The sequence below is a fragment of the Pseudomonas sp. SWRI18 genome (assembly GCF_014268345.1).
GTDB classification, from domain to species: Bacteria; Pseudomonadota; Gammaproteobacteria; order Pseudomonadales; family Pseudomonadaceae; genus Aquipseudomonas; species Aquipseudomonas cedrina.
In genome coordinates this window covers 1-57,218 of record NZ_JACCQQ010000029.1, presented here as the reverse complement: position 1 = coordinate 57,218, position 57,218 = coordinate 1, and the positions used below count along the sequence as shown (strand labels likewise).

Here is a 57,218-nt window from a genome sequence, read left to right as displayed (position 1 = left end):
AGGCGAACACGAAAGCTTCGCCCACGACCCGGCCGGCAACCTGCTCATGCAAGACCGCCCCGGCCCCGACATCGTCGCCGGCAACCGCCTGCTGATCCAGGGCGACCGCCACTACGACTACGACGCCTTCGGCAACCTCATCCGCGAACGGCGCGGCAAAGGCCACCAGCTTGTCACTGAATACCGCTACGACTGCCAGCATCGGCTAATCAGCGCCACCCGACCCAACGGAAAAACCGCCAGCTACCGCTACGACCCATTCGGTCGTCGCATCAGCAAAACTGCAGATGGCATCACCACCGAGTTCTTCTGGCAAGGCGACAAACTCATCGCCGAACACCATGCGGACCTGCATCGCAGTTATCTCTACGAACCGGACAGCTTCCGTCCGTTGGCGCTGTTGGAAGGCTTCGGCCCAAAAGAAACCAAGCCCTACCACTACCAACTCGATCACCTGGGCACACCACAGGAACTCACCGCCCCGGATGGCGAAATCGTCTGGTCCGCGCATTACCGCGCCTACGGCGAAATCACTCGTCTCGACATCAATAAAATCGACAACCCGCTACGTTTCCAAGGCCAATACTTCGACCCGGAAAGCGGACTGCACTACAACCGCCACCGCTATTACAACCCGGATATTGGTCGTTACCTGACACCGGATCCGGTGAAGCTGGCGGGTGGGATCAACGCGTACCAGTACGTGCCTAATCCTACGGGGTGGGTGGATCCCCTGGGACTGAACTCCTGCCCCGGAGGAGACGGTTGTAAGCCCCAAACAAGCGAAGAGCCTCCTACTCAAATAGCCTTTGTGGATGAGGGCCACCCATCCGCCCCCCTCGTCCACGGAGTTGATGCTGAAACTTTAAATCGCACACACAGCATTGAAGGCAAAAGCTCAACCAAACAAGTTGAGAAAATTGCCCGCAGCATGCAAAACAGCGGGTATGACGTAAATACGCCCATTGATGTGGTTGAACATAACGAACAGCGCTATATTATCGACGGACACCATAGAGCTTCGGCGGCAAGAAGAACACACACCAGTCACTATACAATTAATCAAAAATCTCGCCCCCTATAAAAGCTCATTTAGCAACATCCAAGACGTGATAGAAGCCTCAAATAATGTCGGACTTGATAGATTGGATAGACCCAGACGATGAAAAACAAGACACTGGAAAGCTTAATACATGAATATCTAGCACATGTAAAAGAAGCGACAGACTTACTTGAAAGTTCTTTCGGAACTAAAAACATACTGGGCCTGTGGCGTTCTAAAAGAATCCCACAGCGAGGTTCAGTCACTGACAACGTGACTTATGAGCTACACGGAATCGGTTGCCGTGTTTATTTACCTGACGCATGTATAGACTTTGACTACGGCCCTGATGATAGAGTCGACGGTTTCGACCTTTGGAGATTATATATGTACGTATGCGAAGTGCCGCACAAATACCAAAAATACACCGAAGAAAGCGCTTTGAAGGAGGACTTCAACGAATATTTGAAACTGGGAAAAGCTAAGAAAATACCAAACTCCATGTCAAATTTGTACTTTCTTCTGCCGTGACCACGCCCCCCTGGCTGGCGATCTCCACATAAAAAATGGTGGTTATTACCCTGAAACGCCAAAGGCATTATAAGAATATAGATTATTGATTTAATAGACTTTTTCGCCGACACACTGTTCTAGGCAACCGTCCGCAGGCTGATCACTCATCATTTATTGGAACTGATTACAACAACGATATCACTACATTTCACACCAGAACGGAAGGGCATTTGGGAGGACTATAAATGGCGACGCCACTGACAAAACCATCCGACCTCACAGCGAACAATATTAAAAAAGCACAGGTATTGACGATCGGCGAACTAATAGAGGAAGAAGTCACGCTACTGATCGATAAAACTGCCGTGACATGCTTTGTCAACTACTGCCCCTACGAAATACAAATAGGGCATTTGTATAATATCGAGATTACATTAAACCTAGCCGACGATTATCAGGCTGAAAAAATATTGCCAACCGAGTTGCTAGCTGAGCGGGTGGGTCATGGTTTCTCCTATATGTTCTACGGAACGTTAATCGATGGGACCTTCCATACTTTTACTCTACTTAACGACGAGGGCATTCTTTATGAACATCCTGCCTTAAACGATTCTTTTATAAAGTTATCCGTGGAAAGAATCGATGCAGCATTCCTGTGAAGCATCGGTGACTAACAGCGGTATAAAATTGTATGATCATTATCAACTTGAACACCCTCGCGATCAAAATCGTATACGGTTTTTTCTAACTCTTACCTATGAACAGCGCCAGACATTTCACCCCCACGCCACCACCAACAACCCCACCCCCAACGCCAAACACAACGGCGAATAAAACCACGTATCCAACAGCGCAAACCGCGACCCACCCACCTTCTTGAAGAACCCCACCAGCTCCGAATCCCCAATCGCCCTGGCAAACATAACCACGGCAATCACACTGATCCCCCACTGCAACGCGCCATGGGACACTGGCGAAAAGTACAGCCCAGCCCGCAGGCACACCAGCAGTGCGATCCCCACCAGCCCCATCGCCACCAGCAAGGTGCCCAGCGCCGAAGGCTTGAATGCAGGTCGTGGTCCGCTGGCGAATTCGCCGGGCAATTGGGGGATGGCGATGAGGCTGCCGAGTTTGCCGCCGGCGGCCCAGTACAGATGCACCACGCTGATGCCGGTAAAAACCCCGACTATCCATCGTGCGATGACAACGCTCATGGCGGATGCTCCTTGGGTAGGTGCGAAACAGGATAGTCGGCCTGAGATTTTTTGCAGGCATTTCGTCGGCGGCTGATGGTAAAGTGCCGCCCCATGAAACTTGCCCGTACCGACCGCTCGCTCATTGCCTGGATGCTCTACTGCTGCGTCCTGTTCAATGTGTTCGCCTGCAGTATCGGCCACGGGCAGATGGTAGGGATGCAGCTCAATGGCATCGGCGGCCAGTTTTGTACGGTGGACCCGCGCACCCAGGCGCCCAAGCCGTCCAACTCCACCGAAGAGAACCTGCCCACGCTGTCCAAGGCGTTTGGGTGTCCGCTGTGCTCCACCGGCGGCATGGGCCCGGCACTGAGTTCCAGCGTGAATGTGGCGGTATTGCCACAACCCCAGGCGCCACCGCCGGCGGTCGTCCTGACCGCTGACATCCCCGCCCGCTTCACCTGGCCCACGGCTCACCCGCGCGCGCCGCCTGTTTTCGCCTGATCCCTTCGCTTTCCGATCTGCACTGACCAGCATTTGCGCAAGGAAATGCATGCGGCTGTGCGTTGTTTTCAAGCCAAGTTTTTCAGGATTCAACCATGAAACATTTACCCCTGTTGGCGGGCCTGTTCGGCTGCCTGCCTGTTTGCGCCTGGGCCCTCGAGTTGGCCCCTACCACCATCGATGGCGAACAAACCGCCGAGCCTGGCCTGGCGCTGGACCAACCCAGCGGCATGGCGTCGCGGTTGGGCTTGAGCGTGCGGGAAACGCCGGCGTCGGTGGCCATTGCCAATCGCGATGATATCCAGCGACACGGCGCCAAAACCTTCCGCGACGCGGCCAACACCCTGCCCGGCGTCAACGCCAGCGCACCGCCGGGCTTTGGCGGATTTGTCTCTTATCGCGGCTTTACCAGCAGCCAGATCACTCAAATGTTCAACGGGATCAACGTCGCAACCGGCCTGGCCCGGCCCGTGGATGCCTGGATCTATGATCGGGTGGAGCTGGTGGGCGGCCCCTCCTCCTTGATCAATGGCGCAGGCTCCGTGGGCGGCTCGCTCAACTACGTGACCAAGTTGGCCACCCGTGAAGAGCAGGCTGGCGAAGGGCAACTCACGTACGGCAGCCATGACACCACCGGCATGGCGTTTGGCGTCAACCACGCGCTGGCCGAACCCGGTGCCGACGTGCAGCATTACGCGCGCCTGGATGTGAGCCGCAACACTAACCACAGCTACATCGACCGCGACACGCGCGAAGCCTGGAGCCTGGCGTTCTCCCTGCTCAGCGACCTCACCCCCAACCTGTCCCACACCCTGGCGCTGGAATACCAGGATGAGCATGAAGACAGCCCCTACTGGGGCACGCCGGTGTTGAACCCCAAGGCCGGCGAGTTGAAGATCGACAAGCACAACCGTTTCAACAACTACAACGTCGCCGACGGTCGTTATGAACAGCGCACGGTCTGGGCGCGCTCGATCATCGACTACCGCATCAACGACAGCACCACCCTGAAAAACACCCTGTACCACTTGGACAGCCAGCGCGATTACCGCAACCTGGAAACCTACCAGTACAACACGAGCAACAACGCCGTAAACCGCTCGACCGCCTACCAAGTGCGCCATCAGGGCGAACAGCAGGGCAACCAGTTCGAGCTGCGCCACGACGACCATATGTTCGGCCTGCCGACTACCTGGTCCGGCGGTTTCGAGTACAAGGTCAACAGCACCACCAACACCCCGCTCAACGTTCCGGGCAACAGCACGGTGGACCCGAACGCCTTCAACCCCGGCCACTTCTATGACATCCCGCGAACCCGGGAAAGCTTCGGCAAGGACAAGACCAACGAAGTCACCACACGGGCACTGTTCGTAGAAAACCGCCTGGGGCTCACCGACACCTTGTCGCTGCTGACGGGCCTGCGTTATGACGCCATTGACCTGGATGTCACCAACCATCGCGCAGTCACAACGACCAACCCCCGCCACTTCAAACGCAGCTGGGAGCCGGTGACCGGTCGCGTGGGCCTGACCTACCAGTTCATCCCCTCGGCCAATGTGTATGTGCAATACAGCACAGCCGCCGAGCAACCGAGCACCACCACGCAAGTGTTTGATGTCTCGACAGGCAAGCAGTGGGAAGTGGGCAGCAAGTTCGACTACCTGGACGGCCTCGGCTCGGCGACTGTTGCTGCCTACAGGATCGAACGCAAGGACTTTGCCGTGACCGATCCGCAGGACCCGACCAACAGTATCCCGGTCGGCGCGCAGTCATCCAAGGGCATTGAATTGGCCAGTTCGTTGCGCGTCACGCCAAAGCTGTTGGTGGAAGGCAACGTCGCCTGGGTGAACGCCAGGTACGAGGACTTCAATGAAAAAATCGCCACTGGCGCGGTGGTCTCACGCAAAGGCAACACGCCGACCAACGTCCCCCGGCGCGTGGGTAACCTGTGGCTGACGTATGACTTCTCTGAAGATTGGCAAGGGGGTGTGGATGCGCGGTACGTGGCCGAGGTGTATGCGGACAATGCCAACACGCAAACGGTGCCGGCCTACACGCTGTTCGGGAGTTTCCTACGCTATCAGGTGGATTCGCATACCTCGGTGACGGGCCGGGTGCGCAACCTGACGAATGAGGTGTATGCCGAGTTTGCCCATGTGTCGCCGGCATATTACCTGGGGTCGCCAAGGACCTTTGAGCTGGCCATACAGACCCGATTCTAAGCTTGGAATGCAATTAAATGTGGGAGCGGGCTTGCTCGCGAATGCGGTGTATCAGTCAATGAACGTGTATCTGACCCACCGCATTCGCGAGCAAGTCGAAGCGTCGAACCGCCGCTCCCACATTTTGATCTTCATTCGGCAGTGCTGGCCGTGTTTTACTTCAGGCTTGCCTCAACCTTGCGCGCCACATCCTCAGTCAACCATGCCTTCCACACTTCAGGATGCTCCTTGAGGAACGCCTGGGCCACTTCCCGTGGCGCGCTGTGTTTCTCGCTCATGGCCGCCAAGGCTTTATTCAGCGGCTCAATGGGAAACTCAACTTTCTCAAAGAACTGGGCGATCTGCGGATGCGCCTTCTGGAACGGCGTAGACACCCCGATACTCAACTTCGACGCCAACGACCGCGTTGGCTTCGGATCAGGATTGTCCGCGTCCGTCAGGGTCTTCCAGGCCTTGGCGTCAAACGGTGGTTCTTCCAGCTGGATCAGCTTGTAGCGCCCCATCAGCGGCGTCGGCGACCAGTAGTAGAACAACACCGGCTTGCCGCGGCGGATCGACGAAGCGATCTCGGCATCAAGGGCCGCGCCCGAGCCACTGCGGAAGTTCACGTAGCTGTCATCCAGGCCGTAGGCCTTGAGCTTCTGTTTGTTGACCACTTCCGAGGTCCAGCCGATGGGGCTGTTGAGAAAGCGCCCCTTGCCTGGGGATTCCGGGTCCTTGAACACGTCCTTGTAGCGCGCCAGGTCTTTCACGCTCTTGAGGTCCGGCGCCAGGGGCTTGATGCCTTTGGCAGGGTCGCCCTTGACTACGTATTCCGGCACCCACCACCCTTCGGTTGCGCCTTTGACCGTATCGCCCAGGCCGACCACCTTGCCTTCAGCCTCGGCCTTGACCCACACCGGACTGCGGCCGGCCCATTCTTCACCGATCACCTGGATGTCGTTCTTCGCCAGGGCGGTTTCCAGGGTAATGGTGGTGCCCGGCAAGGTGTCGGTGGGCAGGTCGTAGCCCTTCTCGACAATCACCCGCAGCACTTCGGTGATCAGGCTGCCGCTTTCCCAGTTCAGGTCGGCAAAATGGACCGGCGCCTCGGCGGCGGTGGCCGGCAGCGTCGTGGCTGAAAGCCCAAGGGTGGCCAGGGACGCAGCCAACAGCATTTTCAATCCTTTCATGCCTTCGCACCTCGCGTTATCGCAGCCAATGGCAGGCGGCTTTGCTGCGTATGCGCGAAGCCTCTGAGTAGTTAAGTCAACTCAACTGTAGTAGAGGTTCCGCACCGCGGGTGTTTGAGGCAGTTGATGCTTATTCGCTGGCCTTGAAGGTCACCAGTTCACCCTTGCGCCATTTGGCGGCCTTGCCGGTCACGGCCTTCAGGGTTTTGGTCAGGCCTTCCAGCAGTTGCTCATTGGCAGCGAACACCAGCATCACGCTGTGGCCTTCCTTGAACACGATGCCCTGGCCCTCGGCCGAGGACACAAAGGCGTAGTCGCCCAGGCCATACACAGTCAACTTGATGTCACGGAACTTCAATTCGAACTTGCCACCTTCGCGACTGGGCAATACCGCCGCGCGGAAGTGATCACCGACTTTGAGTTCCAGGCGAGGCTTGTCATCCACCACCAGCGCCGCTTCGGTGTCGATTTCGGCGATGTAGATGCCTTCCGGCGTCTGCTCGGTGATGTAAACGAAACGGGATTGAAATTGTTTGACCAACTTTGCGCGCAAATCACCCAGCACGAACAACGCGTGCATATCCAGATTACTGACTGCCAAGGAAACGCCCCCACATCGAAAAGAGCGCTGTCCGCCGGAGCGGGCAGCACAAAAAAACGGCCATTACGGCACGATCACATCATTCATTCTTTGAAAAAAACTGAAGAAGCCCCGCTGTCGCGCCAAGACCGGTACAGACGTACGCGAAGACCTTGTGCAAGGTCGTCAGGCACCACAGGAGATCACAGGTTCACTGGCCCGAGAATACGGACCGACCCACTTCAGAGAATAACCCAGTTAAAAATGCAGTTTTCCGACACGCAAACACAAATAAACACGCGGCCATGGAACCGGGCAATGGCCGCCGACGACAATACTAAAACAGCAACCCCGATCAAAACCACCCAAAAAACGCAGTAATCCAGTCATACGGATCGATCAAAAGGAGCAGGCCATGCAACGCTCAACCTACAACGCAATGTCTTCGCACACCTGTTCATCCTCTCAGGACGACGTTCAATACTACCGTTTGGACGGCTTTGACGGGTACTCGGATTCGGTTCTTTATCAAGTCGTGCCCGCCGGCAGAAACTTCTTCCACATCCGCGAAGTGCTCAGCGGCCGCATAAGAGGCTTTCGCAGCGACCATGTCAAGGCCTGTGAATTGGCAAAAAAACTCGAAGCGATGCTGCAGGCGCCCCATGGCGCAATCGTTTCGTCAGCCCGATAACTTAACTGCGCCGCCACCCCCTAACAACTGACATACTGGCCCGTCCACTGAAGTGTGTGCCCTGCGGGCACGCTTCACCAGTGCAGTTATCTCCAAGGGAAGGCTCTACGTGACGGAATTTGATATTGGCGAATTTTTCATCCATGGCGACGCAAGGGAAGTAGACGGCGAATTCCAAGCGGTGATCGTAATGCGGGCCAAGCCACCGCTGACCACGGTCACCACGCACCAAGTGGAAAGAGACCGCTGGTTCAAAACCTTCGACACCGCGGCCCTCGCGGCAAAAGATGCCGCGAAGGCCCTCAAGGCCGCCGTGGATGCCGGCGCGCTGGCCTCCTGAGAATCCAATAGAACTCTGCTGCGTCCCAAGCCTCCCATGCAGACACACCTGAACCGCATGGAGAACCTATGGACACCACGACCCCTACGCTTGAAACCCTGTTTGAACAACTGGGCCTGGATTCGAGCCAGGACGCGATTGAGCGGTTCACTGCCGAACACCGCCTGCCGGATGATGTGAAACTGATCGACGCACCGTTCTGGACCGAGCAACAAGCGAGCTTCCTGAGGGAGCAATTGCACGTAGACGCCGAATGGGCACCGGCGGTTGACGACCTCAATGCATTGCTGCACGAATCTCCGGTCGCCTGAGCAAAGCAGGCTGCCTGGCAGGCCCAGGCAGCGCTCCTGCCCTACCTTGCGCCCTTGACTGCCTCGGGCTTGTAGCCGAGGCGCAAGCCGCCCCAATGTCGGCCCTTGACCATGATCGGCACCGACAGATCGTGCATCAACTCCCCGGTGTCGCGGGTGTAGGTCTGCAGCAAGACGGCCTGTTGATGGCTGCCGCAGCGGATCCCGGTGCGGTCCTCGAACTTGCGTTTGGTGCGGTTCTGCACGGCATCCACTTGGGCATCGCCCGTCAGCGCCTGGGAAAACGCTTTATTGTGCGTCGGCACGTAGCCCTGAGGCGTGCAGGCAATGGCGAACACCAACCCCTCATGCCGTGGTAGCAGCGCCTCCTGGATCGCCGGCAATACCTGATCAGTGTAACCGTCAAAGCGCGTGTGGTATTTGCTCGGGCTGGTGTTGGCAATCGGCGTGTAGCTGCGGTCGAACAGGTCATCCAGGCTGATGCGGTTCTGTTGCACATCGGCCTCGAACTGCGCGGCAATCTGGCTCGCACCTTCGCGGGCCAGGTCGTAGATGCGCTGATGATAGTCATCCAGCCCGACTTCGGCCAGGCGCTCGCTGATGGTTTCGGCCTGGCCTTCCATCTGCACGGCAGCGTCGGCCAACTGACGGGTTTGCTGGTCACTGACGATCAAGTCGCTGCGCATCTGCTCCACGGCATGGAACAGGCTGTCGAGCTGAGTGCGATTGGTGTCGGTGCCTTGGGCGATTTCATTGACCTGACCTTCCACATCCGCCGCCAGGCTGGAGATGCTTTGCAGGTGTTCTCCGGCGTGTTCCACCTGCTCTACGCCAGTGTGCAGGTCTGCCGAGAGCTGACGAATCTGCTCGACCACTTGGGCGGTGCGTTGCTGGATATCCGCCACCATCACCCCGACCTCATCCGTGGCCGTCGCCGTACGGCCCGCCAGGCCACGCACCTCATCGGCCACCACGGCAAACCCGCGACCATGTTCACCGGCCCGCGCCGCTTCAATGGCCGCGTTGAGCGCCAGCAGGTTGGTCTGGCTGGCGATGGACTGGATCACCAGGGTCACCCGCTGGATTTCCTCACTGCGTTGGCTCAAGGCTTCGATCAGTTCACGGCTGGCGTTGGCGCGCTGGCTGAGCTGGTGCATGCGGGTGATCGACTGGGCCAGCACTTCGCGGCCTTCGATGCTGCGCTGGTGGGCCTGGCTGGCAGCCCCAAGGGCCTCGCGACTGAGCTGGGCGGTGACCTTTTCGGTGCCGATCATGACTTCGGCGCTGCCGACAATCTGCTTGGCCGCGCTTAACTGCGACTGCAAGCGAGCCGCCAATTGCTTGACCGAATAGGCCACGCCGGCAGCGGACAATGCGTTGTGGCTGGTGGTATGGGACAGGTCGCGAGTCAACTCGCCAATGGCATCGACAGCGTCGGCAGACGCCACAACGGGCGTATGGCTTTTCAGGCTAGGCAGCCAGATCACCAGCAACGCCAGGGGCAGGCAGAGGTAAAGCGGCAGGCTGGCCAGCGCCAGGCCCAGCAATATCAGCACCAGGGCGGTGCTTTGCGCAAGCGGCGTCAACCAGCCGGGCAACGTGCGCGCCGCCGCGCGCGGTGGCACAGCTGCGCCTATCAGAGATCCGTCTCCAGCCATCTTCGTCACCCCGCTGCTTGTCGTTATTGTCGCTGCATTAAACGCCACTATCGGGCCATTATCCATGGGCCTTTAGTGGGGTAGCTTGCAACAGATCAATAGACCGGGTGTAACGGGTCTTTCCCTGGGGAACCGCGCAGCGATCCCCCAGCTTTACGGCATCAGGCTTGACGCTGGTGCTTGTCGATCTGCTCGTGGCGCTCTTGCGCTTCGATGCAGTATTTGGTGGTCGGGCTGATCAGCAGGCGCTTGAGGCCGATTGGCTCGCCGCTGTCGTCGCACCAGCCAAAGGAGTCTTCCTTGATGCGCTCCAGTGCGCGCTCAAGCTGCGGCAGCATGCGCTGGTCGCGGTCGATGGCATTGACCAGCCAGGTGCGCTCTTCTTCCACGGAAGCGGCGTCGGCCGGATCGGCCGGGGTGTCCAGGCTTTCAATGGCGATACGGTTCTGTTCAATGCGCTCGTGGTGTTCCACTTTCATGTCCTGCAGCAACTTCTCGAAAAAAGCGTGCTGTTCGGCATTCATGTAGTCATCCGCCGGCATGGCCAGCAACTTTTCCTTTGTCATTGATTTCTCTATAAAAAATACGTGCATTAAGGCGAATAAGGGAGCGTTCCGGCTGACCTTTGCAGGCCTCGGAAAGGCGCCGTCCATTTCAAGCGCCACCCGGCACTCAATTTACGAGGGGCGGCAGTCTAAGGCCGACTTGAGGGCGCAGCAACTGAAAAGACAGGCAATTTTTCCGAGATAACCCCAAAAGCACCAGGACGGGCTCGGCGAATGGTTATCGGAGTGCGTTTATAGCAAGAAATTCAGTGTCGTGGAGCCATATAGAAGACAAACGGTTGTTCAATCCGCCAGCAATACATAACGCCAGGGCCAGGGAAGAAAAGTTTTAGCTGGCAACACTGCGCCTTTGCAGTGGAAAAAGGAGCTTTCATGAGCCAAATCGTCTCCCCGCCGGCGCACGCGGTCGCTGCCCGGTTCGCCTCTCGCCCGACCCTGGCCGATGTCGCCCGGCAACAGCTGACAGCCGCGTTCGCGCAAGCCTATCCAAACCTGTCCATTGACCTGACGCGGACCCAACTGGCGGTACCGGCCAGCGCCGGCGGCTGGGCACTGCAGCCGTTGATGCCGCGCGTACTGGCCTTTCTCGCCGACGATGCGGCGTTGGGGATGCAGGACCGCGATGGGCGCCCGTGTTTTCTCACCGACCATCCACCCACCCGGCTGAAACAGGCCGACGGACAACCGCTCGACATGGCCGGGGTTGAAGACCTGATCAGGACCCTGCCCTGGACCTTACCGATCGCGCTGCAAGACGCCCTGGCCGAGTATTGGCGCCAGGCGCCGGATGGAGATAGCTCGCGATGGCGCTGGCTCAGTGAGCTGCTCGCGGACACCCTCACCTTCTGCGCGGCACACCAGGCAGACCTGACGAGCACTGAGCGTGAAATGCTCTACCAACTGGTCAATGAACCTGTCAGCGAGGATCGCATCGAACGCTTCGGTTCCGACGCCGTGCACCTGTATTTCCCCTATGCCGCCCTCACCGACGGCCATCGCACACAACGCGTGCTGGGGCCAGACCTGCTGATACTGCGCCCGGTCAACGGCCGTCCCCAAGCCTTACTGTGCCAGCCGGCGGGTAGCTGCCAGCGCTTTGCCAGCGCCGATGCCGCCTTGCAAGCCTGGGCCGGGCGGATCACGCAAGACCGCACAGTAACGCAGATCACTCTGCACCGTTTCGAACCGGACGGTGATGTGTTCGAGACCCAGGCCGCCATCATTCTTGAACAGCACTTGCAACAGCTCCAGGCCTTGAAGCTCCCTGCCACCCTGGGGCTCGACACGTTGCAAGCGGTGTACCGGCAGATAACCGAGCCGGCCAGCGCATTTTCCGCCTACCCGGTCGCCAATCATGGGCTGCTCAAGAAGCTGCGCGCCCTGGCGCCGCGCTGGCTGCAACAGGCCCCGACAACCGACCAGGCGCGGTACCGTCACTACAGCCTGGCCCTGGCCTGCGCCAAAAAACGCAGTGAAGGGCTGACGTTCCTCAGTGACATCCCCGATATCCGCACCTTCACCCGCACCGCGCTGCTCAACTGGCTGCAGGCGCAAGACATCAACGCCGCCCCACCCGACCCTGACGACCTGCTGCTCATCTTTAACGTGGCAGCCGGTTACCCAGGCGGAGCGGGCTTTGTCGAGCCTGTGCACATGAGCCTGACCGACCTGGCGATCCGCAACCTGCAAGGCCGACCCCGTGGGCAACTGACCCTCAAGCACCGTCACGATACCCCGTTGCCCCCTTGGCTCACGCCCGACGCCATCACCGACAGCGGCGGGCTTATCCAAAGCGTTGACATCGGCAAGACCTACCCTGAACTGCTCAGATCAAAGTTGCTTGGCGATAATGAGGCGGTGCGCCAGCGGGAACGACGCTTCGCCGCGCACACCGTCGTGCAACTGCCCCTGCAAGCCCTGGAATTGCGCCTCAAGGGCGAGCAAGGGTTTACGGCCCGAGGCGCCGCCTGCGTCGCGGCGCTGGTTGCCAGCCATGCCACGGAGCGCCAGGTCGATGGCAACCCCATGGTGATCCGGCATTTGACGCTGGTGCGCAAACCCCAGGCCACCCCCGACATCGTCGCCAACATGTACGTCATCGAAGCCGAAAACGGCCAGGTTGGGCCGCATATTCTCTACCGGCCGCTGTACACCGACAGCCTGCGCGAATTTGCCGACCGTGCGCACTTGCTTGCCGCGATTGCCAGCGCGGGTGACCTGCAGGACAGCGTGTTGACCTGGCTGTCCGATGGCGCTCGGCCGATTTATGACAATGGCGGCTTCCAGCAACCGCATTACGTACGATTCGGCATCGGTGATGAGTTTGAACGGCCCGAAGTCCCACAGCCGGCGACCCTGGGCAGCGACGGCGCCAGCGACGAATTACTGCAATGCCTGGCCAACGGCCAACTGATGGAGTACCTGTACGGCGCAAATGCACGGGCACTGGTCGATCAGGCCGACCGCGAGTCGGTGTCCAATGCCGAAAGCCGTTGGGCCGTATTCCTTGAGGGCGCGAGCCTCTTGTTCAACACCCTGCTGCTGCCGCTGGCGCGCGGCCCGCTGATGGCGGCCGGCTGGTTGCTCAGCCTGATGACCGCTGCCAGTCGCGACATCCCCGGCCTTGCCAGCGATGACCCGAAGGCGCGGGAACTGGCCTGGGCCGACCTGCTGCTGAACGTCGGCATGCTGATGTTCGAACTCGCGCCCTCGACCCAATCATTGTCACTCCCTGTGCCCACCGACACTCAATGGCGGGCGCTGCGTTCGCCCTTGTCGCGCCGGCTCGCCGATCAATGGCCAGAACCACCCGCGCCCGGCGTGCAACCGGGCGCAGTCCTGCTGGGAGGTGGCGGGCCCGGGCTGGCCAATACTGTGTTCGACTTCAGTTTCGCCAGCGCGCGCAACCGCCTCACCCCCGGCCAGCAGGCGCGCCTGGTGCAGTTCCAGGTTCCCAGGCCAAAGGACCTGTCCGTCGCCGTGCTCGACGGCCCACGCCGTGGCCTCTTCCAGCACTATCGCGACTGGTACGCGCGGGTCGACGCGCATTGGTATAGCGTGCGCCCGCAAGCAGACGGGTCGGCATTGATCGTCAACCCCTTCGACAGCACACTTAGCGGTCCTTATTTACAAGCGGATGCCACCGGCAGTTGGTCATTGGACTTGCGCCTGCGCCTGCGCGGCGGCATGCCGCCCAAGCGGATCGCTGCCGAACGCGAACGCAAGGCCTTGCGTAAACGGCAACTGGAGGAGCAGCAGGCCAACTTCCTCAGCCCTCGGCAGGAAATGCGCCAAGGCCGCCTCGTCACGATCAAGAGCCTGCAGGAAGCACTTCAAGAAAAGGCCGATAACGCTCAGCAACTGATGACCCGCGCTGCCGACGACCCCAAATACAGCGCAGCGGCACGCGCCAACACGCGCAGGAACTTCGACGCTGCCCTGCAAGAACAGGTGGCGGCGTACGAAGGCCTGCTCAACAGTCGCCAGGAACGCCGCGAGTTGGGCATAACGATGCCCGACAGCGCGGTAGCGGTGTTCCTCGAAAATACAGTGAATAACGCGCGTAAATCGGTGGTGGTTGCCGACATGGATCGCCAGGCCCTGTATGCCGAATATCCGGATTTGAGCGCATCCCCCGAGCAGGCGCTGCCCGCGCTGATCGCCAACCCTGTGCGTTATAACCAATTTCTCCAGGCTCTGAGCGACGTCAATGAGCGTCAGGTGCGGGCATTGGAACTCAAGGATCGTTATCTGCTGGAGCTGTTCAACCTCGGCCCGTCTGGCCGGCAAGCCTACGAAAGACTGACGCACGGCCGCCCGGATGAACTCGGCGCCCTCTCGCTCAAATACCTGCAATTGCAAAGCTTGAAATACTTGAGCCGCAAAACCTGGCACCCCGGCGTCTTCATCAGTGATTTGGACCTTACCCTCGACCCACTCGCCACGCACTTGCGTACCCACAGTGAGCTAAACCACCTTAACTTGGCGCCGACCGACCGCCTGGCCGTGCTTGACAGCCTGTTCGAGCATTACGGCCAGGCGCTCGATGCCCTGCAAGGAATGGCGATGATCCACGCCGAACACCTGGAAATGCACTATTTCCAACGCATCCAGGCATTGGTGGAGTCGCTGTATCAGGACGTGTTGCAGCAACTGGCCGCCGAGGTCAAGCCGCGAGCCGACGCTATCAAGCGCCCACCGAAAAGAGCGTTGATAAGCAGCGGCAAGCCCACCAAGAAAGTCATCCGTACGCGCAAGCAGGGCATCCTGATCGGCGACCTCAAACCGGCGGGCAGCACCTTGCCGATTGACGTGGTCGAGGTACGATCCGAACAGGACAACCACCTGCTGGCGACCTACTCCCAACATGAAAGCGGCTGGGACGAAGTACGCGAGGTGCGTCGCCCCTCACAACCGTCGCTGCCTCCCCAAATCCGCCCTCTCAGTGCCGTCAAAGGCGAAGCACGCAAGCAGCTCAAGGCCCTGGAAGGCATCATCAAGCGCGAAGAAGGTTACGCCAAGGTGTCTCGGTTCCCCATTGAAATCCAGGAGAGCCTGGATCACGAAGCCAGGCGTTTTGACGCACTGGCGGGCGAGTTTGAACGCGCCATTACTGTGCAAACCGAAGGTCAGCCCACCACGGACGACGATCAAACACTGATTAATCAGCTGCGTGCCGCGTTCACTCGATTAACCGCGATGGGCAAAGCGCTGCGTCTGCAGCGAGCCCTGGAACTGCCCCCCACCGACGCGAATCTGGCGTTCCTGCTTGAGCAAGACAAAGTCCAACTTGCCAGGCTGGACGAGCGCATCGCCTTGCGTGGGGAACGACGTGATTTCATCCAGGAATACGCCGTTAACGACAAGCGCGGTTTTCCCCTGTGGTACGCCCATTTCCACTACCCCAAGGCGGACACGCCCAAGCTCGAGTACGCCATCGCCCACCTGAAAACCAAGGAACAGCGCCGCGAGAGTTACTACTCGTTGCTGGCCAAGGCCGAGAGCGCACAAAGCGTGGTGGATGTGCATCGCGGCGAGATCAGCCGGGCGTTGGCCGAGCGCCGCTTCTTGCCACTGGCGCCTTGACCACTGTGGGAGCTGGCTTGCCTGCGATGGCCATAGGTATCTACACATCTCTGTAGTGAGCGGGCTTGTCCCGCGCTGGGTGGCGAAGCCGCCCCAATAAAGACACAGCCAAGTTTCAGGTACTGGGTCGCCTGGTTTGGGGCTGCTTCGCAGCCCAGCGCGGGACAAGCCCGCTCACTACAGAAAATTTCGGTCTTTTTTATCGTTCCCACGCTTTGATCGCTCCCACGCTCCCACGCTCCGCATGGGAATGCCACCTGGGAGGCTTCACAGGATGGGTCTGCCTTCGATTCAGCGCTTGAGCTTGCGCTTGTTGCGGTACTGGTCGATCACCACCGCCACCACAATGATCAGGCCTTTGATGATGTCCTGGATATACGCGTCCACCCCGACAAAGGTGAACCCGCTGGCCATCACCCCCAGGATCAGCGCGCCGATCACGGTGCCGGTGATGCGCCCTACCCCACCCGCCAGGCTGGTACCGCCGATCACCGCGGCGGCGATCGCATCCAGCTCGTAGGACATGCCCATGCCGGCCTGGCCGGTGGCGGCGCGTGCCGAAGCCACCACACCGGCCAGGCCTGCGAGCAAACCGGCGATGCTGTAGACGATGATCAGGTGGCGCTTGACGTTGATGCCCGAGGTGCGCGCCGCCTGCATGTTGCCGCCGATGGCGTAGGTGTACTTGCCGTACTTGGTGTAGCGCAGGGCGATATGGAAGATCACCGCCACCACCAGGAAGATGATCACCGGCATCGCGCCATGGCCAATCGCCGTGTAGGAGTCCGAGAGCATGCTCACCGGCTGGCCTTCGGTGTAGTAACGCGCCAGGCCACGGGCCGACACCATCATGCCCAGGGTGGCAATGAACGGCGGGATGCCCGTGACGGCGATGATGCTGCCATTGATCGCCCCCGCCAGAAGTCCCACGCCAAGGCCCATCGCCACCGGGATCCACACCGGCAGGTCGGTCAGGCTCGGAAACACCGCCCGGGAAAAGTCAGAAGTTTGCGCCAGGCTGGCAGCGATCATCGCCGACAGCGCGAGTACCGAGCCCGAGGACAAGTCGATGCCGGTGGTGATGATGACCTGGGTCACACCAATCGCCAGCAGGCCAATGATCGACACTTGCAGGATCATCAGCACCAGGCGCTGGGAGTTCATCAGGAAGCTCTGGTCACGCACGATCCAGCCGAACAGCTCAAACACCAGGCCGATGCCGATCAGCACCAGGAAGATACTCAGCTCGGTGGGCAAGCGACGCCGTTGCTTGGCCGGGGCCGTGGCAGGCTTGTTGTCTGTTATTGCGTTCATAGCCAATTACCTTCTTATTCTGTAGTCAGTGGACGGCCGTCATTCCGGAAGCCAACTGCATGACTTTTTCCTGGGTCGCTTCGCTGCGGTCCAGGGTGCCCATCAGTTCGCCTTCGTGCATCACCATCACCCGGTCGCTCATGCCCAGCACTTCGGGCAGCTCCGAGGAAATCATGATCACCGCCATGCCTTCGCTGGCAAGGAAGGCAATCAAGCGGTAGATCTCAGCCTTGGCGCCGACGTCGATGCCGCGGGTCGGCTCATCCAGGATCAGCAGGCGTGGGTTGGTCATCAGCCAGCGCGCGAGCAAGGCCTTTTGCTGGTTCCCGCCGGACAAGGTGTCGATGCACTGCTCAAGAGACGGGGTTTTCACCCGCAATTTCTTGCACATGTCTTCGCACAGCGCGCGCAGGGCTTTTTGCTGGATAAAACCATTGCCCGAATAGTGCGGCAGCACGGCCATCTCCATGTTTTCCAGCACCGACAGGCACGGGAACAGGCCACTGAGCTTGCGGTCCTCGGTCAACAGCGCAAAGCCCTTCTCGATGGCCATGTGCGGGTCGGTGATGCGCACCGGTTCGCCGTCGAGGGTGATCTGCCCGCCGCTGCTTGGGGTAATGCCGAAAATGGTTTCCGCCACATTGGTGCGGCCCGAGCCCATCAAGCCGGCGATGCCGAGGATTTCCCCGGCGTGCAGGTCGAACGACACGTCCTTGAACACGCCGTCCAGGCGCAGGTCGCGCACCGACAGCAGCAAATCGCCGATCGGCGTTTCGCGCACCGGGAACAGCTGGCTCAGCTCACGCCCCACCATCATCGAAATAAGGCTGTCGCTGTTCATGCTGTCGGCACGCTGCAGGCCGATGTACTGGCCGTCGCGGAACACCGCCACTTCATCGGCGATGGCAAACACTTCGTTCATTTTGTGGGTGATGTAGACGATGCCTTTGCCCTGGGACTTGAGGTCGGCAATGATCGAAAACAGGTGGGCCACTTCCTTCTCGGTAATCGCCGACGTCGGTTCATCCATGATCAGGATGTCGGAATCGTAGGACACGGCCTTGGCAATCTCGACCATCTGCCGCTCGGCGATGCTCAGGTTGCCCACCTGTTCCTCGGGGTCCAGGTTGATGCGCAGGCGCGCCAGCAACTCGGCGGTGCAGCGGTGCATTTCGCGGTGGTTGACCATGTGCAGGCCGTTGAGCTGCTCGCGGCCGATCCAGATGTTCTCGGCGATGCTCATGTGCGGCATCAGGTTGAGTTCCTGGTGGATCATCGCGATGCCGGCCTTTTGGGCGTCCAGCGGCGTGTCAAAGCGGATCGGCTTGCCGCGCAGGCGAATCTGGCCGGCGTCGGGCTGGTAGATACCGGCGATGATTTTCATCAGGGTTGATTTGCCGGCACCGTTCTCGCCCATCAGCGCCAGGACCGAGCCTGGGCGTACGCGCAATTGCACGTCCGCCAAGGCAACAACGCCGGGAAAGCCTTTGCTGACGTTGACGATTTCCAACAGGTAGGGTTCTTCCAGCTCAGGGGACAGCGTACCGGGAGGCTGGGAAGACGTCGCTTGAGCGAGCATAGGGAAGTTCTCCTTCTGCAGGACGGCCGTGACCGCCCTGCCGGCTTATTGTTGTTATGTCGGGGCTATTTGAAGTCTTTGACGTTGTCCGGGGTGATCAATTGGTACGGGATGATCACGTTCTGCTCGACCGGCTCGTTCCTGGCCATCTTGCGCGCAGCTTCCACCGAACCGACCGCTTGCCCCTTGGCGTCCTGGAACGCCGAAGCGGCCATGTCGCCCTTGGTGATCGCATTCAAACCGTCCGGCGTGCCATCGACCCCCGCGATCAACACGCTGCCCGGCTTGGTACCCGCGGACTTGAGGGCCATGGATGCACCGATCGCCATTTCGTCGTTGTTGGCCAGCACGGCGTTGAACTCGCGGCCCTGGGTCAGCCAGTCGTTGACCAGGGTCATGCCACGGTCACGCAGCCAGGTACCGGTCTGTTCCTGCTCAATCTTGATGTCGGGGTATTTAGCCAGAACCTCTTTCACGCCTTTGGTCCGATTGGTGGTGGCATTGTTGGCCAGGTCACCCAGCAAAATCACGATTTTGCCCTTGCCGCCCATCTTTTCGGCGATGTACTGCATTTGCATCCTGCCCGCTTCGAGGTCATCGGAAGTCACCGCTACCACGCCCTTGGGCAAGTCTTTCTGGTCGGGACGGCGATTGACGAACACCAACGGAATGCCCGCCTTGGTGGCGGCATTGATGATGTTCTTGGTCGACGCGGTATCCACCGGGTTGACGATGATGGCATCGACCTTCTGGCTGATAAAATTCTCGACCTGGCTCAGTTGCTTGACCACGTCGGCGCGCGCGTCTTCGAACTGCAATTGCACGCCGTCACCCTTGGGGTAGGACTTGGCTTGCTTGTCCATGTCTTCACGCAGGTAGGTCAGGAAGGTGTCATCGAACGCGGACATGCTCACGCCCACTTTGAGGTCGGCGGCGCACGCCACACCGCTGCCCAGCATCAACGACAGGGCCAGCGCGGTAAAACGGATCGGGGTCTTCATGAACGGTCTGTCTCCACTTTCTTGTTGGTTTTTTGGACGTAGCGTTTATCAGATATGAGCTCAGAGCGAAGATGACGGCAGTCGAACCACCGGTGCTCCCGGAATGCAGCACACCAGCGCGCCTTGGTTTTCGACGCACAGCACGTTGAGAAAGGAGAAGTAGAACGGCCGGGCGCGGGGCAGACCGCGTGGCGTGTGGGCAGGGCGTAGAACTCGCAGTACAGCGTTGAAGATTTTCATCTGACGGTACCTGGTTGTTTTTGATCTTGTTTTTGTTGAGTCGCCCGAATCGCGTCCGAACGTACTTTCTGCAACCTGGAAAAGACTTTATTGGAAAAAAATTTCCATATCAACATCTTTTAGAATTTTGTTCTATTTTTGTGGAAACCTCCTACAGCGCCACCATCTCGATGACCTGCCGACGCCCCGCGCTGAGACGCGCGGCGTCCAATACGCGGGTGGTTTCCAGCGCGTCATGGGCATCCACCGGTAACGGTCCCTGCCCTTGCACAGCTGCTTGCAACTGGCGATAGAACTGCGTCCAGCAACCCTTCTCTGACGGTACCCGTTCGCGCTCCGGCCCTTGTTCGAACCAGCCCCAGCGCCGATGCTCCTCGGCGCCCCAGTGCTCGCCTTCGGTTTTTGGTGATTTGCCGGCCATCAGCGCTTCTTCCTGACCATCCAGGCCGTCGACGGTGTAACAGCCCAAACTGCCACTCACACGAAAACGCGGCGCCTGGCAGTTTTGCAGGGCATTGCCCCACAGGTGGGAAATCACGCCATTGGCGTGGGTCAGGGAGACGAAGAAACCGTGGTCGACGCTGGGGTGTTCGGCGGTGTAATGCAACTGCGCAAAGACCCGCTCCACCGGGCCGAACAGTTGCAGCGCCTGGTCCACCAAGTGGCTGCCCAGGTCGCGCAACCACCCGCCGCCGCTGGCATTGCCCACCACTTGTGGGCTGTAGCGCTCCACGCGGGATTCGAAACGGCTGACCTGGCCGAGGGCGCCGGCGTCGATGAGTTTGCGCAGGGTCAGGTAATCCGAGTCCCAGCGCCGGTTCTGGTAGACGCTCAGCAGCACCTCATGGCGCTCGGCGGCGGTGATCAGCGCCTGGGCCTGCTCGGCATTGGCGGCGAAGGGTTTGTCGCTCACCACCGCCACGCCGTGCTCAATAGCCTCCAGCACCAGCGCCGGGCGGCCTTTGAGGGTGGTGGAAATGACCAGCGCATCGACGCCGGCTTCAACGATCTGGCCGATGGAGTCGAAGGCTTTCACGCCGGGGTGATCGGTGTGCAATTGCTGGCGGCGTTCGGGTGAACGGGTCACCACGCCGACAAAGGTTGCGCCTGGCAGGGTTGCCAGTAACGGGGCGTGGAAGAAACGCCCGCCGTGGCCGTAGCCGACTAGTCCGATTCGCATAACTCACGCCTTATATGAAGTGCAAACCCAATTCAAATGTGGGAGCTGGCTTGCCTGCGATAGCGGTCTGTCAATGGCGGATTTTTGCCCTGACACACCGCTATCGCAGGCAAGCCAGCTCCCACACTGACTGCATTCCACTTTGGGATTGTGGTTCAGCCGTAAAAGCGCGGCCGCTCCGGCAAGCTGACCTTCACAATCTGCTCGCTGCCCTGGGCTTCAATGCACGCATCCGCCGCCACCGCCGCGGCAAAACCATCCCACGCCGACGGCCCACCGACCTGGCCGGCGCGCACGCTGTCGATAAATGCCTGCAACTCCACGTCATAGGCACCGATAAAGCGGTCCTTCCAGTCCATCAGGATCGCGTTGGACAGCTTGGCCCCGCTGCGCAGTTGCACCTGGGACGGCTCCGGCAACTTGGCGATGCCGGTCTCCCCCACCACTTCGCACTGGATGTCGTAGCCGTACTGGCAGTTGACGAAGACCTCCACATCGATGCGCGTGCCCTTGGCGGTTTCCAGCAACACGATCTGTGGGTCGCGCAGATGAGCCAGCGCCTTGCTCGACTTGCGCGGGAACACCACTTGCACCGACACGTAGTCGTCATTGAGCAACCAGCGCAGCACGTCCAGCTCGTGGATCAAGGTGTCGGTGATCGCCATGTCGGTCTTGTAGTTCTCGCCCACCGTCGGGTTGCGGTGCGCGCAGTGCAGCATCAGGGGCTCGCCGATCTGGCCGCTGTCGATCACGGCCTTGAGGGCGCGGTAGCCTTCGTCGTACGGGCGCATGAAACCGACCTGCACCAGGCGCTTGCCATGGGCCACTTCGGCCTCGACGATCCGGCGGCAGCCCTCGGCGGTGACGGCCAGGGGTTTTTCGCAGAACACCGGCTTGCCGGCGGCGATGGCTGCCAGCACGAACTCTTCATGGCTCGGGCCCCACGAGGTGACCAGGACCGCCTCGACCTGCGGCGACTGAATCAGCGCATGGCCGTCCGCGTACACCTCGGCGTCCAGCTTCAACTCGGCGACCACCTTGGCCGCTTGTTCAAGGTTGATGTCGGTCACCGCCACCACTTGGCTGTTGAGCAAGGTTTGGCTGCAACGGCGAATATGGTCGCGGCCGATGGCGCCCGTACCGATGACACCTATGCGCAGTGAATTAGAAAGCAAAGACATGCAAACACTCCTTTTGTTATTAGTACTGCCGGGCTTTTGCCAATTGTTCATTGAGTTTTTTCGCGGCGGCGTTCGTGCGTTCGCTGGTGGACACCTGCGCCACCCCGACCCGCCACCACGACAGGTAGCCGTGGACCATGGTCTTGGGCAGCACCTTGATGTCGATCAGCGTCGACACCGTCTGCGTGCGCGCATCGGCCAGGGCCGCTTCGAGGTGTTCCACGGTGCTGACCTTGTAGGTCTTGCAGCCGTAGGCCGCCGCGCTCATGGCGAAATCCACCGGCACCAGGCCGCCGTCGAGCTTGCCGCTCTCTGGGTTGCGAAAGCGGAACTCGGTGCCGAAGCTGTCCATGCCGTTGCCGATCTGCAGGTTGTTGATGCAGCCGAAGGCCATGTTGTCGAGCAGCACCACGTTGATCTTGCGCCGCTCCTGGATCGAGGTCGCCAGCTCCGAATGCAGCATCATGTAGGAGCCGTCACCCACCAGGGCGTAGACCTCTTTGGTCGGCTCGGCGAGTTTCACGCCCAGGGCGGCATTGATCTCGTAGCCCATGCATGAATAGCCGTATTCGACGTGGTAGGTGTTCACGCCCTTGCTGCGCCAGGCACGCTGCAGGTCGCCGGGCAGGCTGCCGGCGGCGGCGACGATGATTGCGTCGTCGGCCAGGGTCTGGTTGAGCACGCCCAGCACGCGGCTTTGGGTCAGGCAGGAGCCGGTCAGCTCGATGAATTCACGCAGCACCGCGCGGTCCAGGTGGTCGTCGACCTCGGGCACGAAGCCGTCGCCGGCATACTCCACCTGATGCACACGATCCACTTCGGCGTCCAACTGCGCCCTGGCGTCAGTGACCTGCTGGCCCCAACCGGAACGGTAATCCCCCAGCGCATCGGCGAGCGCTTGCAGGGCGACTCGCGCGTCGGCCAGCACCTGCACGCCGTCGAGCTTCAAGGCATCGCAGGGGCTGATATTGAGGTTGAGAAACGTCACCTCGGGGTGCTTGAACAACGACTTGGACGAGGTGGTGAAGTCGGTATAGCGCGTGCCGATACCAATGATCAGGTCGGCCTCGGGCGCCAGCAGGTTCGCCGCCAGGCAGCCGGTTTCGCCGATCCCGCCCACGTTCAGCGGGTGACTGGAAAGCACCGCGCTTTTGCCGGCCTGGGTTTCGGCGAAGGGGATATCAAAACGCTCGGCAAAGGCCTGCAGCGCAGCATTGGCGCCGGAATACTTCACGCCGCCGCCACAGATGATCAGCGGTTTGCGCTTGCCGTCAAAGGCGGCCAGCGCATCGGCGATCATCGCGGCGGTGGCCGGGCGACGGTCGATGCGGTGCACGCGTTTTTGCAGGAAGTAATCCGGATAGTCCCAGGCTTCGGCCTGTACGTCCTGAGGCAAGGCCAGGGTCACGGCGCCGGTTTCGGCCGGGTCGGTGAGCACGCGCATGGCGTGGATCGCGGCGCTCATCAACTGCTCGGGGCGGTTGATGCGGTCCCAGTATTTACTCACCGAGCGGAACGCGTCGTTGGTGCTGATGCTCAAGTCATGGAACTGTTCGATCTGTTGCAGCACCGGGTCGGGCTGGCGGCTGGCGTAGACATCGCCCGGCAACAGCAACAACGGGATGCGGTTGGCCGTGGCGGTCGCGGCGGCGGTGAGCATGTTGGCGGCGCCGGGGCCTACCGACGCGGTGCACGCGTAGATCTTGCGGCGCAGGTGCTGCTTGGCGAAACCGATGGCGGCATGGGCCATGCCCTGCTCGTTGCGGCCCTGGTGGACGACCAGGTCACCGCTGTCCTGCTCCAGGGCCTGGCCCAGGCCCAGCACGTTGCCATGGCCGAAAATAGTGAATACGCCGGCGACGAACTTGCTCTGCACGCCGTCGACTTCGATGTATTGGTTATCCAGGAACTTCACCAGGGCCTGGGCCATGGTCAATCGTGTTGTGGTCATCTCGCGCACCTTGTGTGAATACACATCTGTCGATCAACAGCAATCCCCTGTGGGAGCGGGCTTGCTCGCGAATGCTTAGTGTCAGTCACCTGATTCATTTACTGACCCACCGCATTCGCGAGCAAGCCCGCTCCCACAGTTTGGCCGGCGTCAGGTCCGGGAGTTTTGCAGGTGGGCCATGCTCGCGCCCAACGCCTGCCGGATATCCGCCAACCCATGCACGCTCTCGGCAAACGGCTCGAACGACAGGTAGCCGCTGTAGCCGGTGCCGAGCAAGGTGTCGATCTGCGCCGCGTTGCCGAGGATATCGCCCTCGCCCACCAGCACGCGGTGGCCGTCGCGTATCGCATTGAGCGGCGCCTCGGCATCTTCCACGCCGGAGATATGCACCAGTCCGGTCAGTTCCGGGAAGAACTCCTGTTCGCCGGCCAGGTGATGATGGAAGGTGTCATGCACCAGGCGAAACACATCCAGGCCGCCGATGGACTTGATCGCCTCCACTGCCACGCGCTTGCGCCGCATGGCGCACTCTTCAAAGCCCAGGGGCTCGATGAACCCCATGATCGCGTACTCGCGCAGGATCGGCGCCAGCTCGCTCAGGGCGGTGCGCAGGCCGGCCGCGCGCTGGGCTTCGTTGCGCGTGTCGCCAGGTTCATTGAACGGGCACATCACCAGGCCCTGGGCGCCACATTCGCGGGCGTAGGTCGCCAGTGCGATAGCCTGGGCACGGCGTTCATCGTTCCACAGATCAAACGGGTACAGCGCGTTGATCGACAGCACCGTAATGCCCTGCGCCGCGCACAGTTCGCGCACGCGGCTGGCCGGGGTGCCGAATTCGATTTGGCGGTCCGCCAGGTCATTGCGGATCTCGATGGCATCGCACTTGAGCGTGGCGGCCAACTGGATGAAATCCGGCAGGGACAGGTGCGGCGCGACCATGCGGTTCAGGGCAAAGCGTAAAGGCGACTTCATTGTTATTGTTCTCCGTCCGGAACCGCTTAGAGGTCCAGCAGCCAACTGTGCTGCGGGTCGTTGTGGAAATGCCAGGCGCGCTTGGGGCCGGCCATCACGTTCAGGTAATAGGACTCGTAGCCATACGGCACGCTGACCGGGTGATAGCCCTTGGGCACCACCACCAGGTCGCTGTTTTCCACGGCCATGGCCTGGTCGATGCTGCGGTCGTCGGTGTAGACGCGCTGGAACACGAAGCCTTGGGGCGGGTTGACCTGGTGGTAGTAGGTTTCTTCCAGGAAGCTCTGGTGCGGCAGGTCGTCGGTATCGTGCTTGTGCGGCGGGTAGCTCGACGAATGCCCGGACGGTGTGCGCACCTCCACCACCAGCAACGAGTGCGCCGGCTCGCTGTCGGGCAGGATGTCGCACACGTAGCGGGTATTGGCGCCTTTGCCGCGCACGCTGCGCTTGCAGTTTTCCGGGCGAATCAGGCGCGGCGCGTAGCCTTGCGCGCCGGGTGCCGCGCAGACGGCGATCTGCACATCGCTCAAGGCGGTGACCTGGGCGTCGGTGCCCGGCGGCAGGTACGCGGCGAACGGCGATTTGTCTTCGAAGACCGATTGGCGGTCCCCCAGGTTCTGCCAGTTGAAACCTTCGCCCTCGATATTCACGCGGCCGCTGAGCAGTACCAGGCACAGCTCTTTGTCGCCGGCGCTGACCGGCAGGGTTTCGCCCAGGCTCAGGCGGTAGGCGCGAAAACCCACATACTCCAGGCGGCCTTCTTCGAGGGCGACCAGGGTTTTGCCGCCTTTGCTGCCTTTGACCAACAAGCTCATTTTCCGGTCCTCTCATTCAAAAGAGCACGTAACGTGTCATAGCCTTTTTTCGCATAGATATAGCTGGGCGCTACCGCCGGGTCCTGCTCGGCCTCGACCACCAGCCAGCCTTCATATTTCGCGGCCAGCAGCACATCGAGCAATGCGGCGAAGTCGATATCGCCATCGCCCGGCACAGTAAAGGTGCCGTTGACGATGCAATCGGGAAAGCTCCACATCTGGTTGCGCGCCAGCTGCACCACCGCTTTGCGCACGTCCTTGAAATGCACGTGGCAGATGCGGTCGATGTGTTTGCGCAACACCTCAAGCGGTTCACCGCCACCCATGTAGCAGTGGCCCGAATCGAACAGCAGGCCGACTTCGGGGCCCGTGCGTTTCATCAACTGGTCGATGTCTTCCGGGGATTCGACGTAGGCGCCCATGTGGTGGTGGTAAGCCAGGCGCACGCCCTGGGACAGGGTAAAGCGCGCCAGTTCAGTGAGTTTGTCCGCATAGTCCTGCCAGGCCTGCTCGCTGTGAAAGCGCGGGCGTTCGATCAGGCGGATGTGCGAACCCTGGATCGAATCGGCGACCTCGCCGTAGACCAGTACCTTGGCGCCGTTGTGTTTCAACAATTCGACATGGCCGGCGATGGCCTCGATTTCTTCCGCTACCGAACGCCGCGCCAGGCGGCTGGAATACCAGCCGGAGACCAAGGCCAGGTCGTACGGGCGCAATACATCGCCGACGCCCTTGGCGTCCTTGGGGAATTTACCGTTGAGTTCGAAACCTTCGTAGCCGATTTCCTTGCCTTCGCTCAGGGCGGTGCTCAGGGGCGTCTCGCCGCCCAGGGCCGGGAGGTCGTCGTTGCTCCAGGAGATCGGGTTGATGCCAATTCGGATTGCGGGCATGGCTGCACCTTTTATTGTTTTAGCCTGAGATCACTGGGATCTGCTTTATGTGGGAGCGGGCTTGCTCGCGAAAGCGGTGGTTCAGTTACAGAATTGTTGCCTGACACACCGCTTTCGCGAGCAAGCCCGCTCCCACATTTGATCGTGTTTAATTTCTAGCGCTGCGCCAGGCATTGATCAGCTGTTCGAAAGTCGCCTGGACACGCTGGATCAGGGTCTCATCATCAATCTCCCCCGCCATCCACAAACGGCTCGGCTCCTGGAAAATCGTGCGGCCCACGGCAAAGCCCCGGCAGGTGGTGCTCAGGCGTGCCTGCCGGAAGCCTTCGGCGAGGCATTCGGCCGAGGCATTCAGGCCCAGCAGCACCACGCCACGGCAGTACGGGTCGCGCTCATGAATCAGCTCGTCCAAGCGCTGCCAGTCTTCGGCCGACTGCGCCTCGATCTTCCACCACGCCGGGTAGATGCCCAGGTTGTAGAGGCGTTTGAGGCTGCGGTAGAGCACGTCCGGGTAAGTGGACGGATGATCCTTGGGCGGGATGACTTCCAGCAGCAATTCATGGCCGCTGACGATCGAGGCCTCGTAGACCGCCTTGAGTTGCGCTTCCTGCTCCAGGCGCAGCAGCGGCTCGTCGTCGGGGTGAAATTGCACCAGGCACTTGATGATTTGTTCCTGGGGCCAGGCGATCAGGTTGCTGCCAATCGAGCGTCCATGTTCGAACGCCAGGGGCCGCGAGTTCTGCACTTCCACCGGGCGCGCGATCCACCAGCCGCGACCGCTGGCGGCGTTGAGTGCGTCCTGGCCGAAGCGCTGGTCGGCGAGCAGGCCCACATCGGCGTCGACGCCCTGCTCGCTCAGTTTGCGCTCGACACGCTCGATGGCCTGGATAAACAGTTGCTTGGCGTCACTGATGCGCTCAGGCGCCTGGCCGCCTTTTTGCGCCAGTTCCACCAATTGCCAGCGGTGGTCGAAGGCAAACACGAACAGCTGCTTCCAGGCCTTGCGCGGCACCGTCACACGGTGCAGGCGTTGCAGGGTCACGTCCTGGTCGGGCCGGGTGATCGGCACCGGACTGTTGAACAGGTACTCCAGCTCCGCAGGGGTCGGCATGGCCGGGGCGCAGGCGTGGCGCGAAACGACCAGGCCGCCGCAGGCGTTGGCCAACTGGCTGCAACGTTCATCGCTGGCATCGTTGATCCAGCCGCTGAGGAAGCCCGACATGAAAGCATCGCCGGCACCCAGTACATTGAGCACTTCAACGCGCACACCGGGATAAATGGCACCGTCTTCGAGCTGTGCCGGGATGGCACCGTGGATCACCGTGCAACCCTGCGGACCGAGCTTGACCACCAGGGTCGCCGGGGTCAGTTCGCGCACTTTACGCAGGGCGGTGAGCAAGTCTTCACTGCCGCCGGCGATCAGGAATTCTTCTTCGGTGCCGACGATCAGGTCAAAGCGCGGCAGGATTTTCTGCACATGCTGGCTCACATTCTGGTCGGCGACAAACCGGGTCTCGCCATCTGCCTTGCCCGCCAGGCCCCACAGCACCGGGCGGTAGTCGATATCCAGCACGCGCTTGACGTTGTGCCGCGCGGCGTAATCCAGGGCCTGAATGCTGGCCTTGTAGACGCCGTCGGTGGAGAAATGCGTGCCGGTGATCAGCAGCGCCTTGCTCGAAGCAATAAAATCTTCATGGATGTCTTCGGCGCGCAGGGCCATGTCGGCGCAGTTTTCGCGGTAGAACACCAGGGGGAAGGTTTCGCGGTCCTTGAGGCCCAGCAGCACCAGGGCGGTGAGGCGCTCCGGGTCGACCTTGATACCGCTGACATCGCAGCCTTCACGGGCCAGGGATTCCACCAGGAAGCGGCCCATATGGTCGTCGCCGACCCGGCTCAGCATGGCCGACTTGAGCCCGAGCCTTGCGGTGCCGAAAGCGATATTGGCGGAGGAACCGCCGAGGTACTTGGCGAAGCTTGCAACGTCCTCAAGCCGCGCGCCCACTTGCTGTGCGTAAAGGTCGACGCCCAGGCGCCCGAGGCAAATCAGATCCAATTGACGCCCACTGGCAAAACGAGTCTGGCCCATGCTGGCTCCTGTTATTTTTATCAGCCTGCGTTGTACCGCCGTGGCGACGGCAAACGCTCTTGGTGCAAGCAGACTAGAACGTCCGGCGGCGCCAATCAATATTTATTCCATATATTTTTTTAGTGGAATATTTTTTCCATTAAGCTTGTACAGGATCATTCCAGCCCCACTGCATCGTTTCAGCAGGCCGCGCCGCCCGTGATGCCGAGGTATTTTTTTGCGCCTACCCTGTAGACTTGCGCCACCCATCAGCGCATCAGAAGAAACTGTCAGAAGGATTGCCCATGTCCCGCACCGATCACGAGACCGCCCTGGAAGAACCCGTCGCCAGCCCTCCGATCAATGCCGACCGTCTGTTGCAGCTGATTACCGACGAATACGAGAGCCTGCCGCGCCAGCTCAAGCGCATCGCCAGCTACATGAGCCAACAGAGCGACCGGATCATGGTCGACCGCATCAGCGACATCGCCCGCGAGTGTGAAGTGCACCCGTCGGCCATCGTGCGGTTCTCCCAGCGCTTCGGGTTCAGTGGGTTCAGTGAGATGCAGGCGCTGTTTCGCGAGGCCTACACCCACAAGACCACGCCGGTGCAGAACTACCAGCAGCGCATCCGCAGCATGATCGCCAACAAGTCGCAAAAGGCCAGCGGCGGCGACCTGGCGCGCGAATGCGTCAACGCAACATTGTCGGGTATTGAAAGGCTGGGGCTGGAACTGGATGACGTGGCCTTCGACAAGGCCGTGGACCTGGTGGTGAATGCCGACAATATCTACGTGGTCGGCGTACGCCGTTCCTTTGCGGTGGCCGATTACCTGGTCTACAACCTGCAGCACACCAACAAGCGCATTCACCTGATCTCGGGCCTGGGCGGCAGCTATCGCGAGCAGATGCGCAGCGTGCGTGCCAATGACTTGGTGATCGCCATCAGCTTTACGCCTTACGGCAAAGAGACCCAGCATTGCCTGCGGATTGCACAGCATCACCAGGCCAAGACGCTGATCATTACCGACAGTAACCTGTCACCCCTGGCCAAGCGGGCGAACGCGGTGTTGTTGGTCAATGAGGGATCATCGTTTGCCTTCCGCTCGCTGAGCGCCACGCTGTGCCTGTGCCAGGCGTTGTTTATCGCGGTGGCGTACCGGTTGGAGTTGAAGGTGGATGAAATTCATGAGCAGGTTGGGTTTGATGACTGACAAATGTGCCTAACGTTTGTCTGACACGGCGCAAAACCAAATGTGGGAGCGGGCTTGCTCGCGAATGCAGAGTGTCAATCACCAGATGTGCTGGCTGACACACCGCATTCGCGAGCAAGCCCGCTCCCACAGGGATGGAGCAGGCTTTGCTCAGATCACATGAAGATAGCGATCAGAATGATGATCGGAATCGGAATGCCGAGGAACCACAGAAGTAATGAACGCATGATGTTCTCCTTTTATTAACGGACAAAGTGTTCGGTTTCGACATACACCACCGCATCGCGACGGCGACCGCCGAAGGTTGCAGCGAAGCTGGCGAAGAAGGCGCCAATCAGCAGCGCGATGAACATCCACAGCGACGTGTAGGCGGCCACCTTGGCGGCGGTGTCGGCGGCTTGCTTGGCTTTGAGCTTGGCGTCTTCGACGGCTTTACGTGCATCGCCGTAAACCTTGTCGATACGCGCCTCGGCGTCGGCCTGGCTGAGGTTGGTGCGCTGGCTGATCAACTGGGCCAGGTAGGCCCGGTCTTCAGCAGCCAGCTCACCGTTGTTGCTCACGGTGCGACCGAGAATCCGTGCGACCACACCGTGTACCGCATCGTCGCTGACCGCCGCAGGGCGATCATCGCGAAACAGGCTGTCGACATAGTAATCAAGGTGATCGGCACTGCCATTGGCCGCGGAACCGGCGGCTTGGGTCATGCCACCGGCGGCGCCCGATACCACGCTGGCACCGGCTTTCACACCGCCGCTGACGGCACTGCTCACCGAACCGACCACCAGCATCGCCGTGATCAGCGTGGCCACGGCCCAGGCCAGGAAGCCGTGGGCGGTATCGCGAAAGTACACCTCATCGCCATGCATGTTGGCCCACTTCACTCGCAACCGGCCGGCAATGTAGCCGCCCAGCCCGGACGCGACGATCTGGGTAAACGCCAGCCATATAATCGTGGATATGCCAAGCCCCTTGGCGCTGATACCGCTGTCGGCCCACGGCGATACCGCCGAAAAGCCCAGGCCGAAGCCCAGCAATACCAGGATCAGCGACAACGCCGCCGCCGCGGCGGCCCCGGCAAAGATCGCCCCCCAGGAAACCCCGGAGAGCGTGCTCGACTCTTGCAGCGTGGATGAAGAGGTGATCATTGTTGTTTGCTCCCGGCAGGAAAAATAGTGTTGCAAGTCTCAAAAGGGACAGTGCAGGCACCATGCCAGTCGCCACAGAAAATAAAATCGTTATATTTCAACGATTTAATTAAATTGAACTTGCGCAAACCATGCAAGTTGCAAGAAACGACCGAATCAAGCAGGCGTTATGCATACCCCCTGTGGGAGCGGGCTTGCTCGCGAATGCGGTGGGTCAGGCAACACATCAGTCACTGAACCACCGTATTCGCGAGCAAGCCCGCTCCCACACTTGTCACTGTCCGTTTATGAAATCTGTGTCAGTTTTGCCAAAGTGAAGTTTTATTTAGGAAGCGTTCAGCCATTTCTTGGCAAAATGCCCGCACTTCAGTGTGAATCGCTCACCAGGTAATCCTATGACCCGTATTTTGACCATCGAGGATGACGCCGTAACGGCCCGCGAGATCGTCGCCGAGCTGAGTAGCCATGGACTGGAAGTAGATTGGGTAGACAACGGCCGCGAAGGCCTGGTGCGTGCCGTGAGTGGTGATTACGACCTGATCACCCTCGACCGCATGCTGCCGGAACTCGATGGCCTGGCCATCGTCACCACACTTCGCACCATCGGTGTGGCGACGCCGATCCTGATGATCAGCGCCCTCTCCGATGTCGACGAACGCGTGCGCGGCCTGCGGGCCGGCGGTGACGATTACCTGACCAAGCCGTTCGCCTCGGACGAAATGGCCGCCCGCGTCGAAGTGCTGCTGCGGCGCAAGAGCACGGTCAAGGAGTTCGAAACCGCCCTGCGCGTGGCCGACCTGGAGCTGAACCTGATCAGCCGCGAAGCCAGCCGCGCCGACCAACCGCTGAGCCTGTTGCCCACCGAATACAAGTTGCTCGAATTCCTGATGCGCAACACCGGGCAGATTCTGTCGCGGATGATGATCTTCGAAGAGGTCTGGGGCTATCACTTCGACCCGGGCACCAACCTGATCGATGTGCACATCGGTCGCCTGCGCAAGAAAATCGACCCGCCGGGCCTTCCGCCGTTGATCCGCACGGTGCGAGGTTCCGGTTATGTCATTGCTGAACCCCTCTAAGGGCTGGCGCTCATCCAGCAGCCGTTTGCTGGCGCTATACAGCTCGTTATTCGTGGCCTGGAGCTGCATTCTGATGGGGGTGCTGTATTTTGAGGTGTCGGGTTACCTGGGCGATTTGTCGCGCCATTCGCTGATGCAGCGCCAGCACCTGTTTCAGCGCTTCGACGGCGAAGAATTGGTGGAGGCGCTGACCACCAGCATGACCTTCGACATGAAGGGCGTGGACGCCTATGGCCTGTTCGACGAGCAATTGCGCCCCCTCAGCGGGCCGATCCGCGCAGTGCCGCCGGACCTGTCCCTGGACGGCAAAATCCATGCCCTGGCCAATTGCGTCGACTCCGACGACCCCAAACTGCCCAAGGACAGCTGCGACGCCGTGGCCACCCACACCGCGGACGGCCGCTGGCTGGTACTGGTGCGCGCCAACGGTTCGCTGTTCGGCGTGACCCGGATCATCTGGCATGCCCTGCTCTGGGCGCTGTCGCTGACGATCATTCCGGGCGCGGCCGGCTGGCACCTGTTGCGCCGCCGCCCGTTGCGGCGGATTCGCGGGATCCAGGCCAGCGCCGAAGCCATAGTCGCCGGCGACCTCACCCACCGCCTGCCGCTGTCGAACCGCCGCGACGAATTGGACATGCTCGCGGCCATCGTCAACGCCATGCTCGACCGCATCGAAAAGCTGATGAATGAGGTCAAGGGTGTGTGCGACAACATCGCCCACGACCTGCGCACCCCGCTGACTCGTCTGCGCGCGCAGTTGTATCGCATCAAACAGGAGGCCGAGGCGGAGTCGGACTGCGCAGTGAAGCTGGACGACGCGATTGCCGAGACCGACACCCTGATGGCGCGCTTTCGCGGGCTATTGCGTATCTCCGAACTGGAAGACCACCAGCGACGCTCGGGTTTCCTGGTGATGGACCCGTTGCCGCTATTGCGCGAGTTGCACGACTTTTATCTGCCCCTGGCGGAAGAAGGCGAGCTGCAGCTGGTGTTGGAAGCGCCGGACTCGCTACCCTGGGTCACCGGCGACCGCGCACTGCTGTTCGAGGCCCTGGCCAACCTGCTGAGCAACTCGATCAAGTTTTCGCCACCGGGCGGCGAAGTGAGGTTGCGCGGGGTCAACGATGCTGGCAGTACCCGCATCGAAGTACACGACTCCGGACCCGGCATACCGGCGGCCGAGCGCAAGGCGGTGTTCCAACGCTTTTATCGCGTGGACGAAAGCGACCAGCAAGGCGGGTTCGGCCTGGGCTTGTCGATTGTGGCGGCGATCATCAACTTGCATGGGTTCAAGTTGGAGGTGGGCGCCAGTGCAAGCGGTGGGGCAAGGCTGATGCTGGAGTGCCGCCAACAGTTGATGCCAGAGTAATCCCGACCCTGTAGTGAGCGGGCTTGTCGAATCGTCGCACCGCCCGCGCTGGGTGGCGAAGCCGCCCCAAACCAGACGATCTGGTTTCATCTGGAACCCTACGGTGTCCTTATTGGGGCCGCTTCGCAGCCCAGCGCGGGACAAGCCCGCTCACTACAAAGATGCGTAGATACCTATGGCCATCGCAGGCAAGCCAGCTCCCACATTGGGTTTGCGGTGTTTGAAAGATCAGGCCGGGAAGTTGGCGCGCAACGCCTCTAACCCACCGCTGTACACACCGGCAAACAACGCTTCGACCGCTGCGTCCTCAGTCCCCGCCGCCGGGGTAAACACGCCGGACCAGGTCACCTTCGCCGACGACTCCGTCAGCGCCTCGACCTGCAACGTTGCCAGGTAGGCACTCACCGGGAACGGTGACTGTTCAATGGTGTAGCTGTAGGTGCGCGCCACGTTATCGAATGTCTGCAAGCGCTCGACGATCACGCCGCCGTCGGCGGTGGTCAGGTGCCGCACGCGGCCGCCTTCGCCGGGCTCGCTCTTGGCGATCAAGGGTAGCCAATCCGGCAGGCTGTTGAAGCCCCCCACCAACTGCCAGACCTGGTCGGCCGGCACCGGGATTTCAATTACGGAAGATGCTGTTGGCACGGTAAATCTCCAAAAATCGTAGGAAAACGTCGCCCAGCCTGCCACGCCTGAGGCATCAATGCATCCATTGATACAGGAGGGAGCAAGCCCCCTCCACCTCTTGATGGCAGGTCAGGGCAACGATTTGAGGAAGGTGGTGATCAATTGGTTCACCCGTTCCGCCGCTTCCAACTGCACCATATGCCCCTGCCCCGGCAGAATCTCCACCTGGGCCGCCAACCCCTCGGCATGGGTCGCCGGGATGATTGCATCATCGCTGCCCCAGATCACCAGGCTCGGCTGTCGCCCCACCCCGCTGCGCAGATCGATCGTCTGCCGCCCGCCCTCGAACAGCTGCTGATTGAGCTGGCGCAGGGCTTGGTCCACGCCCTCGAGCCGCTTGAACTTGAGCATGTCCTCCAGCATCTGCCGCGTCACCAGCGCAGGGTCGCTGAACAGTTGGGTCAACTGGGGCTTGAGGGCATTGCGGTTTGTTGCGTCGGCAAAGCCTTGCAGGTAATCACCGTTGATATCCGGGCCCAGGCCGGCGCTGGCGATCAGGGTCAACGACGCGACGCGCTCGGGCGCCTGGGCGGCAACCGTCAGGGAAACCAACCCGCCCATGGAATGCCCGGCCAGGTGCACGCGGTCGAGCTTGAGGTGGTCAAGCAGGGCCAACACTGCCTGGCTCAGCTCCTGGGCATCGGCGCTTTGCAAGTGCTTGCCCGACTCGCCATGCCCCGGCAGGTCCAGGGCGATCACACGGCGCTCGGCGGCCAATGCCGGTTGGTTGAACAGCCAGTTGTTCAGGTCGCCACCAAACCCGTGGACCAGCACCAACGGCGTGCCGCCCTCGCCCAGGTCGAGATAACGCAGCAAGCGCCCGCCTATCTCGGCTTTCTGCGCAGTTGGCCCAGAGGCTTCGGCCTCGGCCGCGCTGGAAACAAACCCGGCGTTGAAGCGTTCAATCACGGCGTCAATCTCGGCTTCCGTGGCCTCGCCTTCCACGACGATCCCCAGCAAGGCGCCGACCGGCAAGGTCTCGTCGCTCAGCGCCAATACCCGGCGCAATACACCACTGAATGGCGCCTCGACACTGCTGGAGATTTTGTCGGTCTCTACGTCCAGCACCTCCTCGCCTTTCTCCACTCGGTCGCCGGGTTGCTTGAGCCAGACATCGACGCGCCCTTCGGTCATCGACAGCCCCCACTTGGGCATGGTCAGGGTGTGGATCATGCGGCGTTCCTCTTGTCGGCGATCTTCAGCACAGCGGCTTCGATCTTCGCGGCGTTGGGGATGTACAGGTCTTCCAATGCATCGGAAAACGGCACGGGGGTGTGCGGCGCGGTGACCATCTCAATCGGCGCGCGCAGGCAAGAAAACCCCCTTTGCGCGACCAGCGCACTGATATCGGTGGCGATCGAACAGCGTGGGTTGGACTCGTCGATCACCACCAGCCGCCCGGTTTTCTCGACGCTTTCAAGGATGCTGTCTTCGTCGAGCGGACTGGTTGTGCGCAGGTCCAGCACTTCGCAGTCGACGCCCTGGCGGGCCAGGTTGGCGGCGGCTTCCAGGGCGATATGCACCATGCGCCCGTAGGTCACCAGGGTCACGTCCTTGCCTTCGCGCACAAAGTTGGCTTCACCGAACGGCACGGTGTACAGCTCTTCCGGCACCTCGCCTTGCAGGCTGTAGAGCATCTTGTGTTCGAGAAAGATCACCGGGTCGTTATCGCGGATCGCCTGGATCAGCATGCCCTTGGCGTCATAGGGCGTGGCCGGGCACACCACTTTAAGGCCGGGAATATGCGTCCACATCGAGGTGAGCATCTGCGAATGCTGGGCCGCCGCACGCAGGCCGGCGCCGTACATGGCGCGGATCACCAGCGGCGTGGTGGTCTTGCCGCCGAACATGTAGCGGAACTTGGCGGCCTGGTTGAGCAACTGATCGAGACAGCAGCCGATGAAGTCGACGAACATCAACTCGCACACCGGGCGCATGCCACGGGTGGCCGCGCCAACGGCCATGCCCACGTAGCCGACTTCGGACAACGGCGCGTCCAATACGCGCTCGGGAAATTCCGGGTAAAGGCCTTTGGTCACCCCGAGCACGCCGCCCCAGGCATCCTGTTCGCCAGGGGCGCCGGTGCCGCCGGACACATCCTGACCAATGATGAAAACGCTCTGGTCACGGCGCATTTCCTGGGCCAGGGCTTCGTTGATTGCCTGCTGATAGCTGATTTTGCGAGCCATGAAAATTCTCTCCGAAGGTTATTCTTATTAGCGGTAGGCGACGTAGACATCACTGAGCAGGTCAGCGGCCTGGGGCTTGGGGTCGGACTTGGCCAGGCGCACGGCGTCTTCGATCAGTTGCGCGACCTCGCCGTCGATACGCTCGAATTGCGCCGCATCCAGCCAGCCTTCGGCGTTACAGCGCTGGCGGAACAGCGCCAGGCAGTCAGCGTTCTCGCGCAGGTTCTTCACTTCATCGGGGCCGCGATAGGTTTGCGCATCACCTTCGAAGTGGCCGTAGAAGCGGCTCAGCTTCACTTCCACCAGCGTCGGCCCCTCGCCGTTGCGCGCCCGCTCTACCGCCACGCCCAGCGCCTGGTGCACGGCGAAGAAGTCATTGCCATCGGCGATAACCCCCGGCATGCCAAACCCTGCGGCGCGATCGGCGATGTCCTTGCACGCCACCGACCAGCCGGAACCGGTGGCCTCGGCATACCCATTGTTTTCCGCGACGAACAGGCACGGCAGTTTCATGATGGACGCCAGGTTCATCGCCTCGAACACAGCGCCCTCGTTGGAGCCGCCGTCGCCAAAAAACGCCACGGCCACGCCATGGCTGCCCTTGAGTTTGGCAGCCAGCGCGGCACCGGCCGCCAACGGCGCACCCGCGCCGACAATGCCGTTGGCGCCGAGCATGCCTTTCTCTTGATCGGCGATGTGCATGGAGCCGCCCTTGCCGCCGCACACGCCGGTTTTCTTGCCGTAGATCTCGGCCATCATGCCGAACACGTCAACGCCTTTGGCGATGCAATGGCCGTGGCCACGGTGGTTGGAAGCGATGCAGTCGTCATCGTTGAGGTGGGCCATGACCCCGGCGGCGCTGGCTTCCTGGCCGGCGTACAGGTGCACGAACCCTGGGATTTCGCCCGTGGCGAATTCCACGTGCAGGCGCTCTTCAAAATCACGGATGGTGCGCATCACGGTATAGGCATGCAGCAATTGATCGGTGGACAGGTGGGTGGACATCTTGTTGTTCTCCAGGTTGTCTCGACACACAAAAGGCTGGCTGCGGCCAGCTGCAAACCCTTCAGCACAGCCTGTGCCAACGCCTTGGAAAACCTGCCGAAGCCTTGATCCAGAGCAGTGGCGCGCGGTTGTAACGGCGCCCCAGGCCGGCGCAGAATGAGACGCCGCATTGCAGCCTGCAGGCCGCGTCTCAGGCGGGATGAGACGCTGCGTCTCATCCCGTGCACTTGGTCAGGCCCTGCTTGTTCCGCCCGATGCATGCGCGCTTAATGGCGGGCATAACAACAAAGACCGAGAACCGGAGGCCTTATGCTCGCCGCGAACTCCAGAGAGCACGTCGACTGCGTCAGTCGCGTGGTCCGCAATGCCGATCGCCTGCCCCAGGCGCCGGTGCCGTCGCTGATTTTCGATTCCTGGCGGCGTTCCATGGAACAGCACCACCTGGACCCCGGCTCGCTGCAGGGCCCGCGCATCCTCAGTGAACCCTTGCTCAAGGAATGCCGCGAACGCGCCGAGCTGTTCATGCGCATCGCCAGCGAAGAAGTCGCGCAACTGCACCACCGCGTGCGGCATGCCGACTACTGCGTGATGCTCACCGACGCCCAAGGCCAGACCATCGACCACCGCGTGGACACGGCGATTCGTACCGACTGCCGCAAGGCCGGCCTGTACCTGGGCACTTGCTGGTCGGAAGCCGAAGAAGGCACCTGCGGCGTGGCCACGGTGCTGACCAGCAAGGCGGCGGTGACGGTGCACAAGCGCGACCACTTCCGCGCGGCATTTATCGGCCTCACCTGCTCCGCCGCGCCGATCTTCGACCCCCAGGGCAACCTGCTGGGGGTGATGGACGCCTCGGCGCTCAAGTCCCCGGATGACCGACGCAGCCAGCACCTGGTGCGCCAGATGGTGGCGCAGAGTGCACAGGCCATCGAAAACGCCTTCTTCATGCACAGCGCCCGCCAGCATTGGGTGCTGCAAGCCCATGGCACCCCGGGTTATGTGGACAGCCAACCCGACCTGCTGCTGGCGTGGGACCAGGATGGTCGCCTGCAGGCGTTGAACAGCAAGGCACGCCAGGCACTGCGTGTGCGCTTTGGCCAGGTGCCGGAGCATATCGGCGAAGTGTTCGACCTGGACGCATTGCGCGCGGTGACCGACCAGTCGGCCCAACAGTTGCCTTGGCGAGGCGCGCCCGGCGCCCTGCACGTGCGCGTCAACGCGCCGCGCCGCAAACCGCCGCGTGCGCCACTGGCTCCGCAGGTCGATGCGCGCGTGGAAGAGCACCTGCGCCTGGCCGTGCGGGTCAAGGACCGTAACCTGCCGGTGCTGGTGCAAGGCGAAACCGGTGCCGGCAAGGAAGTCTTCGCGCGCCAACTGCACGAACGCAGCGCCCGCCGCCACGGCCCGTTTGTGGCGGTGAACTGCGCGGCAATTCCGGAAAACCTGATCGAAAGCGAGCTGTTCGGCTATGTCGCCGGGGCCTTTACCGGCGCTTCCAGCAAAGGCATGCCGGGGCTGCTGGTGCAGGCCGATGGCGGCACCTTGTTCCTCGATGAAATCGGCGACATGCCCCTGGCCTTGCAGACGCGTTTGCTGCGGGTAATGGCCGAAGGCGAAGTGGCGCCCTTGGGCGCGGCAAAAACCCGCGCGGTGGACATCCAGGTGATCTGCGCCAGCCACCGCGACCTGTCGGCGCTGGTCAGCGCGGGCAGCTTTCGTGAAGACCTGTACTTTCGCCTCGGCTGCGCACGCTTCTGCCTGCCGCCGTTGCGCGAGCGCACCGACAAGCTGGCCTTGATCAACCGGCTGCTGGAGCAGCAAGCGCGCAGCAGCGGCGTCGCCGTGGGTATCGGCCAGGCGGCGCTGGAGCTGTTGCTGGGGTATGCCTGGCCGGGCAACGTGCGGCAACTGCGACATGTGCTGGCGTATGCCTGCGCGGTATGCGAAGGCGGCACGCTGCAAGTGGCGGACTTGCCGGTGGAAGTGCGTGGCGAGCAGGTTGACGGGCGGGTGGAAGACAGCTTGAGCCCGGAGCGCCAGGTGGTGCTGGAGGCGTTGATCCGGCATCGCTGGAAGCCGTTGCCGACGGCCCAGGCGCTGGGCATCTCAAGGGCAACCCTGTATCGCCGGGTCAACCAGCTCGGTATCGACATGCCTGGCAAAACCAGCTGATGTGGTGCGGTCAAAATGGCGAAGCTGGCTTGCCTGCAAAGTCATAAGTACCTGCAAACCTTTGTAGTGAGCGGGCTTGTCCCGCGCTGGGCTGCGAAGCTGCCCCAAAACAAGCGACCTGGGATCAATCTGGAACTCAGCGGCGTCTTCATTGGGGCGGCTTCGCAGCCCAGCGCGGGACAAGCCCGCTCACTACAGATGCTCTCGCGTCCTTAATAAATGTTTTTCTCAAGGCGCCCCCTTCTCGCCCCCTTGTAAAAGTGTCCGCTTGTGCCTAGCTTATGCGCCCCCCACCCTGCGCTTTAAGGCCCTGCCCCCATGGTTGTGCGTTTTCGTCCCGTCGTCACCTCAGGTTTCGCCCTCGGCCTGCTGCTCAGCGACGGCATCGCAAGCAGCCTGGCGGCTGAGATCGAGCTGCCGGCGGTGACGGTCCAGGGCCAGGATGAGTCCGGCTACCGCAGTGAAACCGCCTCGGTGGGCGGCTTCGATGACGCGCCGCTGCTCGACACCCCGGCCTCGATCAGCGTGATCAACGCCGCACTGATCAAGGACCAGCAGGCGCGCCTGCTCAGTGAGGTGCTGCGCAATGACGCCTCGGTGGGCGACAGTTATGCCCCCATCGGCTACTACGAAAATTTTGTGGTGCGCGGCTTCTCGCTGAACGCGGCGAGCAGCTACAAGATCAACGGGCGGACCATCACCGGCGAGCAGAACGTCGCCCTGGAAAACAAGCAGCAGGTGGAAGTGCTCAAGGGCCTGGCGGGCCTGCAAAGTGGCATCTCCGAGCCCAGCGGCGCGATCAACTACGTGACCAAGCGCCCGGAAGATGTGCGCTCGGTGACGGTCTCCAGCGACGATCGCGGCAGCGGCTATATCGCCACCGACGTCGGCGGCTGGTTCGGCAGCGAGCAGCAATTTGGCCTGCGCGCCAACGTGGCCCATGAAGACCTCAACGCTTATGTCGAACATGCCGACGGCCAGCGGGACTTCGTGTCCCTGGCGTTCGACTGGAACATCAGCCCCGACGCCGTGCTGCAACTGGATGCGGAATACCAGAGCAAACAGCAACGCTCGGTGCCGGGCTACCAGTTGCTCGGCGGCACAACGGTGCCACAGGACGCCTCGCCGAAAAAACTGCTGGGGCACCAGAGCGGTTCCAGGCAAGTGGGCATCGATGCGCTGAACCTCAACGGCATGTTCGAATACCGCTTCAGCGATCAATGGAAAGGCAGTGTCAGCGCCGCGCGCAGCAAGGTGGTGATCGATGACTACAGTTCGTTCGCGTGGGGCGGTGCCACCAGCGGCGTCGGTAATACCTTCACGCCCGACGGCAACTACGACATCTACGACTACCGAAGCCCCGACGACACCCGCCGTGACGATGAAGTACAAGCGGCGATGACCGGGCTGTTCGACACCGGCGGCCTGGGCCATGAACTGACCTTCGGCACCAGCGCGTTCCGTCGGGTGATTGACAAACGCAAACCGGTCAATGAGTGGATCGGCAGCGGCAATATCAATGCCGACGCCCCCACCTTCACCCCGACAGATGTTCCGCTGAATGACAGCCACCGCACCCTGGACAGCCGCCAATACGGCCTGTTCGTCAGCGACCGCATCCGCCTCAATGAGCACTGGCAGACCATCCTCGGCGGCCGCGAAGTACGCCTGGATGAACAGGCCTTCGATAGCAACGGCACCCTGGCACGCCATACCCGGCAATACGTGTTCCTGCCCCAGGCCTCATTGATCTACAAACCGATTGAAAACGTCGCGCTGTACACCTCGTACAGCAAGGGCCTCTCCCTGGGCGGCACCGCGCCGTGGTTCGCCGGCAACGCGGATCAAACCCTGGCGCCGACCACCTCGCGACAGATCGAAGCCGGGGTGAAATACGACTGGCGCCGCATCAGCTTTGCCGCAGCCGTGTTCCAGACGCGCCAGGCCTACCAATACGCCAGGCCCGACGGCGCAGGTGCCTTTACCTACGTGCAACAGGGCGAACAAAAGAACACCGGGCTGGAACTGTCGGCCAACGGCTGGGCCACGCAGCGCCTGCAGATCGCAACCAGCGTGGCGGCGATTCGTGCGCGGGTGAGCGGCAGCGGCACCCCGCAATACGAAGGCCATCAGGCGATCAACGTGCCCACGCTGCGCGCCAGTGTGTATGCCGATTATGCGCTGCCCTGGGTGAACGGCCTGGCGGTGCTGGGCGGTGTGCAGTACAGCGCGAAGAAAAACGCCAACCGCACCGGCAATGTAGAGGTAGGGGACTACGCGGTGGTCAATCTGGGCAGCCGCTACACCACAAAGCTGGACGGTTATGAGACGGTGTTCCGCCTGAGCGTCGACAACCTGTTCGACAAGCGCTACTGGCGCGACGCGGGCGAGTACATGGGCGATGACTATCTGTTCCAGGGCGCGCCGCTGACGGCGCGCCTGAGTGCTTCGGTCAATTTCTGAGATTTACTGAGGCATCTTGCGAAAACCCACCGCCAGCCGGTTCCAGCTGTTGATGGTGGCGATGGCCACGCTCAGGTCGACTTGCTCCTGGGCGCTGAACTCGGCGGCCAGCGCGTTGAAGTCTGCATCCGGGGCGTGGGTCTGGTTGAGCAGCGTCAGGCTCTCGGCCCAGGCCAGCGCGGCGCGTTCACGCGGGGTGAAGAACGGCGTTTCACGCCAGGCCGACAGGGTGTACAGGCGACGTTCGGTTTCACCGCCCTTGCGGGCATCGGCGGTGTGCATGTCCAGGCAGAAGGCACAGCCGTTGATCTGCGAAACACGCAGGCGCACCAGTTCCAGCAACGGCAGCTCGATGGACAGTTTGCCGACGGCGGCTTCCAGAGCGAGCATGGCTTTCATGGCATCTGGGGAGGCCGTGTAGAAATCGGTACGGGTTTGCATGGTGATACTCCGGAACGGTGGGGATTGGTCGCCAGGTTAGTCACCGAGGAGTTGGGGAGGAATATCCAATTGTGGGGAAGAATGGGTGACCAATTTTCCGTGAGGTGTAGCAAGGGCGGACTGCTTTTCTAAGGCTGACAAATCTCCCTACAAAAATGTGTAGATACCTATGGCCATCGCAGGCAAGCCAGCTCCCACTTCGGCTAGACCACTCGCGCCATATGCTCCCCGATCCGCGCCCTCAACCACCGCTCCGCCGGGTCATTGTCATGCACCCCGCTCCACACCATCGATAACTCCGCGGCATCGATCGCAAACGGTGGCTCTTCTGCGCGCAAGGACGTGCCCTCGGTCAACGCGCAGGCCGCATAGTCCGGTACCGTCGCGATAATCTGCGTACCCGCCAGCAACGCCCGCAACCCGCTGAACTGAGGCACCGCCAGTACCACCCGGCGCGCACGGCCGATTCGCGCCAGGTCCAGATCAATGTTGCCGCTCAAATCCCCCGAGAACGACACCATCGCATGCGGCCGCTCGCAGTAGTCATCCAGGGTCAGCGGCTCAACCCCGTCATCGCCACGCAGGACCTTGCACGGAATGTCCCGCAGTTTCTTGCGCTTGGCATTGGCCGGCAGTTCAGTGGTGTAGCTCACGCCCACGGTAATTTCGCCGCTGGCCAACAACGATGACATCAGCAGGTAGTTGGCCCGGCGCACCACCACGATGATGCCGGGCGCCTCTTCGCGCAGTCGGCTGAGCAACGGCGGGAACAGCCCGAATTCGGCGTCGTCGGAAAGGCCGATGCGGAACACCGCACAGCTGGTGGAAGGGTCGAAATCCTTGGCGCGGCTGACCGCCCCGGAAATAGTGTCCATGGCCGGTTGCAACTCCTTGAGTATCGCCACCGCGCGTGGCGTGGGCTCCATGCCCCGCCCGTTGCGCAGCAGCAACGGGTCGTCGAACAGATCGCGCAAACGCCCCAATGCCGCGCTCACGGCGGGCTGGCCCATGAAGAGTTTTTCGGCGACCCGGGTCAGGTTCTTCTCGAACATCAGCGCTTCGAAAATCACCAGCAGGTTCATGTCGACGCGGCGCAGGTCGTTGCGGTTCATGGCGATATCCAAAACGGTTGGCAAGCCCACAGGTAAGCATGCATGACGTTATCCGGATTGCATGCCTGTGCTGTCTTTTCCACGTCGGGACCTGGCGAAATTAACAACGATTAACTCGCCAGCCAGACGGTCCGGCAACAAGATTGGCCACGTCTACACTGCATCCATCCACCGGGAACGCTCCCATCGACTGCGGATAATTGTCATGGCCCGACTCGCGCAATATGCCCCTCCTCGTTTATCCGCCACCGGCGGCCTCTGCCCCCGGCGCGAGCGCATCGCCAAGCAATTGATACTCGCCAACCTCGGCGAAAGCCTGGCCATTGCCGACCTGGCCCAGGCCTGCGCGTTGTCGCGCAGCCATTTCTCACGTGCATTCAAGTGCACCACCGGGCTGTCGCCCCAGGAGTGGATTCGCCAACAGCGTATCCAGCGGGCCAAGGAACTGATCACCAGTTCCTCCATGAGCCTGACGCAAATCAGCCTGGAGTGCGGGTTTTGCGACCAGGCGCACTTTTGCCATATGTTCACCCGCAGCGAAGGCGTCAATCCGATGACCTGGCGAAATCACCACTCGCGCCAAAAGTCACACGTGATCGCGGCCTAGTGGTCTGTACGCAGCTGGAATATGCTGGCGGCTCCCTGTTTTGCGAGCATGGCCCGCCCATGAGTGACCTCAGCGACCAGGCCGTGCATTTCGGCCCCTATCGTGTCCACCCACGCCAACGCCTGGTGCTGGAGGCGGGTCGACCGTTGCGTTTGGGACGGCGGGCGGTGGATATCCTGCTGATCCTGCTGGAGCAGGCCGGCAACGTGGTGAGCAAGCAGGCGCTGATCGCCCGCGTCTGGCCCAGGAGCGTGGTGGAAGACGGCAACCTGCGCGTGCATATGGCAGCGCTGCGCAAGGCCCTGGGCGATGGCCAGGCCGGGCAGCGCTATATCGTGACCGTGGCCCAGCGTGGCTACAGTTTTGTTGCGCCACTGAGCATCGAGCCGATGACCCTACCCACCGAGGGAGCAGCCCACTTCCAGGGCCACAACCTGCCCTTGCGCCGCACCCGCATGATCGGCCGTCAGGCCCTGATCGACAGCCTGGTGCGACAACTGCCCGCCCAACGCTTTATCACCCTGACCGGCGCCGGCGGCATCGGCAAGACCACCGTCGCCTTGCGCGTGGCTGAGCTGCTGATCGGGCACTATCCCGACGGCATCCGCCTGCTGGACCTGGCGCCGCTCAGCGCGCCGTCGATGATCCAGCCCAATCTTGCCGCCCTGCTCGACCTGACCCACGCCGAACACGAACCCTTGGCCACCTTTGCGCGCAGCGTGCAGGAGCGCCAGATGCTGCTGGTGATCGACAACTGCGAGCACCTGCTCGATGACATTGCCCTGGTCTGCGAAACCCTGCTGCGTTACGCGCCCAGGCTGCACATCCTGGCCACCAGCCGCGAGGCGTTGCGCGCCGAGGGCGAGTACGTGCAGCGCCTGGAACCCCTGGCCTGCCCGCCGGCCACCGGTAACCGCGCCCAGGCGCTGGGCTATCCGGCCTTGCAATTGCTGATCGAACGGGCCATGTCCCATCAGGACAGCTTTGAATTGAGCGAAGCCGAACTGCCCCTGGCGATTGATATCTGCCAGCGCCTGGACGGCATCCCGCTGGCAATCGAACTGGTGGCGGCGCAGATCGAGCGCTTCGGCCTGCCCGGGCTGCTGGTGCAGATGGAGGACAACTTCCGCCTGCTCACCCGGGGCCGCCGCAGCGCCCTGCCACGTCATCAAACCTTGCGGGCCACGCTGGACTGGAGCTTTGAGCTGCTCACCGCGTGCGAGCAGATCTGCCTGCGGCGCCTGGCGGTGTTCCGTGGCGGGTTCAGCCTGGCCAGCGCGGCGGCGGTGATTGCCGGGGAACAGGTCGCGCCGGCGCAGGTGCTGGGTTCGATCACGCAGTTGGTGGCCAAATCCTTGCTGAATGTGGAGGCTGGCGATGACGAGATGGTCTATCGCCTGCTGGACATCACACGCACCTATGCGCTGGAAAAACTCAGCACGGCCGATGAGCTGCAGGCCACCCGCGAGCGCCATGCCGAGCGCTGCCTGACGCTGATGAACCAGGCCCAGGACGATTGGGAACTGATCGCGACCCAGCCCTGGATCGACCGCTATGCGCCGCTGCGCGAAGACATCCGCGCCGCCCTCGATTGGAGCTTGAGCGACCAGGGCGTGCCTTTGCTCGGCATTCGCCTGACCGTCAGCGCGATGCCGTTATGGCAAGAGCTTTCACTGCTGCGCGAGCACGGTTTGTATGTGGGCAAGGCCCTGGCACGGCTCGAACAATCGAGTGCGCCGAGCCAGCGCTTGCACATGGCGTTGCAACTGGCACTGGGCAGTTTTTGCTATCACACCCAGGGGGGTACACCACAAACGATCGAGGCGTTCAGTCGCGCACGGCGCCTGGCAGAAGCCGACAAGGACCTGGCCGGCCAGCTGCGCGCCGTGTCGGGGCAGATGGCGGTGAACCTGTGCTGTGGCAATTATCACGACGCCTTGGCGCAAAGCCTGCACTTCGACCAGCTAGGCCCCCAGGCCGCCCCTTTGCTGGCCCTCAGCGCCCAGCGTCTGCGGATGCTGGCACAGCACTTCGCCGGTGAGCAGGCACTGGCGCAGCACACGGCCGAGCAAGTGATCCAGCGTATGGCCCAGAGCGGTCATCTCAACCGTTTTACCCATGGTTTTGGCGTGCAGTACGACCAGAGCGTTGCCTCGCTGACCCTGCTTGCGCGCATCCTGTGGCTGCGCGGTTATCCGGAACGTGCATCGCGCACGGCAAGCCAGGCGTTGGCGCTGGCCTTGCAGATCAACCATGGCACGTCGATCTGCTACACCTTGGCGCTGGCGGGAGTGGTCATCGCCCGCTACAACGGCGACAGCGAAGCGGCACGCGAGCATCTGGACCAGTTGTTGCAGCAGGCGCAGAAACACTCGGTGCCGCTGTTCCACACCTGGGCACGCTGCTACGACGGCACGCTGTCGATCGCCGATGTGCAGGGGCTGGGCCTGGTCGAAGATATTCTGCTGACGTTCAATACCATCGAGGTCAGTGACGCGGTATTCGAGCGCGCCACACAGGGCGCGGCCGGCTGGTGCGCGCCGGAAATCCTGCGCCTGCGCGCGCAAACCCTGGCCGACCCCGACGCGCGCGAAGCGCTCCTGTTGCAAGCCCTGGCCTTGGCGCGCCAGCAAGGCGCACTTGCCTGGGAGCTACGGTGCGCGACCTCGTTGGCGCGTTCGTGGCAGACCCAAGGCCGCATCGAGGCTGCCCGCGACCTGCTCAGCTCAATCTACGCGCAATTCACCGAAGGCTTCGCCACCCTGGACTTAGTCCGCGTGCGCGGCTTGCTCGACGAGCTGCAAGACGAACGGCCGGCCTGAAAACGGCCCCAGATAATGCCCATACCCCTGCTGCAAACGCGCCACCTGCACCGGGTCGCGCAGTTGCGCCAAGGCATAGCTGCGCAGGCAATTGAGCAGGCGGTAACGCGGTTCGCCAGGTCCCGGCTCGAGGGTCAGCAGCGACATCCCGACCAGACGGCCCAGCAGGTAGGACAGGTCGGCGTGTTCCAGCTCGGTGCCGGCGATCAGTTCGCTCAGGGTAGGCATGGTCGCCGCCATCTTGAACAAGCCCAATTGCAGGAACAGCCAGCGTTCGGGCAGGCTCAGGCGCTCGTAGGTCCAGTCCAGGGCGGCGCTGAGGGACCGGTGGCGCTCGACCGCCGTGCGACGGCCGCGGGTCAGTACCTGCAAGCCCTTGCACAACTGCTGCTGCAAGCCGCGCACGCCCAGGGCATCCACTTGGGCGGCGGCGAGTTCCAGGGCCAGGGGAATGCCATCGAGGCGCCGGCAAATATCACGTAGCGGCGCCAGGTCCTGGGGCCGCAAGACAAAACCCTGCTGGCCCGCACGCACCCGTGCGATGAAAAGTTGCACCGCCGGGTAAACCATCGCCTGCTCGACACTGCCCAGCGCCGACGGTGCAGGCACCGCCAGCCGGGGTACGCGCTGCACCCATTCGCCGGGCGCTTGCAGGGCCTCACGGCTGCTGACCAGTACACTGACCTGCGGCGCCGTTTCACCCAGCAAGCGCACCAGGTGGCGACAGGCGCCGAGCAACTGATCGGCGCCGTCGAGTACCAATAGCAGTTGGCGGGTGGCCAGTTGGCGGCTCAGCTCGGCGGCGTTCGCGCAGGGCGCCAGATGCAACGCCGCGGCCACATGGCGCAGCAGCCCCACCGGCGCCTCGATCGTGGCCAGGTCAACCCACCACACGCCGTCGCGATAGCGCGGCAACACACGCTCGGCCAATGCCTGGGCCAAGGTGCTCTTGCCGACGCCGGCGCAACCGGTGAGCGTCATCAGGCGTTGGCCGAACAAGCGCCGCCGCAGCACGCCCAGCAATTCATCACGGCCTATGACAGGGCTGAGCCGCGCGGCCAGGTTATGCCTGGGCAGCACGCCCTGCACCGCGCCCTGCGCAGGGGCGGCGAAACAGTAACCGCGTTGCGGGTCGTTGAGAATGAAACGTTGCCCGTCCAGGGCACGGCGCAATGCAGCGATATGCACACGCAGGTTGTTTTCTTCCACCACGCTGTCGGGCCAGACCCGCTCGATCAAGGTGGCCTTGCTGATGTACTGCCCAGGCGCCTGGAGCAGCACCGAAAGAATATCCAGCGCGCGGCCGCCCAAAGGCACCGGCAAGCCAGACTTGCTGACCAACCGCTGTTGCCGGTGAAACACATAGGCGCCGAAGCGCACCGTGCCATCAGCGTCAATCGCCTGGGGGTTGTTCATAGCTGTCATCGCGCTGAAACACCCGGCCTTGGGCGTCTGCGCATCCTTTTTCATGGGCTTGACGCTATCTTGCCAGTTGGCAATGGCAGGACAATGCTGGCACGGGGAGCGATACGGACAATCGGGTGCCCGTGACGGACATTCTGTCGCTAACTGAACTGCTGTCGGTATTGGGTCGGGTTCAGCCCCAGTTTTTCGCTGAATAGAAAGCGCATATGCCGCACGCTGCCGAAGCCAGCGTGGAAAGCCACGGTCTTGAGCGGCAGGTCGGTGGTTTCCAGCAACTGCCGGGCGCGGTCGATGCGCGCGCCCTGCAGGAAAGCCATCGGCGTCATCTGCACATCCTTGGCGAACAGCCGCGCAAAATGGCGCGCGCTCATGCCGGCCAGTGCCGCCATGGACTCAATGGTAAAGGGTTGGTCCAGGTGCTCCAGCACATGGTTCTGTACCCGGGTGATCGCGGTTTCCTGGGGAGCGACCGCCGCCGTCAGCGGGCTGAACTGGGCCTGGCCGCCCTGGCGTTTCATCACCACCAGCAATACTTTGGCCACTTCGACTGCAACCTGTTTGCCGTGATCCTGGGCAACCACCGACAGCGCCAGGTCGATGCCGGCGGTTACACCGCCCGAGGTGATCAATCGCCCGTCCTGCAAATAGATGCGATCGGTTTCAACGATCGCCTTGGGAAAGGCCTTGATCAGCCGATCGGTGTAGTGCCAGTGCGTGGTCACACGGTGATCGTCCAGCAGGCCGGCATGCCCCAGCACGAAGGCCCCGGTGCAGATCGAACCGAAGCGCCGAGCCCGTGGCGCCGCCGCCTTGAGCCAGGGCAACAAGTCGGGGTGGCAGTCGTTATAGGCGCCGGGACCGCCGGGGACCAGCAGCAGGTCATAGGCGTCCTGGGCCTGGTCGAGCAGCACGTCGGTCTGGACCAGCACGCCATTGGACGCGCGCAAGGGGCCAGCCTCTGTGCCGACGGTGAGGATCTGATAATGCGCCGCCGCTGGCAGGTAGCGATTGGCGATCGAAAACACCTCGAGCGGCCCGGCCATGTCGAGCAGGAGGAAGTCCGGAAACAGCGCCATGGCCACGGTTTTCATATTGGCTAAATCCATCAGAGGGAGTGCGGCGGCCATTATGCCACGTTGCCGACTGTCAACCGCAAGGAGACAGTCATTCAGATTCCATCTTCTTAATGAATTACCCAGCAACCATTAATCTTCTTCCCAACGCCGGAGCCCTGCATGTCGCAGCCCGCTCCCCTTTGAGGACAAGACCATGCTGACCCTTCGCAAAGCTTCCGAACGCGGCGCCGCCAATCACGGCTGGTTGAAGTCGTTCCACACCTTCTCGTTCGCCAACTACTGGAACCCGGATGAACAGGGTTTTTCCGACCTGCTGGTGATCAACGATGACCGCGTCGCGGCGGGCAAAGGCTTCGGCCAGCACCCGCACCGCGACATGGAGATTTTCTCCTATGTGCTCGAAGGCGCACTGGAGCACAAGGACACCCTGGGCACCGGCTCGGTGATCCGCCCCGGCGATGTGCAACTGATGAGCGCCGGCAGTGGCGTGGCCCACAGCGAATTCAACCACAGCCAGAGTCGTGGCGTGCACTTCCTGCAGATCTGGATCGTGCCCGCCGTGGCCGGCGCCGAGCCGCGCTATCAGCAGGAACACTTCAGCGAGGCGCAGAAACGCGGGCGCCTGCAATTGATCATCTCGCCGGACGGCCACGACGGTTCCCTCAGCGTGCGCCAGGACGCGCGGGTGTATGCCGGGCTGTTCAAGGCCGGCGAAGCCGCGACCCTGGATCTGCCGCCGGATCGCCATGTGTACATCCATGTGGCCCGTGGCAGCGTTGAAGTCAACGGGCAGCGCTTGCAGGAAGGCGACGGCGCCCGCGTGCGCGATGAGCGCCAGATCCGCCTGAGCCAGGGCGAAGACGCCGAGGTGCTGGTATTCGACCTGCGTCCGCATGAACGGCCGCAGATGCCATGACCGGCCCTGCGATAGCCCGCGAAAACGGGCTATCGCTCGCGTCGATAGTCACCATCAGCCCAATGAAGTTCTCTAAAAAACTGCAACGCGTAACATCAAACCCATACCAGAGACACCCCAACTTAAACACTCGGAGCACACCCTCATGAAACGTCAAATCTTGCTTAGCCTTGCTTTCTCGGTACTTGCTGCAAACGCATTCGCTCACCCGGTCGTCGCTGAAGGCGGTTCGGATCGCCTGATTGAAAGTCGTGTGGCGGAAAGTGGTTCCGACCGCCTGCTGGAACGTCGCGTAGCCGAAGGGGGCGCTGACCGTTTGCAGGAACGTGGTCTGGCCGAAGGTGGCGCTGATCGCCTGCAGGAACGTGGTCTGGCCGAAGGTGGCGCTGACCGTCTGCAGGAACGTGGTCTGGCCGAAGGTGGCGCTGACCGTCTGCAGGAACGTGGTCTGGCCGAAGGTGGCGCTGATCGTCTGCAGGGTAACAATGCCTGACCCCGCGCTGCTTGCGAGAACCCCAAACCGGCCTGATCAGCCGGTTTTTTTTCGCCCTCGGTTAATGCAGACGAATAAGTCTTAGCGCGCGCCAGCGATTTTTTTCAAGTGGGCTTCGGCGTCTTCCCTGGCAATGTACAGAAAGGCTTTACCTTCCTGCACCTTGAGCAGCACCTTCATGCTTACCCATTTTTCCAGATCATTGCGGGCAGTGTTTTCCGAAATGTCATAGTCATGGGTCAGTTCCTTGGGTGTGAAGATACGCCCCGGGTGCTGGAGCACCTTCTTCAAGAAGTGACCCTGACGATAATTCAGGCCATCACTCAGTTGCAGCGCCTGCACCCACGTCATCAACTCAAGCGCTTCCAGCCTTTTGCTCTCGAAGTGACGCATGAAGGCACTCATTGCGCGCTCGACCACCCGCAATTGATAAATCACGAAGTACGTCAGATCAAAAGCATCGGTTTGAGTGTAAATATACGAGCGCCCATACTGCATCGGTGCTTCCTTGAGCAGGGCGCTGATGGAAATGTACTCGAACGGCCAATAACCGCTTTTGAGCATGAACCAGTAGAACAGACAGCGCGCGGTGCGCCCATTACCGTCTCGGAAGGGATGCTCATACCCCATCATAAAGTGCAGGATGATGGCCTTGATCACCGGATGTATGAACGGCCTCCCCTCCTGGCCATCATGCCGTTCATTGGCAAACTGGCAGAGAGCCTCCAGCCGGGCAGGCAACAGCGATGCATGCGGGGGCTGATGGACCACTTCGTCCCCCGGCCCCCCTACGAAAATGCCGTCATCCTCGCGGATATGACCCGGGCGAGCATCCTCTTCATCAACCCCTGCCGTTGCGATGCTCTGAAACTCGCAGATCAATGCAATGGAAAGGCTTTCATCCTTATTGAACTTGGCATGTTTCATCAGTTGATAATTGTTGAGGATCATCCGCTCGTCGTCATTCAGAGGCGCCCGCTCCTTGGCCAGCATGTCCTTCGCGATCTTGCGGGTCGTCGACGCCCCTTCCAATTGCGCGCTGGAAATGGCCTCTTCCATCATCAATGCGTCAACCAGGTACTTGGCATTGTCTCGATAGTGCGCCGAGGACGCCGCGGCCCCTCCCAACCGCGACGTCAATTGCTCAATCGCGTGGATCACCGCGTCGCAAAAATCGGTGGTGTACAGAAAAAACGGGCTGCCGCACTCGCTACGAAGTTCCAGGGATTTACTGCCACAGGCGCGAGCCAACTTGATCGCCGCCCATGCAGCTTCCTTGGCCACCCCCTGTGATGGGTAGCGACGAAATTCATCCCAGTGCAGGTAACGACCTTTGTCATCGACAGCTTTGAAGACGCGAGCGAGATCAAACACCTCCATGCCATATTGATTCAGCAAGACGTTGAAATCGACGGGTTTATGGACCTTAGCCATCGGTGAAACTCAATTTTCGAAAATTGAGTTGATCGTTGCCCGCCTGCTTCAAAGTGTCAACCCCCACGCACTGAGCACTGCTGCGCGCCACCGCCGCGAGCACCTCCTTAGCGACCCAAGGGTTTACCCGATTCCGTCAAAAAAACCATTGGGCTAAAATACTTATCGAGCATTAAGAATTTGCACTAGCATATGAGTACGTTCGTGCAAACACCCTCGCAATAACCGCACATTGCCCCCTCTCTTCCCGCAAAACAAAGTGGCGAATGTTAAAATTTGTCACGTTTTGCCGTATTCAATTCGATTAGTATCTAAACGCTAGCAGCGATTGAACTGACGGCCTTGCATGCCGGAAAAGGGAGTAGGTGATGCATTTTTCCAACGTCCTCGCTATTGCACGGACTCAATCTAAATCGGAGGATTTTCGGGCGCTGATAGTTCGCACCGTAGCGGATGATTTAAAAGTCGATACACGTTACTACGAACAACTAATCGACACCCAGGAAAGTCACGGAAGCTATCGTGCCATCATCATTGAAATCGACACGCCCTCGGCCAGCAGTCAAACCCTGGACATAATAAGAAAAACCCGAGACAACAACCCCAACTGCACCATTTTCGTGGTTGTCACCTTCGCCTCCACCTTGAGCAAAACAAAGTACTACCTGGCCGGTGCGGATTACTGCATCAAGGTAGTGGAAACCTCGCCTGAAAAAAAACTAAGCCTTTTTGATGCCTTTCTCACAGAGAGTGCGCGCCTGCATCGCTGTGGACTGGTGCTTGACCAGGATCGCATGTGCCTATTTGGCGACGGTAAAAAGCTGGAAATATCCTTTGTTGAAATGAAAGTATTGGAAGCGCTCATCCAGCGCCGACTGCTCAGTCACAATGAGATCGCTGCCGTCATGGGCCTTAATACTAAATACTACGACTCCAGAGCATTGGAAAAGTCTATCAGCCGACTGCGCAGCAAGATCAAGGCGCACTACGGCGACAATATCATCCAGAACATCCGCGGTTATGGATACAAACTAAGCCGGGGTCTTATTTGCGCCAGCCATTTCCAAGCCGCCAAGGAGAGGTCGATCCGTGAATAGCGAAAGAAAATCCTCTGCTGACCCTGTGGGCTTTCACCTTGTCAGGCAAGCCATTGTTGATCGCAGCCATACGCTCTGGGGCAATGAAATAAGCCTGGCCTGCGCAGACACTTTCCCATCGCTGGAAGATGCCTACGGCCAGGCGCTGCTGCGCATCTGCGCACCGCCAAAAACAGCCCAACCTGTGGTCAGTCACAGGTTTCTGCGTATCGATCAAGCGGCCTTGATGAATGAGAGTCTTCACAAAAAGTTTGTCCAGGCTGCCCGGTCACTGGACAAACACAGCCACTCTTTTACCCTGAGCATCGATAACCCGTTGGACGCATTGCCCGGCCCGGTCGAGCGCAGGGCGATGGTGCGGCAGTTGTATAAGCTGAAGGACCAGTGCGGTATCACGCTTGCCTACAATAATTACAGGCTCGATACAAAGCCGGCCGACCTGCTGATTGATCTCAAGCTCTACGACTATATAAAAATGCCGTTTCCGGATTCCGCCCTGCGGCTGAGTTTGAATACGCGCTCCGATCTGTTCGACCGGCTCTACGACCGCATGCTAGAGCTGATCGATGCGACTCGAGTGTGTTTCATCGCCGACACCGTCGAGTTTGCCGACAGTGCCTTGCTGGCTAGGCATTTGCCGTTCGAATATTTTCAGGGCGGTTATTACTCCCCTGCCGACTGCTTATAACAATCGCATCTTACTGACATCGGTGGACACTATGAGCTCCCTCAAGAAACACACCTTTACGCCCACACTTCCTGCTATAGCCCTGCAAGACTTTACGCCCAATGCAGAGTTTGATAATCACCGATTAACCACTTATGTCATTACCCATACCCTCAGTTTGGCCTCTCACCCCTTTAACGCTTTGCGACAAGAATCCCGACTCCCCATGCCAAAGGATCATGACGGCGCCTCGAATAACCATACTCGCCCTCCGGAATTAGCCCCCGATCGAACGCAGTTGCACCCTCAGGATTTCTGGCTGTTGACTCAACATGATCGAACCCTGGTCAAGGGCCGCCTGCGCATCTCATTGACCACGATTGAATCGGCGCTGATAAAAAAAATGCTGCACCATGAAGAACGCGTGGTCAGCAAAGAGGAGTTGATCCGTAATATAGGGCGCGAACCCGAGTTATATCGCGGCCTGGAAATGTGCCTGAGCCGGCTGCAGGAAAAGTTCAAGCGGGCCAACGACGGTGAACGCCTGTTTCGTGCGGTTAGAAACCGCGGTTATTGCCTGACCCAGAAAATAAAGAAGCCCACCGAATTGGCTCAACCCCGTCGATAAATATATAAATAACATTCACCCTATCAGTTATCCTGCCTATCAGTACACTTTTCCAACTGCCGTTTTATAACACCCCCTCTAATAATAAGACACTGCTGACCTTGTTATAAGTCGTCAGCCAATGCTCCTGACCGTTCATTACTATCCATGGGTACGCGATTGCGCGTGCCTGTCATTTTAATGCGGTATTGCACCGCGTGATCAAACCCTGCCACTCAGCACGTGGTCACCACCGGGAGCAGAACTATGCTGAATAATACTAGAATGCATCGCAACCTGAGCCCCAAGGGGCTGACATTCTGGGGGCAATGGATGCTCGCGTCGGGCTTGGTCGTTACGCTGTTGTTTCTGTTGGTATTTTTGAAGACCGGTCAGTTGGAATACACCTATCGAATCCTGGCCGCGTTTACTATATTAGCCTCGCTACCGGCCTATAGCCTATGTGATGTTTATAGCAAGAAAGATGATTACAGCGTGGGCCTCGGGCGGTTGTTCATGGGGTGGCTGCTTACCGTGGGCATACTATTTATGGTGGGCCTGGCCTGTAACGCCAATTCGCTGTTTCCTCTGGAAATCCTACTGTTGTGGGCAGCGGTCAGTTACCCGCTGTTAGCACTGTGTTACATCCCTTTGCACAGCCTGTCCCGGTATTACCATCGCCAACTTCATCAACGGCACAAGTCATTGATCGTGGGCACCGGCAAGCTCGCCGTCGACTTGGCCAGAACCTTGTCCCGCCAGAAGCGCTCTCCTTTAGTGGGGTTAGTGGGCAGCCATGAGGATGCCGCCCAGGACGCGCAAACCTCGATACTGGGCGACCTGCCGCAGTTGCCGCACTTAATCCGGCAGCACGGCATTCGCCGGCTCTACATCACCCACTCGCTGCAGGATGCCACCCACATCGAGGCGCTGTACCTCAATCTGCTGGAAATCAGCGTGGACGTGATCTGGGTGCCGGACCTCAACAACATGCTGCTGCTCAACCACTGCGTGGCGGAAGTGGATGGGCTGCCGGCGATCTTCCTCAATGAAAGCCCGCTGACCAGCCGCCCCACCGCCGCGCTGAGCAAGTCGTTGCTGGACAAGAGCCTGGCGTTGCTGGCAATTGTGCTGCTGAGCCCGTTGTTGTTGGTGTTCGCCCTGCTGATCAAGCTCACCTCCCCCGGCCCGGTGATTTTCAAACAGGAACGGCATGGCTGGAATGGCCAGGTGATCAAAGTGTGGAAGTTTCGCTCGATGCGCATGCATGACGACCACGAGGTGCGCCAGGCCAGCCGCAACGACACACGCATCACCCCGATCGGCCGGTTTATCCGCCGCACCTCCATCGATGAGTTGCCGCAGCTGTTCAACGTGCTGCAGGGCCACATGGCCCTCGTCGGCCCACGCCCCCATGCCATTGCGCACAACGACTATTACTCCGGCAAGATTCACGCCTACATGGCGCGCCATCGCATCAAGCCTGGTATCACCGGCCTGGCGCAGATCAATGGTTGCCGGGGCGAGACCGAGACACTGGAGAAGATGCAAAAGCGCGTCGATATCGACCTGCACTACATCAACACCTGGTCGCTGTGGCTGGATATCAAGATCCTGGTGAAGACGCCGTTTACCCTGCTGTCCAAGGAAATCTACTGACAACAGAAGCTCGATGGCTCCCCTCTCTGGGAAGCTGTCGAGCCCCGGCGAGGCTGCGAAGGCGGCGATACATTCAGCATCTTCATCGCCTGACCCACCGCTATCGCAGCCTCGCTAAAGCTCGGGAGCTCCCACAGGGGCTCTGCTTTGTCAGGTGCGATTGGGTTGTACCTGCGAACGAATTTCTCGGCAACGACCGAGACCAGCTGTGGGAGCTGTCGAGCCCCAGCGAGGCTGCGAAGGCGGCGCTATATTCAACATCTTCATCGCCTGACCCACCGCTATCGCAGCCTCGCTAAAGCTCGGGAGCTCCCACAGGGGATCGGCTTTATCGGCGGGATTTCAGTTGTACCTGCAAACGCCGTCTCGGCAACGACAGAGATCAACTGTGGGAGCTGTCGAGCCCCGGCGAGGCTGCGAAGGCGGCGGTACATTCAACATCTTCATCGCCTGACCCACCGCCTTCGCGGCCTC

At 60.9% G+C, this 57,218-nt stretch carries 48 protein-coding genes; 22 read left to right on the top strand and 26 right to left on the bottom strand.

Features of this window, described 5'->3' with window-relative positions; genetic code table 11:
- From H0Z09_RS24725 to H0Z09_RS24715, 3 genes are all read left to right on the top strand, one after another.
- A partial coding sequence (locus H0Z09_RS24725) for an RHS repeat-associated core domain-containing protein (RefSeq protein ID WP_186694209.1) occupies positions 1-1,084 on the top strand: 1,084 nt, incomplete at its 5' end.
- A gap of 78 nt (positions 1,085-1,162) precedes the next feature.
- On the top strand, positions 1,163-1,573 hold the full coding sequence (locus H0Z09_RS24720) for a hypothetical protein (RefSeq protein ID WP_186694207.1): 411 nt from the start codon (positions 1,163-1,165) through the stop codon (positions 1,571-1,573).
- A 227-nt stretch (positions 1,574-1,800) separates the two neighbouring features.
- Positions 1,801-2,214, top strand: a complete 414-nt coding sequence (locus H0Z09_RS24715; protein ID WP_186694205.1) for a hypothetical protein — start codon at positions 1,801-1,803, stop codon at positions 2,212-2,214.
- Between the two features lie 117 nt (positions 2,215-2,331).
- Here the strand turns inward: H0Z09_RS24715 and H0Z09_RS24710 are convergent, their stop codons facing one another.
- The gene (locus H0Z09_RS24710) at positions 2,332-2,769 is read right to left on the bottom strand and encodes a DUF3995 domain-containing protein (protein WP_186694203.1); all 438 of its coding nucleotides are present in this window, start codon (positions 2,767-2,769) and stop codon (positions 2,332-2,334) included.
- Between the two features lie 93 nt (positions 2,770-2,862).
- Between H0Z09_RS24710 and H0Z09_RS24705 the strand changes: the two genes are divergently transcribed.
- Complete coding sequence (locus H0Z09_RS24705) at positions 2,863-3,252, top strand: DUF2946 domain-containing protein (protein WP_186694201.1); 390 nt, start codon at positions 2,863-2,865, stop codon at positions 3,250-3,252.
- Positions 3,253-3,347: 95 nt separating this feature from the next.
- Positions 3,348-5,474 (top strand): TonB-dependent receptor, encoded by a 2,127-nt coding sequence (locus tag H0Z09_RS24700; protein WP_186694199.1) that lies wholly within the window; start codon positions 3,348-3,350, stop codon positions 5,472-5,474.
- 155 nt (positions 5,475-5,629) lie between these two features.
- On the opposite strand, the gene H0Z09_RS24695 is transcribed toward H0Z09_RS24700, so the two are convergent.
- Entirely contained in the window at positions 5,630-6,646 is a 1,017-nt protein-coding gene (locus H0Z09_RS24695) for an ABC transporter substrate-binding protein (RefSeq protein ID WP_186694197.1), read from the bottom strand.
- 130 nt (positions 6,647-6,776) lie between these two features.
- On the bottom strand, positions 6,777-7,226 hold the full coding sequence (locus H0Z09_RS24690; protein ID WP_186694213.1) for a hypothetical protein: 450 nt from the start codon (positions 7,224-7,226) through the stop codon (positions 6,777-6,779).
- Positions 7,227-7,641: 415 nt separating this feature from the next.
- Between H0Z09_RS24690 and H0Z09_RS24685 the strand changes: the two genes are divergently transcribed.
- From H0Z09_RS24685 to H0Z09_RS24675, 3 genes are all read left to right on the top strand, one after another.
- Positions 7,642-7,917, top strand: coding sequence for a hypothetical protein (locus tag H0Z09_RS24685; protein ID WP_186694195.1), 276 nt, complete (start codon positions 7,642-7,644; stop codon positions 7,915-7,917).
- Between the two features lie 109 nt (positions 7,918-8,026).
- Positions 8,027-8,257, top strand: coding sequence for a hypothetical protein (locus H0Z09_RS24680; protein WP_186694193.1), 231 nt, complete (start codon positions 8,027-8,029; stop codon positions 8,255-8,257).
- A gap of 68 nt (positions 8,258-8,325) precedes the next feature.
- A complete protein-coding gene (locus tag H0Z09_RS24675; protein WP_169378530.1) occupies positions 8,326-8,568 on the top strand; it encodes a DUF2789 domain-containing protein in 243 nt (80 codons plus the stop codon).
- Positions 8,569-8,609: 41 nt separating this feature from the next.
- Here the strand turns inward: H0Z09_RS24675 and H0Z09_RS24670 are convergent, their stop codons facing one another.
- Both H0Z09_RS24670 and H0Z09_RS24665 read right to left on the bottom strand, forming a co-directional pair.
- Positions 8,610-10,205, bottom strand: coding sequence for a methyl-accepting chemotaxis protein (locus tag H0Z09_RS24670; protein ID WP_186694211.1), 1,596 nt, complete (start codon positions 10,203-10,205; stop codon positions 8,610-8,612).
- 182 nt (positions 10,206-10,387) lie between these two features.
- Complete coding sequence (locus H0Z09_RS24665) at positions 10,388-10,792, bottom strand: TraR/DksA C4-type zinc finger protein (protein ID WP_003191666.1); 405 nt, start codon at positions 10,790-10,792, stop codon at positions 10,388-10,390.
- 372 nt (positions 10,793-11,164) lie between these two features.
- Between H0Z09_RS24665 and H0Z09_RS24660 the strand changes: the two genes are divergently transcribed.
- Positions 11,165-15,877: a DUF6543 domain-containing protein gene (locus H0Z09_RS24660; protein ID WP_186694192.1), complete on the top strand. Its 4,713-nt coding sequence runs from the start codon at positions 11,165-11,167 to the stop codon at positions 15,875-15,877.
- A 291-nt stretch (positions 15,878-16,168) separates the two neighbouring features.
- Here H0Z09_RS24660 and H0Z09_RS24655 read toward each other — a convergent pair whose 3' ends face one another.
- The 11 genes from H0Z09_RS24655 to iolC all read right to left on the bottom strand — a co-directional run bounded on the left by H0Z09_RS24655 (position 16,169) and on the right by iolC (position 29,086).
- Positions 16,169-17,191 carry an ABC transporter permease gene (locus H0Z09_RS24655; RefSeq protein ID WP_076952492.1) on the bottom strand — a complete coding sequence of 341 codons (1,023 nt, stop codon included), beginning with the start codon at positions 17,189-17,191 and terminating at the stop codon, positions 16,169-16,171.
- A 25-nt stretch (positions 17,192-17,216) separates the two neighbouring features.
- The gene (locus H0Z09_RS24650; RefSeq protein WP_076952493.1) at positions 17,217-18,770 is read right to left on the bottom strand and encodes a sugar ABC transporter ATP-binding protein; all 1,554 of its coding nucleotides are present in this window, start codon (positions 18,768-18,770) and stop codon (positions 17,217-17,219) included.
- A gap of 65 nt (positions 18,771-18,835) precedes the next feature.
- The gene (locus H0Z09_RS24645; RefSeq protein ID WP_186694191.1) at positions 18,836-19,771 is read right to left on the bottom strand and encodes a sugar ABC transporter substrate-binding protein; all 936 of its coding nucleotides are present in this window, start codon (positions 19,769-19,771) and stop codon (positions 18,836-18,838) included.
- 60 nt (positions 19,772-19,831) lie between these two features.
- Positions 19,832-20,011 carry a hypothetical protein gene (locus H0Z09_RS24640; RefSeq protein ID WP_076952495.1) on the bottom strand — a complete coding sequence of 60 codons (180 nt, stop codon included), beginning with the start codon at positions 20,009-20,011 and terminating at the stop codon, positions 19,832-19,834.
- A gap of 151 nt (positions 20,012-20,162) precedes the next feature.
- Positions 20,163-21,191: a Gfo/Idh/MocA family oxidoreductase gene (locus H0Z09_RS24635; protein WP_186694190.1), complete on the bottom strand. Its 1,029-nt coding sequence runs from the start codon at positions 21,189-21,191 to the stop codon at positions 20,163-20,165.
- 155 nt (positions 21,192-21,346) lie between these two features.
- Entirely contained in the window at positions 21,347-22,372 is a 1,026-nt protein-coding gene (locus H0Z09_RS24630) for a Gfo/Idh/MocA family oxidoreductase (RefSeq protein WP_186694189.1), read from the bottom strand.
- Positions 22,373-22,391: 19 nt separating this feature from the next.
- Complete coding sequence (gene iolD / locus H0Z09_RS24625; protein ID WP_186694188.1) at positions 22,392-24,323, bottom strand: 3D-(3,5/4)-trihydroxycyclohexane-1,2-dione acylhydrolase (decyclizing); 1,932 nt, start codon at positions 24,321-24,323, stop codon at positions 22,392-22,394.
- Positions 24,324-24,473: 150 nt separating this feature from the next.
- Positions 24,474-25,295 (bottom strand): TIM barrel protein, encoded by an 822-nt coding sequence (locus H0Z09_RS24620; protein ID WP_186694187.1) that lies wholly within the window; start codon positions 25,293-25,295, stop codon positions 24,474-24,476.
- A gap of 26 nt (positions 25,296-25,321) precedes the next feature.
- On the bottom strand, positions 25,322-26,110 hold the full coding sequence (gene iolB, locus H0Z09_RS24615; RefSeq protein WP_186694185.1) for a 5-deoxy-glucuronate isomerase: 789 nt from the start codon (positions 26,108-26,110) through the stop codon (positions 25,322-25,324).
- Positions 26,107-27,000: a myo-inosose-2 dehydratase gene (gene iolE, locus H0Z09_RS24610; protein WP_186694183.1), complete on the bottom strand. Its 894-nt coding sequence runs from the start codon at positions 26,998-27,000 to the stop codon at positions 26,107-26,109. Before iolE ends, iolB begins: the two co-directional genes overlap by 4 nt.
- 148 nt (positions 27,001-27,148) lie before the next feature.
- Positions 27,149-29,086, bottom strand: a complete 1,938-nt coding sequence (iolC, locus tag H0Z09_RS24605; RefSeq protein WP_186694181.1) for a 5-dehydro-2-deoxygluconokinase — start codon at positions 29,084-29,086, stop codon at positions 27,149-27,151.
- A gap of 284 nt (positions 29,087-29,370) precedes the next feature.
- Between iolC and H0Z09_RS24600 the strand changes: the two genes are divergently transcribed.
- Complete coding sequence (locus H0Z09_RS24600) at positions 29,371-30,279, top strand: MurR/RpiR family transcriptional regulator (protein WP_076952503.1); 909 nt, start codon at positions 29,371-29,373, stop codon at positions 30,277-30,279.
- A 242-nt stretch (positions 30,280-30,521) separates the two neighbouring features.
- On the opposite strand, the gene H0Z09_RS24595 is transcribed toward H0Z09_RS24600, so the two are convergent.
- Positions 30,522-31,424 (bottom strand): hypothetical protein, encoded by a 903-nt coding sequence (locus H0Z09_RS24595; protein ID WP_186694179.1) that lies wholly within the window; start codon positions 31,422-31,424, stop codon positions 30,522-30,524.
- Between the two features lie 395 nt (positions 31,425-31,819).
- Between H0Z09_RS24595 and H0Z09_RS24590 the strand changes: the two genes are divergently transcribed.
- Positions 31,820-32,503 carry a response regulator transcription factor gene (locus H0Z09_RS24590; protein WP_076952505.1) on the top strand — a complete coding sequence of 228 codons (684 nt, stop codon included), beginning with the start codon at positions 31,820-31,822 and terminating at the stop codon, positions 32,501-32,503.
- Positions 32,481-33,872, top strand: coding sequence for a HAMP domain-containing sensor histidine kinase (locus H0Z09_RS24585; protein ID WP_186694177.1), 1,392 nt, complete (start codon positions 32,481-32,483; stop codon positions 33,870-33,872). The genes H0Z09_RS24590 and H0Z09_RS24585 overlap by 23 nt, the downstream gene beginning before the upstream one ends.
- A gap of 228 nt (positions 33,873-34,100) precedes the next feature.
- On the opposite strand, the gene H0Z09_RS24580 is transcribed toward H0Z09_RS24585, so the two are convergent.
- From H0Z09_RS24580 to H0Z09_RS24565, 4 genes are all read right to left on the bottom strand, one after another.
- Positions 34,101-34,517 carry an SRPBCC family protein gene (locus H0Z09_RS24580; RefSeq protein WP_076952507.1) on the bottom strand — a complete coding sequence of 139 codons (417 nt, stop codon included), beginning with the start codon at positions 34,515-34,517 and terminating at the stop codon, positions 34,101-34,103.
- Positions 34,518-34,628: 111 nt separating this feature from the next.
- On the bottom strand, positions 34,629-35,732 hold the full coding sequence (locus H0Z09_RS24575; RefSeq protein ID WP_186694175.1) for an acetoin dehydrogenase dihydrolipoyllysine-residue acetyltransferase subunit: 1,104 nt from the start codon (positions 35,730-35,732) through the stop codon (positions 34,629-34,631).
- Positions 35,729-36,748, bottom strand: a complete 1,020-nt coding sequence (locus tag H0Z09_RS24570; protein WP_186694173.1) for an alpha-ketoacid dehydrogenase subunit beta — start codon at positions 36,746-36,748, stop codon at positions 35,729-35,731. Before H0Z09_RS24570 ends, H0Z09_RS24575 begins: the two co-directional genes overlap by 4 nt.
- A gap of 27 nt (positions 36,749-36,775) precedes the next feature.
- Positions 36,776-37,753: a thiamine pyrophosphate-dependent dehydrogenase E1 component subunit alpha gene (locus H0Z09_RS24565; protein ID WP_186694171.1), complete on the bottom strand. Its 978-nt coding sequence runs from the start codon at positions 37,751-37,753 to the stop codon at positions 36,776-36,778.
- Positions 37,754-38,062: 309 nt separating this feature from the next.
- On the opposite strand from H0Z09_RS24565, the gene H0Z09_RS24560 reads away from it, so the two are divergent.
- On the top strand, positions 38,063-39,925 hold the full coding sequence (locus H0Z09_RS24560) for a sigma-54-dependent Fis family transcriptional regulator (protein ID WP_186694169.1): 1,863 nt from the start codon (positions 38,063-38,065) through the stop codon (positions 39,923-39,925).
- A gap of 318 nt (positions 39,926-40,243) precedes the next feature.
- The gene (locus tag H0Z09_RS24555; RefSeq protein ID WP_186694167.1) at positions 40,244-42,388 is read left to right on the top strand and encodes a TonB-dependent siderophore receptor; all 2,145 of its coding nucleotides are present in this window, start codon (positions 40,244-40,246) and stop codon (positions 42,386-42,388) included.
- A 3-nt stretch (positions 42,389-42,391) separates the two neighbouring features.
- Here the strand turns inward: H0Z09_RS24555 and H0Z09_RS24550 are convergent, their stop codons facing one another.
- Positions 42,392-42,829, bottom strand: coding sequence for a carboxymuconolactone decarboxylase family protein (locus H0Z09_RS24550; RefSeq protein WP_186694165.1), 438 nt, complete (start codon positions 42,827-42,829; stop codon positions 42,392-42,394).
- Between the two features lie 203 nt (positions 42,830-43,032).
- Positions 43,033-43,941 carry a LysR family transcriptional regulator gene (locus H0Z09_RS24545; RefSeq protein ID WP_186694163.1) on the bottom strand — a complete coding sequence of 303 codons (909 nt, stop codon included), beginning with the start codon at positions 43,939-43,941 and terminating at the stop codon, positions 43,033-43,035.
- 205 nt (positions 43,942-44,146) lie between these two features.
- Here H0Z09_RS24545 and H0Z09_RS24540 point away from each other — a divergent pair, with 205 nt between their 5' ends.
- Positions 44,147-44,548: an AraC family transcriptional regulator gene (locus tag H0Z09_RS24540; RefSeq protein ID WP_076952515.1), complete on the top strand. Its 402-nt coding sequence runs from the start codon at positions 44,147-44,149 to the stop codon at positions 44,546-44,548.
- A gap of 59 nt (positions 44,549-44,607) precedes the next feature.
- A complete protein-coding gene (locus H0Z09_RS24535; RefSeq protein ID WP_186694161.1) occupies positions 44,608-47,370 on the top strand; it encodes a winged helix-turn-helix domain-containing protein in 2,763 nt (920 codons plus the stop codon).
- Here H0Z09_RS24535 and H0Z09_RS24530 read toward each other — a convergent pair.
- Both H0Z09_RS24530 and H0Z09_RS24525 read right to left on the bottom strand, forming a co-directional pair.
- Complete coding sequence (locus H0Z09_RS24530) at positions 47,317-48,840, bottom strand: winged helix-turn-helix domain-containing protein (RefSeq protein WP_186694159.1); 1,524 nt, start codon at positions 48,838-48,840, stop codon at positions 47,317-47,319. The two genes, H0Z09_RS24535 and H0Z09_RS24530, sit on opposite strands and share 54 nt — an antisense overlap.
- A gap of 95 nt (positions 48,841-48,935) precedes the next feature.
- Entirely contained in the window at positions 48,936-49,886 is a 951-nt protein-coding gene (locus H0Z09_RS24525; protein ID WP_186694156.1) for a GlxA family transcriptional regulator, read from the bottom strand.
- 178 nt (positions 49,887-50,064) lie between these two features.
- Between H0Z09_RS24525 and H0Z09_RS24520 the strand changes: the two genes are divergently transcribed.
- Complete coding sequence (locus H0Z09_RS24520; protein WP_186694154.1) at positions 50,065-50,787, top strand: pirin family protein; 723 nt, start codon at positions 50,065-50,067, stop codon at positions 50,785-50,787.
- Between the two features lie 145 nt (positions 50,788-50,932).
- Entirely contained in the window at positions 50,933-51,280 is a 348-nt protein-coding gene (locus H0Z09_RS24515; protein WP_186694151.1) for a hypothetical protein, read from the top strand.
- 81 nt (positions 51,281-51,361) lie between these two features.
- On the opposite strand, the gene H0Z09_RS24510 is transcribed toward H0Z09_RS24515, so the two are convergent.
- Entirely contained in the window at positions 51,362-52,714 is a 1,353-nt protein-coding gene (locus H0Z09_RS24510) for a Fic family protein (RefSeq protein WP_186694149.1), read from the bottom strand.
- A gap of 368 nt (positions 52,715-53,082) precedes the next feature.
- Here H0Z09_RS24510 and H0Z09_RS24505 point away from each other — a divergent pair, with 368 nt between their 5' ends.
- The 4 genes from H0Z09_RS24505 (at position 53,083) to H0Z09_RS24490 (ending at position 56,744) form a co-directional block, all read left to right on the top strand.
- Positions 53,083-53,811 carry a winged helix-turn-helix domain-containing protein gene (locus H0Z09_RS24505; protein ID WP_076952522.1) on the top strand — a complete coding sequence of 243 codons (729 nt, stop codon included), beginning with the start codon at positions 53,083-53,085 and terminating at the stop codon, positions 53,809-53,811.
- On the top strand, positions 53,804-54,499 hold the full coding sequence (locus H0Z09_RS24500) for a hypothetical protein (protein ID WP_186694147.1): 696 nt from the start codon (positions 53,804-53,806) through the stop codon (positions 54,497-54,499). The genes H0Z09_RS24505 and H0Z09_RS24500 overlap by 8 nt, the downstream gene beginning before the upstream one ends.
- A gap of 31 nt (positions 54,500-54,530) precedes the next feature.
- The gene (locus H0Z09_RS24495; protein WP_186694145.1) at positions 54,531-55,106 is read left to right on the top strand and encodes a helix-turn-helix domain-containing protein; all 576 of its coding nucleotides are present in this window, start codon (positions 54,531-54,533) and stop codon (positions 55,104-55,106) included.
- 246 nt (positions 55,107-55,352) lie between these two features.
- The gene (locus H0Z09_RS24490) at positions 55,353-56,744 is read left to right on the top strand and encodes an undecaprenyl-phosphate glucose phosphotransferase (RefSeq protein WP_186694143.1); all 1,392 of its coding nucleotides are present in this window, start codon (positions 55,353-55,355) and stop codon (positions 56,742-56,744) included.
- Positions 56,745-57,218: the final 474 nt, after the last annotated feature.

Excerpts from the sequence above, each read along its gene's own strand:
- iolC (WP_186694181.1), bottom strand. The coding sequence starts at position 29,086 with ATGGGCCAGACTCGTTTTGCCAGTGGGCGTCAATTGGATCTGATTTGC.
- H0Z09_RS24675 (WP_169378530.1), top strand. The coding sequence starts at position 8,326 with ATGGACACCACGACCCCTACGCTTGAAACCCTGTTTGAACAACTGGGC.
- H0Z09_RS24600 (WP_076952503.1), top strand. The coding sequence starts at position 29,371 with ATGTCCCGCACCGATCACGAGACCGCCCTGGAAGAACCCGTCGCCAGC.
- H0Z09_RS24655 (WP_076952492.1), bottom strand. The coding sequence starts at position 17,191 with ATGAACGCAATAACAGACAACAAGCCTGCCACGGCCCCGGCCAAGCAA.
- H0Z09_RS24515 (WP_186694151.1), top strand. The coding sequence starts at position 50,933 with ATGAAACGTCAAATCTTGCTTAGCCTTGCTTTCTCGGTACTTGCTGCA.
- H0Z09_RS24665 (WP_003191666.1), bottom strand. The coding sequence starts at position 10,792 with ATGACAAAGGAAAAGTTGCTGGCCATGCCGGCGGATGACTACATGAAT.
- H0Z09_RS24555 (WP_186694167.1), top strand. The coding sequence starts at position 40,244 with ATGGTTGTGCGTTTTCGTCCCGTCGTCACCTCAGGTTTCGCCCTCGGC.
- H0Z09_RS24645 (WP_186694191.1), bottom strand. The coding sequence starts at position 19,771 with ATGAAGACCCCGATCCGTTTTACCGCGCTGGCCCTGTCGTTGATGCTG.
- H0Z09_RS24540 (WP_076952515.1), top strand. The coding sequence starts at position 44,147 with ATGGCCCGACTCGCGCAATATGCCCCTCCTCGTTTATCCGCCACCGGC.
- H0Z09_RS24635 (WP_186694190.1), bottom strand. The coding sequence starts at position 21,191 with ATGCGAATCGGACTAGTCGGCTACGGCCACGGCGGGCGTTTCTTCCAC.
- H0Z09_RS24535 (WP_186694161.1), top strand. The coding sequence starts at position 44,608 with ATGAGTGACCTCAGCGACCAGGCCGTGCATTTCGGCCCCTATCGTGTC.
- H0Z09_RS24495 (WP_186694145.1), top strand. The coding sequence starts at position 54,531 with ATGAGCTCCCTCAAGAAACACACCTTTACGCCCACACTTCCTGCTATA.
- H0Z09_RS24550 (WP_186694165.1), bottom strand. The coding sequence starts at position 42,829 with ATGCAAACCCGTACCGATTTCTACACGGCCTCCCCAGATGCCATGAAA.
- H0Z09_RS24640 (WP_076952495.1), bottom strand. The coding sequence starts at position 20,011 with ATGAAAATCTTCAACGCTGTACTGCGAGTTCTACGCCCTGCCCACACG.
- H0Z09_RS24560 (WP_186694169.1), top strand. The coding sequence starts at position 38,063 with ATGCTCGCCGCGAACTCCAGAGAGCACGTCGACTGCGTCAGTCGCGTG.
- H0Z09_RS24505 (WP_076952522.1), top strand. The coding sequence starts at position 53,083 with ATGCATTTTTCCAACGTCCTCGCTATTGCACGGACTCAATCTAAATCG.
- iolD (WP_186694188.1), bottom strand. The coding sequence starts at position 24,323 with ATGACCACAACACGATTGACCATGGCCCAGGCCCTGGTGAAGTTCCTG.
- H0Z09_RS24700 (WP_186694199.1), top strand. The coding sequence starts at position 3,348 with ATGAAACATTTACCCCTGTTGGCGGGCCTGTTCGGCTGCCTGCCTGTT.
- H0Z09_RS24595 (WP_186694179.1), bottom strand. The coding sequence starts at position 31,424 with ATGATCACCTCTTCATCCACGCTGCAAGAGTCGAGCACGCTCTCCGGG.
- H0Z09_RS24620 (WP_186694187.1), bottom strand. The coding sequence starts at position 25,295 with ATGAAGTCGCCTTTACGCTTTGCCCTGAACCGCATGGTCGCGCCGCAC.
- H0Z09_RS24570 (WP_186694173.1), bottom strand. The coding sequence starts at position 36,748 with ATGGCTCGCAAAATCAGCTATCAGCAGGCAATCAACGAAGCCCTGGCC.
- H0Z09_RS24530 (WP_186694159.1), bottom strand. The coding sequence starts at position 48,840 with ATGAAAAAGGATGCGCAGACGCCCAAGGCCGGGTGTTTCAGCGCGATG.
- H0Z09_RS24565 (WP_186694171.1), bottom strand. The coding sequence starts at position 37,753 with ATGTCCACCCACCTGTCCACCGATCAATTGCTGCATGCCTATACCGTG.
- H0Z09_RS24585 (WP_186694177.1), top strand. The coding sequence starts at position 32,481 with ATGTCATTGCTGAACCCCTCTAAGGGCTGGCGCTCATCCAGCAGCCGT.
- H0Z09_RS24660 (WP_186694192.1), top strand. The coding sequence starts at position 11,165 with ATGAGCCAAATCGTCTCCCCGCCGGCGCACGCGGTCGCTGCCCGGTTC.
- H0Z09_RS24650 (WP_076952493.1), bottom strand. The coding sequence starts at position 18,770 with ATGCTCGCTCAAGCGACGTCTTCCCAGCCTCCCGGTACGCTGTCCCCT.
- iolB (WP_186694185.1), bottom strand. The coding sequence starts at position 26,110 with ATGAGCTTGTTGGTCAAAGGCAGCAAAGGCGGCAAAACCCTGGTCGCC.
- H0Z09_RS24695 (WP_186694197.1), bottom strand. The coding sequence starts at position 6,646 with ATGAAAGGATTGAAAATGCTGTTGGCTGCGTCCCTGGCCACCCTTGGG.
- H0Z09_RS24690 (WP_186694213.1), bottom strand. The coding sequence starts at position 7,226 with ATGCACGCGTTGTTCGTGCTGGGTGATTTGCGCGCAAAGTTGGTCAAA.
- H0Z09_RS24710 (WP_186694203.1), bottom strand. The coding sequence starts at position 2,769 with ATGAGCGTTGTCATCGCACGATGGATAGTCGGGGTTTTTACCGGCATC.
- H0Z09_RS24545 (WP_186694163.1), bottom strand. The coding sequence starts at position 43,941 with ATGAACCGCAACGACCTGCGCCGCGTCGACATGAACCTGCTGGTGATT.
- H0Z09_RS24715 (WP_186694205.1), top strand. The coding sequence starts at position 1,801 with ATGGCGACGCCACTGACAAAACCATCCGACCTCACAGCGAACAATATT.
- H0Z09_RS24520 (WP_186694154.1), top strand. The coding sequence starts at position 50,065 with ATGCTGACCCTTCGCAAAGCTTCCGAACGCGGCGCCGCCAATCACGGC.
- H0Z09_RS24590 (WP_076952505.1), top strand. The coding sequence starts at position 31,820 with ATGACCCGTATTTTGACCATCGAGGATGACGCCGTAACGGCCCGCGAG.
- H0Z09_RS24525 (WP_186694156.1), bottom strand. The coding sequence starts at position 49,886 with ATGAAAACCGTGGCCATGGCGCTGTTTCCGGACTTCCTCCTGCTCGAC.
- H0Z09_RS24720 (WP_186694207.1), top strand. The coding sequence starts at position 1,163 with ATGAAAAACAAGACACTGGAAAGCTTAATACATGAATATCTAGCACAT.
- H0Z09_RS24510 (WP_186694149.1), bottom strand. The coding sequence starts at position 52,714 with ATGGCTAAGGTCCATAAACCCGTCGATTTCAACGTCTTGCTGAATCAA.
- H0Z09_RS24490 (WP_186694143.1), top strand. The coding sequence starts at position 55,353 with ATGCTGAATAATACTAGAATGCATCGCAACCTGAGCCCCAAGGGGCTG.
- H0Z09_RS24705 (WP_186694201.1), top strand. The coding sequence starts at position 2,863 with ATGAAACTTGCCCGTACCGACCGCTCGCTCATTGCCTGGATGCTCTAC.
- iolE (WP_186694183.1), bottom strand. The coding sequence starts at position 27,000 with ATGCCCGCAATCCGAATTGGCATCAACCCGATCTCCTGGAGCAACGAC.
- H0Z09_RS24685 (WP_186694195.1), top strand. The coding sequence starts at position 7,642 with ATGCAACGCTCAACCTACAACGCAATGTCTTCGCACACCTGTTCATCC.
- H0Z09_RS24630 (WP_186694189.1), bottom strand. The coding sequence starts at position 22,372 with ATGTCTTTGCTTTCTAATTCACTGCGCATAGGTGTCATCGGTACGGGC.
- H0Z09_RS24575 (WP_186694175.1), bottom strand. The coding sequence starts at position 35,732 with ATGATCCACACCCTGACCATGCCCAAGTGGGGGCTGTCGATGACCGAA.